Genomic DNA, 57,671 nt, shown 5'->3' on the forward strand with positions numbered 1-57,671 from the left:
GCTGATAGTCTGGGGCGTGAGGTTGAGCTGCTCACAGGCGCGCACGATGCTGCCGGTCTTGGCCACCACCCAAAAGTAGTGCAGTTGTCGGTAATTGAGCATGGCACCCATCACTTCGTAAAAACCGAAGTATACGCGAGAAAAATACGAATTTTCCTGAACTGTTCGCCTGCATAGAATGCCTCGCTATCGCGGGGCCACTATTTGGACCCAATGGTTCTAACGAGGAAGACATCATGAAACTCAATTCCCTGGGCGCGGCGTCGTTACTTGCGCTTTCATTGGTAGTGATCAGCGGTTGCGATCAGGTCGAGAAAAGCGCGCAGCAGGTGCTGGGCAAAGCCACCGAGTCGGCCAAGCAAGCGATCGATGACACCCACAAAGCCGCCGAGCAGGCATTGAGCGAAGCCACAAATGGCCTGATCACTCCGCAGAAGAAGGATGATCAGCAAGAGAAAGAAGCAGAATCGAACAGCAAAGAAGCGTAATTACCCGCACCTAATTTCCCGTACAACGTCAGGACTGACCTATGGACTACCTTTTACAACTGGCCGCCAGCCCCACCGCCTGGATTGCCCTGGCTACCCTGATCGTCATGGAGATCGTGCTGGGCATCGATAACCTGATCTTCATTTCGATCCTTACCAACAAATTGCCGGAGAAGCACCGGGCCAAGGCGCGGCGCATCGGTATCAGCATGGCGTTGGTACTGCGCCTGGGCCTGCTCAGCACCATCGCGTTCATCGTCCAGCTGACGACGCCGGTGTTCGAAGTGTTTGGCCAGGCGTTTTCGTGGAAGGACATGATCCTGATCGCCGGTGGCCTGTTCCTGGTGTGGAAGGCAACCACCGAGATCCATCACAGCATGGACCCGGAGCCCGAGGAGAAGGCCAGCGTCGGCAATACGGTAGCCATCGGCTTTGCTGCGGCTATCGGGCAGATCCTGTTGCTTGACCTGGTGTTTTCCATCGACAGCATCATCACCGCCGTGGGCATGACCGAGCACTTGCCGATCATGATCATCGCCGTAGTGACCTCGGTGATCGTGATGCTGGTGGCGGCCGAGCCGTTGGCCAAGTTCATCAACGACAACCCGACCGTGGTGATGCTGGCCCTGGGCTTCCTGATCATGATCGGCATGACGTTGATCGCCGAAGGCTTCGGCGCCCATGTGCCTAAAGGCTACGTGTACGCGGCCATGGCGTTCTCGGCGGCTATCGAATGCTTGAACATTGCCCGTCGCAACCGCCACAAGCGTTTGCTCGCTGCCCGGCAATAACGGCTGAAACCAAAAGGCCGGCTGCGCACACAAGTGCTCAGCCGGCCTTTTGCTGTCTGTTAGAATTCGTGCACTTGATAGCGTGAGGTCCTACATGAACGAGCCGATTCGTCTTACCCAATACAGCCATGGCGCGGGATGTGGCTGCAAAATATCGCCCCAGGTATTGGAAGTGATCCTCGCCGGCAGTGGCGCACAGAACCTCGACCCCAACCTGTGGGTGGGCAATGCTTCACGCGATGACGCAGCGGTGTATGCCATTGACGACGAACGCGGTGTGGTCTCCACCACGGACTTTTTCATGCCGATTGTCGATGACCCCTTCGATTTCGGCCGGATTGCCGCCACCAACGCGATCAGCGATATCTATGCCATGGGCGGTGACCCGCTGATGGCGATCGCCATTCTCGGCTGGCCGGTAAACGTACTGGCGCCGGAGATTGCCCGAGAGGTGATCCGTGGTGGCCGTTCGGTGTGCGACGAAGCCGGTATTCCCCTGGCGGGCGGCCACTCCATCGACGCCCCGGAGCCGATCTTCGGGCTGGCCGTGACCGGCATCGTGCAAAAGCGCCACATGAAACGCAACGATACCGCCACGGTTGGTTGCCGGTTGTACCTCACTAAGCCCATAGGCATCGGCATCCTCACCACCGCTGAGAAGAAGGGCAAGTTGCGTGAGGTGGACATCGGCCTGGCTCGTGACTGGATGTGTACCCTGAACAAGCCTGGCAGCCGTTTCGGCAAATTGGCGGGTGTCACGGCCATGACCGACGTCACCGGCTTCGGCCTCTTGGGCCATCTGGTGGAAATGGCTGCTGGCAGCGGTGTGTCGGCACGTATCGAATACGCGAGCGTTCCACGCCTGCCGGGGATCGAGGACTACTTGGACCAAGGCTGCATGCCAGGTGGCACCCTGCGTAACTTCGACAGTTACTCAAGCAAGCTCGGGCGCCTGCAGGAGTTGCACAAGCGTGTGCTGTGCGATCCGCAGACCAGCGGCGGCCTGTTGATCGCGGTGACCCCCGAAGGCGATGCCGAGTTCCAGGCCGTGGCGGCCGAACTGGGCCTGAGCCTTGAGCCTATTGGTGAGCTGGTCGAGCGACAGACCCACGCGGTAGAGGTGTTTTGATGACGCCGGACATCACCGATTACCGCGACATTTTCCTCAATGACCGGCCGATGATGGATACCCGCGCGCCGGTCGAGTTCGCGAAAGGCGCCTTTCCGGGTGTGATCAACCTGCCACTGATGACCGATGACGAGCGTCAGAGGGTCGGCACCTGCTACAAGCAGCAAGGCCAGCAGGCGGCAATCGTGCTGGGGCACGAGCTGGTGTCGGGGCGGATCAAGGCCGAGCGCATCGAACAGTGGGCGCGGTTCGCCCAGGCGAATCAGGAGGGTTACCTGTATTGCTTTCGCGGCGGTTTGCGTTCGCAGATCGTTCAGCAATGGCTGAAGACGGAGGCGGGCATCGATTACCCGCGAGTCGGTGGCGGATACAAAGCCATGCGCACCTTTTTGCTGGAGACTGTCGAGCAAGCTGCCACGCAGTGTGACTTCGTGTTGCTGGGCGGTATGACCGGCACCGGCAAGACCGAAGTGCTCGGCCATTTAAACAATGCCCTGGACCTGGAGGGTCATGCCAACCATCGCGGTTCCAGCTTTGGCAAGCGCGCCACGGCGCAGCCGTCCAACATCGACTTCGAAAACCGCCTGGCGATAGACCTGCTGAAAAAGCGCGCGAAAGGCATCGAACAGTTCGTGGTCGAGGACGAAAGCCGCATGATTGGCAGTTGTGCATTACCGTTGCCGTTGCACAAAGGCATGCAGGCCTTCCCCATGGTGTGGCTGGAGGACAGCGTTGAAGGGCGGGTCGAGCGTATCCTGCGTGACTACGTGGTGGACCTGTGTGCCGAGTTCATCGAGGCATTTGGCGAGCAGGGCCATGCAGTGTTTGCCGAGCGCCTGACCCAGAGCCTGTCCAACATCCACAAACGCTTGGGCGGTGAACGTTTCCAGAGACTTCAGGCGGTTATGCAGGATGCGCTGGCGGAACAGGCGCGCACCGGCGCAGTGGATTTGCACCGGGTGTGGATCGAAGGGCTGTTGCGCGAGTATTACGACCCGATGTACGCCTTCCAGCGTGAAAGCAAAGGCGCACGGATCGAGTTTGCAGGAGAGCAAGGGGCGGTGGTGGCGTATCTGCGCGAGCGTTTGCTGGCTAGAGGATAGCCGATCCGATCAGCCCGCAAAGCACCCCCACCAGCATGGTCAACCCAGCCACCGTCACCAGCACGCGCGTATCGAAATCCTTGCGCAGCATCAGCAGTGACGGCAGGCTTACGCTGGGCAGGGTCATCAGCAGGGCCACCGCGGGTCCAGTGCCCATGCCCAGTGCCATCATGGTCTGGACGATAGGGATCTCCGCGGCCGTTGGAATCACGAACAGCGTGCCGACAATCGCCAGTGGCACCAGCCATATCAGGCTGCTGGCCATGGCGCCATCCACATGCGGGAACAGCCAGACCCGTGCCGCGCCCAATATCAGCACCGCCAGGATGTAGATCGGGATGGTGTTCCAGAACAGCTGCCACAGGGTACGCAACCAGCGGCTGAGGAACGGTTGCGACTCGCCCGCGCTGACCTCTGCCACGGCGCCCAGTGCGGCTTGCGGCAGCTGGTCTGGCCGCGCAATGCGCTGTGCCACCAGGGACACGCCCACCACCAGCACCACGCCTGCTACCAGGCGCAACGCGGTAAAGCCCCAGCCGAGCACAAAGCCCATGAACACCAGGGTGGCAGGGTTGAGCACCGGGTTGGCGATCCAAAATGCCAGCGCCGCGCCCACTGACACCTGTTGGCGCCGCATGCCCGCAGCGACGGGGGCCGCACAACAACTGCACATCATCCCAGGCAGGGCGAACAGCCCGCCGCGCAAGGTCGATCCCAACCCTGCACGGCCAAACAGGCGCAGCAGCCAGTCGCGGGGGATCAGTACTTGCAGGAGTGAGCCAAGGACCACCGCCAGCACGGCCGCCTTCCAGATCGCCAGGAAATACACCTGGGCATAGGCCAGCGCGGCGGCCAGTGGCGCGCTTTGCTGATCGTTGAGAATCGAGGCGCCAATGCTGTGGCTGTCGGCGGCAACGAAGGCCTTGAGGTAGTAGGGCGACCATTTCACATAGTAGAGGCCCACGCAGGCGACCAGCAGGAATAGCGCAGGTTTCCACCAGAAAGACCAGCCCCTGTCAGGCTTGGAGGAGGTGAGATTGGGCATGGTGATGATCCGCAGGTGAGTCAGTAGCGGCGCATCATACGCTGTCAGCTGTCGGCACTCACCTGTGTCGGTTCCGGGCAGCTTTGGTCGCCATCGTTCAAGCCTTGCTTGTAGTTGCGGCTCAGCAGGGAAGCCTTGCCGTTGTGCCAGGTCAGCGTCAGTACATACAGGGTGTCGTAGTCACTGCCGGACCAGTCGTCGGTGATGGTGTGCTTTTCGCCCGAGGCTTCACTGGCCACCTTGTTGATCAACTCCGGCAGGTAGCCGTGGGACCAGGCGGTGTAGATGATGGCGTTGTGATACTTGTCTTCCACCAGTTCATCGGCGAGGGCGCTGGTGTCATTCGCGGAAAACTTGATGTTCACCGGCAGGCCCAGCTTGATCGCGCTGGGGCTGATGGTCATCAGCGGTCGAATGTAGCTGTAGGAATTGTCCAGCTCACCTTCCTCCACATTGCGTGTCGGGTTGGCGGCGAAGACGAAATTGGCCTTGCCGAATTTTTCCGGCAATACCGTCGCCAGGTTCATCGCACGGTTGAGGCCCTGGCAATTGAGTTGTCCCAGGCCGCCGGCGGGTTTTTCACCATGGCGCAGGAACACGAGGGTTTGCACGCCGTCCACCTGGTCGGCGCTGCTGACGCGCGACTCCAGGGTCAGGCCGAGAGCGCCGCCGACTAATAACAGCGGCAACATGATGTATGAATATCGCTTCAGGCGCAGCGCAAGGCACAGAGGCTTGATTGTCATGGGTGTCGAGTCTTCAGTGCATCGGATTAAGGCGGACAAGCCCGGCCCCAGTGACGCATCCGGCGTCCTGCGGTTTTCCCTGTCGATAGAGCGAGGCGCCTCCATTCACCGTACGAGCGCACTTGAGAGTGCATGTGGGCCTATTGGTTCGCCCATGCGGGATAATAGCCAGCCGATGTTGCGCATTGATGACCCATGCAGGACACCGTGGGGATGACTATCATGGGGGCTTTCTGAGCTTAACGGCGCATGCTGCCTTGAGGACTTCCCAATGAACCCACTCGCCGCTTTCCCGATCAACAGCAAATGGCCGGCTCACCATCCCGAGCGTTTGCAGTTGTACTCGCTGCCCACGCCCAACGGGGTAAAAGTGTCGATCATGCTCGAAGAATTGGGCCTGCCCTATGAGGCGCACAAAGTCAGCTTCGAGACCCAGGACCAGTTGTCTCCCGAGTTCCTGTCCCTGAACCCCAACAACAAGATCCCCGCGATCATCGACCCCAATGGCCCCAGCGGCGTGCCACTGGCGTTGTTCGAGTCGGGCGCGATCCTGATTTACCTGGCCGAGAAAACCAGCCAGCTGCTCTCCGAAGACCCTGCCACCCGCTACGAAACCATCCAGTGGCTGATGTTCCAGATGGGGGGGATCGGCCCGATGTTTGGCCAACTGGGGTTCTTCAACAAATTCGCCGGCAAGGCCTATGAAGACAAGCGCCCTCGCGACCGCTACGCCGCCGAGTCCCGGCGCTTGCTGGGCGTGCTGGAGAAACGCCTGCTGGGCCGTACCTGGATCATGGGCGACGAGTACAGCATCGCTGACATCGCGACCTTCCCATGGATCCGCAACCTGATCGGCTTCTACGAGTCCGGTGACCTTGTAGGGATTGCCGACTTCCCCAATGTACTGCGCGCGCTGGACGGTTTCGTCGCACGGCCAGCAGTGATACGTGGCCTTAATATTCCGGGTTGAACCATGCCGACTTTCGATTTCAAACAGCTGGACGTATTCAGCCGCGTGTCGCTCAAAGGCAACCCGCTGGCGGTGGTGTTCGGTGCCGACAGCCTGAGCGACCAGCAGATGGCGGACTTTGCCAACTGGACCAACCTCAGCGAAACCACGTTCTTGCTGACGCCCCGCGATCCCAGGGCTGACTACCGGGTGCGCATTTTCACCACCTTGAAGGAGCTGCCGTTCGCCGGGCATCCGACGCTGGGCAGTTGCTACGCGTGGCTGCAGGCCGGTGGCATTCCTACAGGCGACGAAATCATCCAGGAGTGCGAAATCGGCCTGGTGCGTATCCGCCGCCAGGGCGATGAACTGGCGTTTATCGCGCCGCCGCTGTTGCGCGCAGGACCGGTGGAGGCCAGCGTGATAGAACGCGTGCGCGTGGCGTTGGGGTTGGCGCCTGGAGCGATTCTTCGTAGCCAGTGGGTCGACAACGGCGCGGGCTGGCTGGCAGTGATGCTGGCCGAGCGCAACCAGGTGCTGGCGTTGCAACCGGATTACTCGCAATTGCTGGGTTTGGCCGTCGGTGTGATCGCCCCTTGTGACCCGGCTCGTGACGATGTGGAGACGCACTTTGAAGTGCGTGCCTTTATCGCCGGCGACGGGGCCCAGGAAGACCCGGCCACTGGCAGCTTGAACGCCGGGCTCGCTCAATGGTTGCTCGGTGAGGGGCTGGCCCCCGAGCGCTATGTGGTCAGCCAGGGCACGGCCATAGGACGTGCGGGGCGAATCCTCGTTGAGCGCCAGGGCGATGAAATCTGGGTTGGTGGCGCCGTCGCGGTGTGCATCGACGGACGAGTACAGCTCTAGATCAATAAATTGTTACGGCCCACGCAATACACTGTTGGCCCCTTGGCGTTTGTGCTGCGGGGCCCTGGGGGCATAAGCTTTCGCCCCAAAGTTTTCTGCCATTTTTTTCAGGACCGCCATGACCAGCCAGTTCCCCCAAGCCCGTCCACGCCGCCTGCGCCGCTCCCCGGAGCTGCGTGGCTTGTTCCAGGAAAGCGAATTTACCCTCAACGACCTGGTGCTGCCGATCTTCGTCGAAGAAGAAATTGACGACTTCGTGCCCATCACCAGCATGCCGGGCGTCGTGCGTATCCCCGAGAAAAAACTGGCCGGCGAGATCGAGCGCTATGCCCGTGCCGGTATCAAGTCGGTGATGACCTTTGGCGTGTCCCACCACCTGGACGCCAGCGGCAGCGATACCTGGAAAGAGCGCGGCCTGGTCTCGCGCATGTCCTCGATCATCAAGGACGCGGTGCCTGAGATGATCGTGATGTCCGACACCTGCTTCTGCGAGTACACCGACCACGGCCACTGTGGCGTCATGCACGGCGCCCAGGTCGACAACGATGCGACGCTGGTCAACCTCGGCAAGCAAGCCGTGGCGGCGGCACGTGCCGGAGCCGACGTCATCGCCCCCTCGGCGGCGATGGACGGCCAGGTCCAGGCGATTCGACGCGCCCTGGATGACGCCGGCTTCACCCATATCCCGATCATGGCGTATTCGACCAAATTCGCCTCGGCGCTCTACGGTCCGTTCCGCGAAGCCGGCGGCAGCGCACTCAAGGGTGACCGCAAAAGCTACCAGATGAACCCGATGAACCGCCGCGAAGCCGTGCGCGAATCGCTGCTGGACGAACAGGAAGGCGCGGATGCGCTGATGGTCAAGCCCGCCGGCGCCTACCTCGACATCATCCGCGACATCCGCGAAGCCTCGCGCCTGCCGGTGGCGGCGTATCAGGTGAGCGGCGAATACGCGATGATCAAGTTCGGCGCCCAAGCCGGCGCGATCGATGAGGACCGAGTGGTGCGTGAGACCCTGGGATCGATCAAGCGCGCGGGTGCGGACCTGATCTTCACCTACTTCGCGATGGACCTGGCGTTGGCAGGGATCTAACCCCCCACAGCCACTGCAGGGGCTGGCAAGCCAGCGCCTGCATTTTTTTGTCTGGTGTCAGCGCTGCGCAAACGCCAGGTTCAACCCCAGCCCCGCAAAGACCGCCGCAACGCTGCGGCGCAACCAATGTTGAACCCGTGGTGACTCAATCACTGCACGGCGAAAGACATTGGCCAGCAGGCCATACACCACGAACACCGCAAGCGTCATCGCCATAAATACAGCGCTCAGTACTAGCATTTACCACGTCGGTGCCGGGAATCAATACGACAATCAGGCAGGTCATCAGGAAGTTCAGGCTGGGCATGGCATTCGAACACCATGTACGCATGGTCCATGACCGATCCTGTCACGTTCTGTTGGCCCCTGGCGAGCGCATCAGGTTGGCGAACCCTGGTCAGACTTATCGGTCGATATCTGCAATGCCCGGCCCGTCGTCACCCAAGGAAGCCCCATGTATTCAAGCCGCCTGATCCTCTGCCTTGCCACCTTGCTGGTGCTGGCCGGTTGCTCCACTACGCGCAACCCGCAACAGCCGGAGCGCAGCGAGACCGAGGTGAAGGCGCAGATTGTGCGCCTGCTGCCGGCCACAGTGCCGGACCGCAATGGTTGGGCGCAGGACATCTACACCGCCTTTGACACCCAGAAAATCTACCCCAGCACAGAAAACATCTGCGCCGTGCTGGCGGTCACCGAGCAGGAGTCCACCTATCAGGTCGACCCGCCCGTGCCGAACATGGGCAAGATCGCCCAGGACGAGATCCAACGTCGCGCCGCCAAGGTCCATGTGCCCGCCTTCGTGGTACGCAGCGCCCTTCAACTGCGTTCGCCCACCGGCAAGACGTATGCCGACCGCCTGAGCGCCGCACGCACTGAGAGGGACCTGAGCGGCATCTTCGATGACTTCATCAGCATGGTGCCCCTGGGCAACACGCTGTTTGGTGGTTTCAACCCGGTGCACACCGCAGGCCCGATGCAGGTGAGTATCGACTTTGCGCAAAAGCAGGCCCGGGGTTATCCCTACACGGTGGACGGCAGCATTCGCCGCGAGGTCTTCACCCGCCGTGGCGGCATGTACTTCGGCATCGCGCATTTGCTCGGCTACCCGGTGAATTATGACCAACCGCTGTATCGCTTCGCCGACTTCAATGCCGGTTGGTACGCCAGTCGCAACGCCGCGTTCCAGGCCGCCGTCAGCCGCGCCTCGGGCACCGAGTTGGCGCTGGATGGGGACTTGATTCGCTACGGTTCTTTGCTCCCCGGTACCACTGAGCTGGCGGTGCGATCATTGGGCGCGAAGCTGGATATGCGCAACCCCAGCATCCGCAGCCAGCTGGAGCAGGGCGAGCAACTGGACTTCGAGGACACCCCACTCTACAAGCGCGTGTTTGCCCTGGCCGACAAGGCCGCGGGCAAGCCAATGCCACGGGCAATCCTGCCGGGCATCGTGCTCAAGAGCCCCAAGATCACCCGCAACCTGACCACGGCGTGGTTCGCCAAGCGGGTCGACGAGCGCTATCAGCGTTGCATGAAGCGCTGATCAGCTGCGGCGTTTGACAAAGCGCCGCCACAGCCACACCCATAACCACACGACCGGGAACGCCAGGATGACGAACGGCAGCACATAGCTTGATCGCTCCAGGGCGTCGGCAGTGCCTTCCACCAGGTTTTCGCCCAAATTGCTGAACATACGGCTGAACCGCGACGACTGGTTGGCACCATCAGAGGAACGGAAGTTCAGCGTCACGCGGTTGGTGTCGATACGCCGTTGCTGGCCGGCGGCGACCTGGGCCAGTTGCTGTAGCTCGTTTTCGATGGACGCCTGTTCCTTGCTCAAGGCAATCAGGTCACTGACGGTAATGTCCTTGCGTTTGGCCAACTCATCCAGCCGCTGTTGCTGGGCTTGCAGCCGATCCTGGCGACGGCGCACGTCGGCGACGGCATCGGCCAAGTCCTCGGCGGTGGTGATGCGTTGGCCCAGTCTGCCGCCTTCAGCAGCCATCGCGACCATCGGTTCCACCCCGGTGGGCGCGATGCGCAGGATGATCTGGCCGCCGCTGCCGTCTTCGGTGATGCCGAGGATGTTGCACGCGCCAAAGCGTGCTGTTTCACACGCTTCGCGGGTGGCTTGCATACGAGGGGCGAGCAGGGCGCCGGGCAGGGCCAGGCTCAGTTCGTGCTCGTAGGCCAATTGAGCGCCGGCCTGGCTTTGTTCGCCGTTGATCACCCGTGCGCGGGAGTGGTCCTTGGGCGAGCAGCCGGCCATGGCCAACGCTGCCAGCAAGAGCACGAGGTAGGAATGGGGTTTGCCGTCCAGATGGCGCATTGCTGTTCCTTGGGATCAGGGGGAATTGACGGCGATTAAAGCGGGTCTGGTGGATTAACGCAAAGCATCGTGGGGGATTTGCGTGGCTGATGGTGATGGTTGCCACGTGTGGCCTGGCGTACACCTCAAGCCCGACTCCAAGGAAGAATCCGCCATGATTGCCCACACCGTGCCTGAAGGTTTTGTCTCGCTACCCCGCAGCAGTCCCCTGCTTGATCTGTTAGGCCCGGCGTATTGCCGGGGGGAAGGCCTGCAATTGGAGATCGGCTTGCGGGCCGACAATCGCCACGCCAATGGGCGGGGCACAGTGCATGGGGGAGTGTTGGCGACCCTGGCGGATATTGGCATGGGGTACGCGATGGCGTTTTCCAGTGACCCGCCGCTGCCGTTGATTACCGCGAGCATGAACCTGGATTACCTGGGCGCGGTGCAGGTGGGGGAGTGGATTGTGGTGCGGTTGGAGCACCACAAGCGCGGGCGGCAGATGGCGTTTGCCACAGTGAGCCTGCAGGTAGGAGAGAAAGTGGTGGCGCGGGCGAATGCGGTGTTTGCGGTGCCCCGGACGGGCTGACAATCCAGAACCAATGTGGGCGGGGGCCTTTGAACTGCTTTTTTCAGTAGGGTCGCATAAAGAAAAGGCCTGGTTTTCGTGGAACCAGGCCTTTTCCGTGTTGCTCGTTGAATCAGTTGCGTTCGAGGGCGAGGGCGACGCCCTGGCCGCCACCGATGCACAGGGTCGCCAGGCCCTTCTTGGCATCGCGCTTGATCATTTCATGCAGCAGGGTCACCAGCACGCGGCAGCCTGAGGCGCCGATCGGGTGGCCAATGGCAATGGCGCCGCCGTTGACGTTGACCTTGTCGGCGTCCCATTCCAGCTCTTTGCCGACGGCCAGGGATTGCGCAGCGAAGGCTTCATTGGCTTCGATGAGGTCCAGGTCACCCAGGCTCCAACCGGCTTTGTCCAGGCAACGGCGGGTGGCCGAGACCGGGCCGATGCCCATGATGGCTGGGTCGACGCCGGCGTTGGCGTAGCTGGCGATGCGCGCCAATACCGGCAGGCCGAGGGCCTTGGCTTTGTCGGCGCTCATTAGCAGCACCGCTGCGGCGCCGTCGTTGAGGCTGGAAGCGTTGCCAGCGGTGACGCTGCCGTCTTTCTTGAACGCAGGTTTCAGCTTGGCCAGGGACTCGGCGGTGGTGCCGGCGCGTGGCTGTTCATCCACGGCGAAGGCCACCGGGTCGCCTTTGCGCTGGGGAATCAGGATCGGCGTGATCTCATCGACAAAACGCCCGGCCTCGATGGCGGCGGCGGCTTTTTGCTGGGACGCCGCGGCGAACGCGTCCTGGGCTTCACGGCTGATGCCGTACTTGTCCACCAGGTTCTCAGCGGTGATGCCCATGTGGTAATCGTTGAACGCATCCCACAGGCCGTCGGTGATCATGCTGTCGACCATCTTGGCGTGGCCCATGCGTAAACCGGTGCGCGCGGCGGGCAGCACATACGGCGCCAGGCTCATGTTTTCCATGCCGCCGGCGATGATCACGTCGGCGTCACCGCAACGAATGGCCTGGGCGCCCAGGTGCAGGGCCTTGAGGCCCGAGCCGCAGACCTTGTTCAAGGTGAGGCTGGGCACCGCATGTGGTAGGCCGGCGAGAATCGAGGCCTGGCGCGCCGGGTTCTGGCCGCTGCCAGCGGTGAGCACTTGGCCGAGGATGACTTCATCCACTTCGGCCGGGTCCAGGCCGGTCTGCTCCAAGAGGCGACGGATCACAGCGGCACCCAGTTCCGGTGCCGGAATGTTCGCCAGTGAACCCTGGAAGCTGCCCACGGCGGTGCGGGTGGCAGCAACAATCACGACGTCTTGCATGGAATCTGTCCTCACTGGAAGTGCATTTCTGGAACGTGGTCCGGGACGATCAGTTTACCGGCGGTCTTGCTCACAATCTCTTCAACACTGACGCCAGGTGCGCGTTCCTTGAGGACAAAAGCGCCATTTTCGATTTCCAGGTAGGCCAGGTCGGTCAGCACGCGCTTGATGCAGTTCGCGCCGGTCAGCGGCAGGCTGCATTGGCTGAGCAGCTTGGACTCACCATCCTTGGAGGCGTGGGTCATGATCACGATGATGTTTTCTGCGCCGGCCACCAGGTCCATGGCGCCGCCCATGCCTTTGACTAGCTTGCCGGGGATCATCCAGGAAGCGATGTTGCCGTGTACGTCGACTTCAAACGCACCGAGCACGGTGAGGTCAACGTGGCCGCCACGGATCATTGCAAAGGATTCGGCGGAGGAGAAGATCGAGGCGCCGATGCGCGCGGTCACGGTTTGTTTGCCGGCGTTGATCATGTCGGCATCAATGGTTTCTTCGGTAGGAAACGGTCCCATGCCTAGCAGGCCGTTTTCCGATTGCAGCATCACTTCCATGCCTTCGGGAATGTAGTTGGCCACCAGGGTCGGAATGCCGATGCCGAGGTTGACGTAGAAACCGTCCTGCATTTCGCGGGCAACGCGTTGAGCCATTTGTTCGCGGGTAAGCGCCATTTTATGAGTCCTTATTGTTCGGGCTGGGGGCGGATTATTTGCGCACGGTGCGCTGTTCGATGCGCTTCTCAAACGTGCCGCAGATGATCCGGTCGACATAGATGCCAGGGGTGTGGATCTGCGCCGGGTCCAGCTCGCCCGGCTCGACGATTTCCTCGACTTCGACCACGGTGATCTTGCCGGCGGTGGCGGCCAGCGGGTTGAAGTTCTGAGCGGTGTGGCGATAGATAACGTTGCCGAAGTGGTCGGCTTTCCAGCCTTTGACGATGGCGAAGTCGCCGGTAATGGACTCTTCCATCAGGTACGGGCGACCGTTGAACTCGCGGGTTTCCTTGCCTTCGGCTACCGGGGTGCCGACGCCGGTGGCGGTAAAGAAGGCCGGGATACCGGCGCCACCGGCGCGCATTTTCTCGGCCAGGGTACCTTGGGGCGTCAGCACCACTTCAATTTCCCCGCTGAGCAATTGCTTCTCGAACAGTGCGTTTTCACCGACGTAGGAGGCAATCACCTTGCTGATCTGCTTCTCTTCGAGCAGCACGCCCAGGCCAAAGCCATCGACGCCGCAGTTATTGGAAACCACCGTCAGGTCGCGGGTGCCTTTGCGCTTGATCTCGGCGATGAGGTTTTCTGGAATCCCGCACAGGCCAAAGCCACCGGAGAGTACGGTCATGCCGTCTTCCAGGCCTGCCAGTGCTTCTTCATAGGACGCCACGCGTTTATCGAAACCTGCCATATGCACCTCTTTTATTGTATGTGGGCCAGCCAATGAACCGAGTGTTGCTCCGGCGGATTGATTTGTTAAGTTGTTTTTTAAGGTTGATTGATCTAGAAAACAGCATAATAAGCGTCAAGCCGCATGCTTCACGCACCGTTAGCGGCCGCTTTCACTTGCAGCTTTCAACTTGTCATTTGGAGCTTACCCATGACCGTTAAACAGATGCGCGCGTTTCTCGCTGTGGCCCAGAGCCTGAGTTTTGCCGCCGCCTGTGAGCGCCTGCACCTTTCCCAGTCGGCGCTGAGCCTGACCATCAAGGGGCTGGAAGAAGGACTGGGCGGACGGTTGTTCAGCCGTAATACCCGCAACGTTGCGCTGACACCTGAAGGTGAGTCATTGCTGCCCCTGGCACGCCGGTTGATTGCCGATTGGGACAACGCCGAAGACGAGCTGCGCCAGCGCTTCACCCTCCAGCGTGGACGGGTCACGGTGGCAGCGATGCCCTCCTTTGCGGGCAACCTGTTGCCACCGATCCTGAAGATATTCCGCGCACGGTACCCGCAGGTGAATGTCACGGTGCACGATTTGATCAACGAGCAGGTGCTCGAGATGGTGCGCGACCGCCAGGTGGAACTGGGCGTGGCGTTCGAGCCGCCAGAAGGTTCGTCGCTGGCGTTCACCCCGTTGTACCTGGACCGCTTCATTGCCGTGGTGCCCGGTGATTCACCGTTGGCCGCGTGTGCCGAGATCGATTGGAACACCTTGCTGGAGCAACCTTTCATCACCTTGCAACGGCCGTCCACGGTACGGGTGATGCTGGAGGAACATCTGGGCGCGCTGCAGAGGAAGCTGCCGGTAGCACTGGAGAGCCATCAATTGGCGACGGTGGGCAAGATGGTTGCCAGCGGCCTGGGTGTCAGCGCGGTCCCAGCGTTGTGTGCACAACAAATGGAAGAGGCGGGTGCTCATTGCATCACCTTGACCGACCCGGTGATCGAGCGACCGATTGGTGTGCTGACCAAGCCGGGGCACGAACTGTCGGCGGCAGCGCAGGTGCTGTTCGATATTTTTCGCGATGAAGCTGCGAAAGGCCGGTTTCCCACTTTTTGATACTGCCGCAAACAACGGTGGGAGCTGGCTTGCCCGCGATCGCTATTTAACATTCAACAACAGGGTTGATCGTTAAACCGCTATCGCGGGCAAGCCAGCTCCCACCGTGAGCGCGTTGTTATTTAGTAGTAGCGGTCGATCACTTTGACTTGGGCGTTATCTTTGAAAGATTCCCATGCGTTGTTAAGTGTGTCGAAAACCTGCTCGATAAAGTTGCGATCGGCGGCCGCCTTCTTGCCGACATAACCCTGGCCACGGCGGTACATCTTCAGGCGCGCTGCCAGTTCACGGTTATTGCGGTCGAACTCGGCTTCTTCGGTGTGGGGCGCCAGGCAGTCAATTTGGACTTCGCCCGATTTGCCAATCCACAGGATATGGTCGTCGAGTGTGTCTTTCTGCGCTGCGAACATCTCAGCCAATTCATCGATAGTTGGTTGGTTGTTCAGATTCATGTGTAAGCCCCTTGACCAGTTGGCGATCTATCAAATAGTTCGTTAGTACATGTTTAAGGTGTCTCCGGTTCTGAAAACCGGGCGTCAGCGACTGTCTGCCGAATACGGGCAGGGTCTTGAACCTGATGCATGTAGTGTTGCTGATGAACTGCTACGCAATGCTTTCATAACGAAGACAAGTCGCATTTGAGCGCCTTGTACCGGACCCTCCGGGTCGGTCAGCTTCATCAATCCGCCTTGTGGGCAGTGCACATCCGGAAAAAACAGCTCGGCGGTCAGACGAGCTTGTTCAAAACGCTTGTTGCCAACGCTCCCGATCCGGGAGACGTCTCGATAATGCAAGGACAAAAACGTTACGTCAACGATTATGTAGTGATTATTTTTGATCACTACATAAATGCTTGTGGGGGCGGGAGAATGCGGGAAAACGTGACTTAGGCGTCATTTTCTGGAGGTAGGGGTCGTATGCCCGAGAGGATGAATTCGACGCAAAACGCTGGAGGCGCTGGCTTGCAGGCTGCTCCAGTTTTGAGCCGTGGTGCAGGGGTTATCTCAAACGGTCGGTCAGCAGAGGCAACAACCGCTCGCAGGACGCCTCGATTTTCACCTGCAGCAGGTCATCTGCACGCGTCTTGCCCAGGTTGATGGCAATGACAGGCTTGCCCTGTTCGACCATGGCCTTGCACAAGCGGAAGGCCGAATAGGCCATCAGCGACGACCCCACCACCAACAGTCCCTCGGCATGATCTACCGCGGCCATCGCCCTGGCGGCCGTTGCCGGTGCTACGTTCTCGCCAAAAAACACGACATCCGGCTTAAGGCGCTCGCCATTGCAATGGGGGCAGCGGGGGACCTGAAAGTGTTCTTCAAAGGTGGGGTCGAGCAAGGTGTCGCCATCGGGTGCCTGCACGGCGTGGACCTGCGCCAGGTAGGGGTTGTCGATTTCCATCTGCCGCTGGATCACACCGCGCTCGCTGCGTTGCTGGCAGTCCAGGCACAAGACCCGGTGCAGGCTGCCATGCAGTTCGATCACACCCTGGCTACCGGCCTGGTCATGCAGGGTGTCGACGTTTTGCGTGATCAACCCGGTGATCCGCTGGCGTTGTTGCAAGGTCGCCAGCGCACGGTGTGCAGTGTTCGGCTGGGCGATGCGTACGCGAGGCCACCCCAGCATCGCCCGCGCCCAATAGCGGCGCCGTGCCTGCGGGGTGGCGAGGAACTCCTGGTACATCATCGGAGCCTTGCCTCGGCGCACGCCTTCGCTGTCACGGTAATCGGGAATGCCCGATGAGGTGCTGATTCCCGCACCGGTCAGCACCAGGAAGCGCCGGTCGGCCATGGCCCGTTGCAACGTGTCGAGGTGATCCTCTTGATGTTCCAGCGTGTCGAGCATGAGTTCCCCTATTCGCCGCGGATGTACTGCTCCAGCTGTTTGATCAGGTCCGCCTGATCGGCGATGGCCTCTTTTACCAGGTCGCCGATGGACAGCAGGCCCAGCAGTTTGCCGTCTTCGACCACGGGCAGGTGGCGCAGGTGACTGTCGGTCATGATGTTCATGCACTCATCGACCTTTTTATGCGAGTCGACGGTGATCACTGGAGAACTCATGACTTCATCGACCCGGGTGGTGACCGACGATAGACCTTTGAGAATGAGTTTACGTGCGTAATCACGTTCGCTGATGATGCCTACAACGACGCCTTCCTTGACGACCGGCAAGGCCCCGACGTTTTTCTCCGACATCCGCACCAGCGCTTCAAAAACGGTGTGGTCCCATTGGATGGTATGGACGTCCTGGTTTTTCTGGTCCTTGGCTTTGAGCACTTGTGCAACGGTTTTCATGGCGGCCACTCCGGTGTTGTTGTTAGGTAGTCAGGTCCCCTTACAGAATCCTAGACGGCCCACGCCGCGGCAAGGTCCAAAGCGGCGTTAAACCCGTCGAAAAACGTCATTCACCGGATTTTTTCGGTATTTATCCGGTATTTGTCGGCTTTTTCGCGCGCTTGGGGCTGGCTGCCGTCTGGCGTGGTGCGCTCTTGCGTTTCTTTTTCCACGGCGTGGCGCCTCGGCCCGCCGGGCTGGCCGGACCGGTGATGGTCATGCGCATACCGTTGCAGCGGGCTACCTGCTTGCTCATCCAGGCCGCCTGCTTGGCGACGAATGCCTCCAGGCTCATTTCGCCGCTTTGCACCATATCCAATGCCTGCTCCCAGATTGCGGTGGTGCCCGGGTCGGCAATGGCGCGGGGCACCGCGTCGATCAGGCTGAACGCCGCTGGCGTGGCGGACAACGCCTTGCCGTTCTTCACCAGGTAACCCCGGTCCAGCAGCCCCTGGATGATTCCGGCGCGGGTGGCTTCGGTGCCAATGCCGGTGGTGTCCTTGAGCTTTTGCTTGAGCAGCGGGTCCTCCACCAGCTTGGCGACGTTTTTCATCGCCTTGATCAGGTCGCCTTCGGTGAAGGGCTTGGGCGGTTGAGTCCACAGGTCCTTGAGGTTGACCTTGGCGACCGCGTAATCCTGGCCCTGCACCAATGTCGGCAGCGCTTGTGGCGCCGGTGCTTCACGCCCCTTGGCCGGTGCGAGGGCCTCGGGCAGGGCGCGTTTCCAGCCCGGTTCGATCACCACCTTGCCCACCGCGCGCAACGCTTGGCCTGCACAGTCGAAATCCGCCTGGGTGCGATCGTATTCGTGGTTGGGCAGGAACTGCGCCAGGTAGCGCGCGCGAATCAGGGTGTAGACCGCACGATGTTTGCCCGTGAGTTGCCCGACATCCTTGCCGGCGCCGGTAGGAATGATGCCGTGGTGAGCGCTGACCTTGGCATCGTTCCAGGCCCGTGAGCGGCGCTGGGGATCAATATGCCGCATCAGCGCGTTCACGGCTGGATCCGCCCGGCCCAATGCCGCGAGAATCTTCGGCGCTTCGCCGTGCTGACTGAGTGGCAGGTAGCCGCAATCGCTGCGTGGGTAGGTGATGACTTTGTGGGTTTCATACAGCGACTGGGCAATATCCAGAGTTTCCTGGGCGCCAAGGCCGAGTTTCTTGGAGCAGATCTCCTGCAGGGTGCCCAGGTCAAAGGGCAAGGGTGCGACTTCGCGCATGCGCTCGGTGCGCAGTTTCGTCAGGCGCGCGTTGGCGGCATTGCTCATCGCGTCGGCTGCCTCCCGCGCCAGTTGCGGGTTGAGGCAACGGCCCTGGTCATCACAGGCATCCTCGGCCGCGCGCCATTGGGCGGTGAACGTCATGTGCTCGTGGCGCAGGTCGACGTCGATGGCCCAGTAAGCCACCGGCACGAAATCGGCGATGCTGCGGTCGCGGTCCACCACCAGGCGCAATGTGGGTGTTTGCACCCGACCCACGGGCAATACGCCCTGGTAACCGGACTGGCGCCCGAGCAAGGTAAACAGGCGACTCATGTTCATGCCGATCAGCCAGTCGGCACGGGAGCGACCCAGGGCCGAGTGATACAGGCTGAAGGTCTCGGCGCCGGGCTTGAGTGCCGCCAGGGCCTTGCGAATGGAAGCATCGTCCAGCGCCGACAGCCACAGTCGCTGGATCGGCCCGCGGTAGCGGCAATGCTCCACCAACTCACGCGCGATCATCTCGCCTTCACGGTCGGCGTCGGTGGCGATCACCAGTTCCTGGGCTTCTCCCAGCAGCCGCTTGACCGCCTTGAACTGGCTGGCGGTCTTCGGTTTGACGCGCATCTTCCATTTTTCCGGGACGATGGGCAGGTCGGCCAATACCCAGCGCTTGTACTTGGCGTCGTAGGCGTCTGGCGGGGCAGTTTCCAGCAAGTGGCCAATGCACCAAGTGACCGTGACTCCGCTGCCCAGCCAGCAACCGTCGCCACGGCGGTTGGCGCCGAGCACGGCGGCAATATCCTTGGCTTGGGAGGGTTTTTCACAGAGGTACAGCCGCATGGTCATCACGTCAGATCGGGTTGATGCCTTGCAGGATGCTCAGTCGGAAGGCTTTGATCAACCATTATCTGTATGGATGTACAGCAATTTGTGTGGTCATCACAAAACAATGTGGGAGCGGGCTTGCTCGCGAAGGCGGTGGATCAGTCAACTCATCTGCGACTGATCCATGGTCTTCGCGAGCAAGCCCGCTCCCACCGGGGTGTCCCTGTGTTCAGGAGACCGGGTTAGTTCTTATCGATATCCACATGCCGCGTTTCCTTGAGGCAGATCATTCCCACAATCAGGCTCACGCCGGTCACCACCACCGGGTACCACAGGCCATAGAAAATATCGCCGGTGTACACCACCAGGGCAAACGACACGGTCGGCAGGAACCCGCCAAACCAGCCATTGCCGATGTGGTAGGGCAGGGACATCGAGGTATAGCGGATGCGCGTCGGGAACAGTTCCACCATCAACGCCGCCAGCGGGCCGTAGCACATGGCGGCAATCAGGATGAGTGCCACGATCAGCACCACCACCATGGTCTTGTTGACCTGGGCCACATCCGCCGAAGACGGGTAGCCGGCCAGTGTCACGGCGCCACGCAGGGCTTTTTCGTCGAACCCGTCGATACGCACGTCGCCCACGCTCACCTGCACCGGGCTGCCGGCAGGTGCCGCAGCGCTGCTGTAGGGCAGGCCTTGCTTGACCAGGAAGGTCTTGACCTTGTCGCATGGGCTGTCAAATTTCGCCTTGCCCACCGGGTCGAACTGGAAGGTACAGGTCGCCGGGTCGGCCAGCACGGTGATCGGGGCCTGGTGACTGGCCTGGTCCATCGCCGGGTTGGTGTAGTGCGCCAGGCTCTTGAAGATCGGGAAGTACAACGCGGTCGCCAGCAGCAGGCCGAGCATCAACACTGGCTTGCGGCCGACCTTGTCTGACAGCCAGCCAAAGAAGATAAAGAACGGCGCGCCAATCACCACGCTGATGATCAGCAGCATGTTGGCCAGGGCCGGGTCCATTTTCAGGAACTGCGTGAGGAAGAACAGCACGTAGAACTGCGCCGCATAGAAGGTCACCGCCTGGCCGCCGTTGATACTGAACAGGGCGATCAGCACGATCTTGAGGTTGTCCCATTTGCCGAAAGAATCGCGGATCGGCGACTTGCTGGCCTTGCCTTCCTCTTTCATTTTCAGGAACGCTGGCGACTCGTGCAGGCTCATGCGGATCCAGGTGGAAATACCCAGCAGCACGATGGAAAACAGGAACGGAATGCGCCAGCCCCACACTTCGAACTGGTCACCGGTGAAATAACGGCACGCCAGCACCACCAGCAACGACAACAACAGGCCGAGGGTCGCGGTGGACTGAATCCAGCTGGTGTGGAACCCACGCTTGCCCGCTGGCGCATGCTCCGCCACGTAGGTCGCTGCACCGCCGTATTCGCCGCCCAACGCCAGGCCCTGCAGCATCCGCAGTACGATCAGGATGATCGGCGCCGCAATGCCGATGTTGGCGTAGGTGGGCAACAGGCCGACGCAGAACGTCGCCACGCCCATCAAAATGATCGTGACCAAAAAGGTGTATTTGCGCCCGATCATGTCGCCCAGCCGCCCAAACACCAGTGCCCCGAACGGCCGCACCACGAAGCCGGCCGCGAAGGCCATCAAGGCAAAGATGAACGCCGTGGTGTCGTTGACCCCGGCGAAGAACTGTTTGCTGATCACCGCCGCCAGGGCGCCGTAGAGGAAAAAGTCATACCACTCGAACACCGTCCCCAGGGACGAAGCGAAGATGACCTTCTTAGAGTCGTTGCTGGTGCTCGCGTCTATCGACGAGCCCAGGGGTTGAGCATGTTCTGACATCGGGTAGCCCTCACAGTGATTATTTATTGTTGTTCCACTGTCGGCGCCAAACTCAGCGCCGGTGTCCTGCAGGTTATGCGGGTGCGCTCATTGCTCTTTCGGGGGCAAGGTTCCTTGTATTCGGCGAAAGGATCAGCTGCGCGGCCTTCTCCGCGATCATCAGCGTAGGTGAACAGGTGTTGCCGGACGTGATGCGCGGCATGATCGAGGCATCGGCGATGCGCAATCCGGGCACGCCATGCACCCGCAGTTCGGCGTCGACCACTGCGTCTTTGTCGCTGCCCATGCGGCAGGTGCCGACCGGGTGGAAGATCGTTGTACCGATACGCGCAGCGGCTTCGTGCAGTTGCTCTTGGGTCTGCAGCGAGTCGCCCGGCAGATATTCCACCGGCTTGAACTGGCTCAGGGCGGGTGCCGCAACAATGCGGCGCGTCAGGCGGATCGCATCGGCGGCCACGCGCAAGTCTTCCGGGTGGCTGAGGTAGTTGGGACGGATCAGCGGTGCGTCCGCCGGGTTGGCCGAGCGAATGTCGATACGCCCGCGACTTTGCGGGCGCAAGTCGCAGACCGACGCAGTAAACGCCGGGAACGCGTGCAGCGGTTCGCCAAAGCGCTCCAGTGACAACGGTTGCACGTGGTATTCAAGGTTGGCCGAGGCCTGTTCCGGGCCGGAGCGGGCAAACGCGCCCAACTGGCTTGGCGCCATCGACAGCGGGCCGCTGCGGTCATACAGGTAGCGCAGGCCCATGCCCATCTTGCCCCACAACGTGCCGGCGATCTGGTTCAGGGTGCGGGCGTTTTCCAGCTTGTAGATCAGCCGCAGTTGCAGGTGATCCTGCAGGTTACCGCCGACGCCTGGCAATTCGTGCAACACATCGATGCCCAATGGCTTGAGCACATTGGATGGACCAATTCCCGAGCGTTGCAGGATGCCCGGCGAACCCACGGAGCCGGCGCACAAAACGATTTCCTTGCGCGCCTTCCAGCTCAGCGGCTGGCCATGTTGGCGCCCGACCACCTGGGACGCGCGGCCGTTTTCCAGCAGTACGCGGTCAACGTCCACGTCGGTCAGTACGGTGAGATTGGGGCGTTGGCGAACCGGTTTGAGAAACGCCTTGGCCGCGTTCCAGCGCACTCCGGCCTTCTGGTTCACCTGGAAGTAGCCGCAGCCTTCATTGTCGCCCTGGTTGAAGTCGCTGATCGTGGCAATGCCGCTTTGCGCCGCCGCGTCACGGAACGCATCGAGGATTGGCCAGTGCAGGCGCTGTTGCTCGACCCGCCATTCACCGCCGTCGCTATGGAATTGCGAACCGCCGGCAAAGTGATTTTCGCTGTGTTTGAACAGCGGCAGCACGTCTTTCCACGCCCAACCGGCGTTGCCTTCGGCCGCCCAGCCGTCGTAGTCACGGGCCTGGCCGCGCATGTAGATCATGCCGTTGATCGACGAGCATCCGCCCAGTACCTTGCCGCGCGGGTAACTCAGCGCGCGGCCTTGCAGGCCTTCCTGGGCTTCGGTCTTGAAGCACCAGTCGGTGCGCGGGTTGCCAATGCAGAACAGGTAGCCGACGGGAATATGAATCCAGGGGTAATTGTCACGGCCACCGGCTTCAAGCAGCAGCACGCGATGGGCAGGGTTGGCGGACAGTCGATTGGCCAGCAGACAACCCGCGGGGCCGGCGCCTACGACGATGTAATCGTATTCAGCAGTTGGAATGGGCATCTGAGGCCTCGCTTGTTTTTCTTATTGGTTCCATCCTAGTTGTTAGTTTTCGTCTTAAAAATGTTAGTTTTTACCCAGCTGCTGTGCGTTTTTAAACAGCGTAGCCCAGGCTCATGCAATGGAGGCGTCATGTTCGACTGGAACGACCTGCGGTACTTTCTCGAGCTACAGCGCAGCGGCCGTTTGCTCACTGCCGCGCAACGCCTGAAAACCACCCACGCCACGGTGGCCCGGCATATCGAAGCGATTGAGAAAAGCCTCGGCACCGCACTGTTCGTGCAGCATGCCCAGGGCTACGAATTGACCCCCGCCGGCGAAGCCCTGCTCAAGCACGCCGAAGCCATGGAAAACGTCGCGCTGCTGGCCGAAGACGAACTGACCCACTCCGCCGCGCCCCTGGGCAAGATCCGCCTCGGGGTGGCCGAAGGGTTGGGCGTGATGTTCCTGGCGAGCCGCATGGGCGGGCTGTTCGAGCGCTACCCCGGATTGGAAGTGGAACTGGTGGCGGTGCCGCGCTTCGTCAGCATCCTCAACCGCGAAGCGGAAATCAGCATCCACCTCGAACGCCCGAGCGTCGATCAACTGGTCACCCGCAAACTCACCGACTACCGCCTGGCCCTCTACGCCAGCCGCGCCTACCTGGATCGCAACCCGCCGATTGAAAAACGTGAAGACCTTGCAGCGCATGCGTGGATCGATTACGTGGATGACTTGCTGTTCAGCCAGGAACTCAAATTCCTCAGCAGCTTCTGCCGCAACCCCAAGGTGGTGTTCCACAGCACCAGCGTGATCGCCCAGCACCAGGCGGCACGTTCCGGGCTAGGGATTGCGGTGTTGCCGTGCTTCATGGCAGCCGGCGACCCGGAACTGGTGCCGTTGCTGCCGGGGGAGGGGATCCAGCGCAGCTACTGGATCAGCTCGCGCCGTGAGCTGCACAAGTCGGTGCGGCTGCGGGTGTTGTGGGATTACGTGGTGGAGTTGTGTGCACGGGAGCAGCGCTTGCTCCTCGGCGAGCCTACCTGAAGAAGCCAGCTCGAGCTGTAAGCGCTGGCGAGCCAGCGCTTACAGTTTGGGGGGCGTGTCAGGTATTCCCTAGAGCTTCACCACCTGATGCACCTGCTCCGTACAGGCACGCGCGTCGTCAATCATCTGGCCAAACGCCTCGCTGACAATCTCATCATGGGTCAGCCAGCGCATTTTCTGGCTCAGCCGATAGTGATAGCGCAACGCGCCATTTTCCCGTTTGCCCTGTAGATCCAGGTCGTACCACGGCGAGCGAACCTGGCAACCGGGTATGGTTTTTTCCATTTGCCCACCGCTCAGGGTGATGGTGTAGTCATTGGTTTCCGGGTTGCCCATATCAAGGTCGGCTTGCTGCCCTTGGCGGCGGTAGTTGATAAAGCCATCCCAGCGGCCCTTGAGCGACTCATCGGTATAGACGTAGTCGTTCGCCAGTTTTTCCAGTGCGCGCTGATCGTTCATGTGCGCCGTGACGGTATAGCCATCCTGCACCACAAAGGCGGTCGGCGGGCGGGTGATGCGGCAGTCGCTGATCTCGTTGCCAAAGTTGGCGCAGATGTTCTGGTCGGTGGCGGTGCTGCCTTGCTGGCGGTCGGCGACGCTCAGTCGCATCAGCGGCAGGCGGCTGAACGTGATGCTGGCCTGGGTCGCGCCGTTGCCGTGTTTATCGTAATGCACCTGTTTGTCCAGGCGCAGGGTGGTTTCGGGGTGCTCCAGGGGGATATGTTCCTCGCGCACCTGACCTTGGGCGTCATTGACCAGGACCCAGCGGTCCTGGATGTCGGGCATGACTTGGCCCGGCGCGAACACCGGGTTGGTCGGGTCTAGCCACCAGACCTGGTCCTCCACCTCGGCACGTACGATCGCGTGATTCGGGGCATGGGTGCCGGGGATCAGCAACGATTCCGCCACGTCGCCACGGCTGACCCAGGCGGTTTCGGCCTGGATGCCACTGGCCTTGAGCAGGGCCGTCAGGAGGATCGCCAGGTCTTTGCAATCGCCATAACCGTGCTGCTCGATTTCCGCCAGTTCGAACGGCACATAGCCGCGTTCCGTGGCGCGCCAGTCACCCAGGTAGCGGTAGTGGTCGTTGATATGCTGCATCAGGGCGGCGACCTGCTCCGCTGGCGCCAGGTTGCGTGCGGCAGCCACGGCAGCGGTGCTCTGCGGCGGCAGGCTGGCGCCCAGGATCTGGTTGTAGCGTTGGGCGAAACCACCGAAGTACGCCTGGCGTTCCAGGGTGCTGCCTACCTCGATACGCGGGATGCGCAGCAGCGCGGCGTTGGACGATTCATTGATGTAATTGAGATAGGTCGGGGCCTTTTGCACCACGTCCAGAGACTTGCCATTTGGCGCAGCAGTCACGCTGAAACCGTCGAACAGTTCGCTGCGCCAGTGGATCGGCTGCTCGGCAGTGAAGCGCGCCTTGAAGTGGTCGCGGCGCGCGGCGCTAGGGCCGAATTTGAGCACGTAGTGAAACTGCGTCATCAGCGGTTTGGCAGGGTGATGCTCGCGCACGGTGTAGCGGATCTGGGTGCCGACCCGCAGGTTGGGAAAGGCCAGTGAGGTCTGTTTATCACGGCTGAAACCCTGGTCCGGGTTGGGCGCGGTGCGGGTGTCGATCTGTGTGGCGTCCAAGGCCACCGGCTTGGCGCCGGGCTGGGTGGACTGCGCGCTGATCACTTCAAAGGTATCGCCTTCGGAGTAGTCGAAGTCGATGCGCGAGAGCATTTCGCGGCCGTTGGGCTTGAGGATCGTATAGCGGTAGGTGGTGGTGCAGTCGGTACTGGCGTCTCGGTTGAAGTGGCACTGCAGGTCCGTGTCGCTGGCCAGCGGGGCTTCGGCCAAGGGTTGCTTTGCTGCGAAAACACAAGGGCTGACAAGCCCCAGACTGAGGGCAATCAGGGGGCGGTGGAACGAAAAACGGTACATGGGCGCCTCGGGTGACACATTGAAACAGCTACCCGACGGGTAGCGAGAAGGCGCCGGATGATAATGGATCTCAATGGGCAATGCCAGGATTGTTCGACAATTTATCAGGCTTAGAGGCCCGTCCTAGAGCCTTTTCTTTGATTTGTGTCAGCCATTTCTCAATTCAAAATCTACGCTGGCAAGTTTCTCGCCATTGATCAACACATGCACCGTGTGTTTCCCGGGGTAGTGCTTGCGCGTGGTCAGTTCGCGGATGTGTTGCCCGCGGCTGATGCGGTGATGTTCGCCCGCGGCCAATGTGAATGCCTTGAGTTTGAACACCTTGGCTGCACTGTGCCCCGCGCTTTTCACATAGTCGATGGCGTAATCCACCACCAGCTTCTGCGGGGCGGCGGCCGTGGATTCCAGGGTGAAGGAGAGGTTGATGCGTTCACCCAGGTTGATCACCGCCGGCGTCACCTGCAGGTGGTGGATCTGTACCTCGGCCTTGGCCCCGGCACCCATGACCGTCAGTGCGCGCGTATTGCCTTGCTTGATCAGGCTGCGCAGGGCGTGGCGGGCGATCCAGGCAGTGTGAGGGTTATCCAGGTTCCAGCCTTCGATCAGGCCGAGCACCCAGTCGGGATGATCCTTGGTGATGTCATTGAGGTGGTTGGCCACGGACTTGCGCACGTACAGGCTGCTGTCGGCCTTGAGGTTGTCGAGGAGCGACGCGCACAGCTCAGGGTTGGCCTGGACTTCGGCCAGGCGAAATGACCAGGGCAAGCGCGGCCGCGAACCCTCGCTGGCGAGGCGACGCACGTGTTCGTTGTCATCGCGCGACCATTCCTGCATCACCGCCAACGTGCGCTGAAAGTCGTGCAGCAAAAAATAGCGAATGGCGAATTCGGCGGAGCCAAAGGTGGTGAAGTATTTGAGGGCGGCCATGGAGCGTTTGAAATCATCCCGCCCGTAACTCGCCACGAAGTGTGGCAGGAACAGGCTGACAAACGCACTGTTCAGGCGCGGGGCCAGCGCATAAAGCACCTTGAGGGTTTGCGGGTAGTCCAGGGGGATCACCGCATGCAGGCTTTCGCTGACCCGCGCCATGCGTTGCATCACCGATAAATCGGCCAGCCCCGCCTTGGCGTGCTTGAGGAAGCCCTTGGCGTCGAACGCCGGGTACACCGCCGTCATCTCGCTGGCGATGTGTTGCAGGCGTTCGAGGTTGAATAGTTCTTTCAGCGCCGGGGCAGCTTGATCGGTCATCGGTGATTCCAGGGGAGGTTAAAGAAACCAGCGGTACTCCCGCGCGTTGATTTCTTGTTGAAAGGCCAGGTGATCCTGGCGTTTGTTCTCGCAGTACACGTCGACAAACTCGGCGCCCAGCTTATCGCGCAATACCGCCTGGTGCTGCATGGCGCGCACCGCTTCGAGCATTTCGAGGGGGAAGTCGGTGCCGCTGCTGCGGTCCTGGTTGAGCGGTGCGATGGGTTCGCGTTGGGCTTCAAGGCCGTGCTCCAGGCCGACCAGGATCGCCGCCAGCACCAGGTAAGGGTTGGCATCGGCGCTGGCGAGGCGATGCTCGATACGCAGGTTGCGCGGGTCGGATTCGGGAATGCGCAGGCAGGCGTCACGGTCTTCAAAGCCCCAGCTGGCGCGGGTTGCGGCATTGACCGCCGCCCCCAGGCGGCGGAAGGCGTTGTGGTTGGGCGAGAAGATCGGCATGCAGTGCGGCAGCAATTCCAGGCATCCGGCCACGGCATGGCGCAGGGGTTGCTGTTGATGGGCCGCCAGCAGATTGTTGCCCGCAGCGTCATACAGGCTGACATGCACATGCATGCCGCTGCCGGGGAATTGCAGGTAAGGCTTGGCCATGAAGCTGGCGCGGTAACCGTGCTTGAGCGCCACACCGCGGGTGCTGCGGCAGAACAGGGCGGCCCAATCGGCGGCGCGCATCCCATCGTCGAGGTGGCCGAAGTTGATCTCGAACTGGCCGGGGCCGATTTCGGCGGTGATCACCGTGATATCGATGCCTTGGTCCTTGGCCGTTTGCGCCATATCGTCGAGTACTGCGCTGAACCGCGACAGCCGTTCGATATGCAGGTTGGGTTGGTCGTCGGCATCGTCGCTCAGCGGGTCGCGGGCAAATTGCGGCAGGCCCTGGTCCAGCTTTTTATCGAACAGGTAGAACTCCAGTTCAAACGCCACCACCGGGTGGATGCCCTTGTGCTGCAAGCGCTCCAGCACCTTGGCCAGGACTTCGCGGGGTTCGAATGGGATGGGGGCTTCGGTGCCGTCCGAGGTGATCAGCATCTGGCCCAACGGCTGTGATTCCCAGCTGACCGGCTTGAGCGTGCCCGGCACCAGGCGGCGGTTGGCGTCTGGGTCACCGTCGTTGAAGCAATAATCGCCAATCTTGAACAACCCGCCCTGAACCCCCAGCAATACGGCGTTCTGCGGCAGCTTCAACGGGCTGCCGGCGGCGACTTTTTCCAGCATCTCGATGGGGTAGCGCTTGCCGTAGAAGTGCCCGGGAATGTCCAGGGCGATCAGGTCGACATAACGCACGTCGGGATGGTTCTGGCGAAAGGTCCGTACTTCGGCCAGTAACGTGGAGGCGGGGCTTTTCACGGGGGTTGCTCCTAGTTGTAAACCCACAGCACGCGGGCGGGCAGGTCGGTCAGGTTGGCGTAGCGGCAATAGGCGAAACTGGCCAAGTGGAAGCTGTCGCCTTGGCCGAGGGTGACCGAACCGGCCTCGCCCTCTACCCACAGGGTCAACTCACCCTCCAGCACAAAGCCGGCCTGCTCGGCCCGATCACTCATGGTTTGTTCGCCGCTGTTGGCGCCGGGAGCCAGCAGGCTGTCGAGTATCGAGAACGCGCCGTTCATGCTCGGTGAGACCAGGATGTCGGTGATGCCATTGGCGTAATACACCGTGCGCCGCTCGTTGGGCCGGGTGATCCAGTCCACGGCCTTGGGCTTGGGCTGGCTGTAGAAATAGGTGGTGGGCACATCGAGGGCGTGGCTGATGGCAGTCAGATCAGCCACGGTCGGGCGCGACAGGCCGCGCTCGACCTGAGACAGGAAACCCACGGAACGCTCGATTTTCTGCGCCAACTGAGCGAGGGTGAGTTTCTTGTGCTTGCGCAGGTCGTGGATCAGCGTGGCGAGGGTGGAGAGTTCTTCTTGTTGGTTCATGAAATTTATTTCGATTAATTTCATGAAAAATTACAGGATTTATTTCACGGAGGCAATGGGAATGGATTTACACGCGCACTTGCTGGGGCTTGAACAGGCGCTACAGCAAAGCACTACCCGCTCGGATGCGACTCGGTTGGCACAATTGCTGGCTGAAGATTTTGTCGAGTACGGTGCCAGCGGCAATGTGTGGGGCAGTCGCGCACAGGTCATCGACGGGCTGCAGGATGAGGTGTTCGCGGCGCGTCGCATCACCGAATTCGCCGTAAAGCTGTTGAGCAAGGGCGTGGCGCTCGTGACTTATCGCTGCCACCGGAGTGGCGTCGGGACTTCACTGCGCAGCTCGATATGGCGGGAGGAGAAAGGGCAGTGGCAGATGGTGTTCCATCAAGGCACACCGGCGGCCCCTGAATAGCCCCTCGCGTGGCGAGGCTTGATTGAATGATCACGCGTGGCAGCGGTCCGAACCTGGGTACGCATCATTCATTGAAGGAGCACCCATGAAATCGAAATCCCTGATCGCCAGCCTGCTGGTCGCCACGAGCCTGTCCACCGCCAGCTTTATTGTGCAGGCCGGTGATACTCCACAGGAAACCGTGCAACCTTCGAACATCAATACCCGTGACCTGAAAGAAGGTGACCGTGCGCCGGACATGCTGATGCGCAAGGAGTCGGCCGTCAGTGACTGGAAAAAACGCGGTCTCAAGCAGCCTGAGGAAGACAGCCAATGGGCGCGGGTAGGCGATAAATTCGTGCTGCTCAAGACCACCAACGGCACCATCCTGGAGATCACCCCGGTCAAGAAATGATCGTGTCTGTCGCGACTGCTCTGGGTTAAGGTAACCGGCCATCGACGCCGCGTTACCTTCAAAGATCGAGAGCAGGATGCTTGCCACAATAAGAAATTACCCCCGCACCGTAAACCTGTTGCTGTCGGCCACGCTCATGCTCACGTTGGCCAAGGCGATCACGTTTCCGTACCTGGTGATTTACCTCACCCACCGCTTTGCACTCGACATTACCCACGTTGGCCTGGTCATCGGCAGTTCGCTGATCGTCGGCTCTCTGCTCAGCGTGTATGGCGGCTTCCTGGTTGACCGAACTAACAGCTATCGGTTGTTACTCGGCTTGAGCGCGCTGTTTGTGCTGGGCTTTATCGGCACGGTGCTGGTGCAGAATATCTGGGCGTTCTATGCCTGCCTGATCTTGATCAACCTGGCTTATGCCGTGATCGACATCGCTGTCAAAGCCGGCTTTGCGAGCCTTTTGCCCGATGATGCGCGCAGCGAAGTGTTTTCCATCAAGTACACCCTTACCAATATCGGCTATGCCGTTGGACCTGCGTTCGGGGCGATGGTGGCGAGGTTGGATATCAGCTTGCCATTTGTGCTGTCGGGACTGCTGGGGTTGGGGTTTTTCGTGCTGTATTGGCGTTGGGGAGACCGCACGCTGACCACCGTCGATGCCGCACAAAAACCGGTGCCTTTCCTCGCCGTCGGCCGTGTATTGCTGCGCGATCACCGCTTGGTCTGCTTCACCCTGGGTGGCGTGCTCAGTGCCGTGGTGTTCGGTCAATTCACCGCGTGGCTGTCGCAGTACCTGGTGACCACCACCAGCGCGGAGTACACCTACACCGTGGTCAGCGCCGTGCTGACCACCAACGCGGTGCTGGTGATCGCCTTGCAGTACGTGATCGGACGGCGCATCTCCCATCGCTACCTGGGCCAGTGGCTGATCGCGGGCCTGGGCATGTTCATGCTGGGGGTGATCGGGTTTGCATTGTCGACCAGCGTGTTGTGGTGGGTGCTGGCGATGGCGGTATTCACGGTAGGCGAGATCATCGTGTTCCCGGCCGAATACATGTTCATTGACCGTATCGCCCCAGACCACCTGCGCGGCATGTACTACGGCGCGCAGAACCTGTCCAACCTGGGCGCCGCCCTGGGGCCTGTACTGTGTGGGCTGGTGCTTGCCAGTTGGCCGGCGCTCGCCATGTTCTACATGCTAGGGGCGTTCATTGTCGGGGGCGGGGTGTTTTATTACATCGGCGCCTCGCTGAAGCCGCGGCCATTGCCATAAAAAGGCGCTGCTACTGCGCCGAGGGCGACAGCGGCAAGTCATCCAGCGTCAGATGCCCCATGGTGTTGCTCTGCAGCTCATAGCGCAGCTCTTCCACCATTTTTTCCACGGCCTGAGCGGACTGCAACTTATTGACGCTGATACCCGTCACCACCAAGTCGACCCGGCCGGTGTCGGCATCGAAGACCTTCAAGGTCAACGATGCATCCCGGCACAGGGTGAATTCACAGGTCAGCGGCAACAGCGCTTCTTCGATGCAGTTGCGTAATTGAGAGAGGCTGAACATGCTCAGCCTCCTCAACGACGACGCAACAACAGGCCCACCAGCAGGCCAAGACCCGCAACCACGGCGACCGTCGCCAGGGGTTTTTGCTTGGCAAAATCACTCACGGTGTCCAGTGCGTCGCCATAGGTCTGCTGCAATTGCCCGGCGGTTTCGCGGGCAAGCCCTTGCGCTTGCAGTTGCTCGTCACCGGTCAGGTCGCCAAGAAAACCTTGGGCCTTGCCTGCAACTTTCTCCATCGCGCCTTTGACTTGTTCGCTTTTCATGGTGCATCTCCTCAAGAGATCAAATCATTACGGCACGGGCTCCAAGGCCTGTGCCCACTCTTCAAGGTTATGCAACGCATCACGCGGGAATAAGGCGAATTTGCACTGGTCGCACTAGTGCATTTGCACTCTATTTCTTGCTTTTTACCCGCAACTCACCGGCGAACAGTCCGCGCTCGCGGGCCCATACGATTGCCGCGCTGCGGCTGTGCACGCCGAGCTTGGAGTAGACCGTGGCCACATGGTTGCGCACGGTATTGGGTGCCAGTTTCAGGCGCGAGGCGATTTCCTTGTCGGCCAGGCCTTCGCAGATCAAGCCCAGTACGTCGCGTTCACGGGCGGTCAGGTCGGTGAACGCCACGTTCGGCGCGTTGGGGCTGTTGACGCTTTTGGCATTGGCCAGCTTTTCGATGAGTGTCTGGCTGAACCAGGAGGCGTCCTGCATCACTTCTTCAATGGCCGCCACCAGTTCCAGTTCCGAGCGTTTGCGTTCGGTGATATTCATCATCACCAGCAGGTAGCACGGCGCGTCCTGGATGATCACGGTGTCGGCAGACACTACGCAGTCGATCACTTCACTGCCTTTCTTGCGGACCTTGAGGTCCAGGCCGTCGAGGTTGCCCGCTTTCTCCAGGGTAGCGAACAGTTGCGCGCAGGCCTGGGGGCTGTCGATGAAATTGATGTCTTCGATGGATTTTCCGATCAGCTCTTCACTGGTAAAGCCGGTGATGTTCATGAACGCTTCGTTGATATCCAGCACTTGCCGGTTGGCGGCGCTGCATACCAGGGTCGGCACCGGTGTCAGTCGGAACGACTTGGCGAAGCGCTCCTCGCTTTGGCGCAAGGCAATTTCCGCTTTGCGCCGCGGTTCCAGGTCGGTGAAGGAAAACAGCATGCAGTCTTCTTCATTCATGTCCAACGGTTGGCCGGCGACGATCACCAGTTTGCTGCCACCCTCGGGCAGGCGTAGCTCGGCCTGCATCTGCGGGATGGTCGCGCCGTCACCCAGGCGCTGGATGGCGAGGTCTTTACGCTCGGCCTGCTCCAGCACATCCAGTTCATACACCGAGCGGCCGATCACTTGGTCACGGTTGTAGCCGGTCATCTCAAGGAAGCCCTGGTTGACCTTGATGTAGCGCAGGTCGCTCAAGCGGCAGATCACCGCGGGCGCCGGGTTGGCATTGAAGGTTTTCTCGAAGCGTTGCTCGGCGCTGGCCCACTCGGTGGCGTCGCTGAGGATCAGCACCAGCAGTTCCGGTTCTCCGTGAGCGTCGCTCAGCACCAGGCTTCGCAAGCGATGCACCCAACTGCGATCTGCGTCGGCCGTGGGGGTGACCTCCACGATCACATCACTGAACTCTTCACCCGCCGCCACACGGCTGAGTGGGTAGCTGTCCAGCTGCAACGGATGGTTATTGCGATAGCGCAGCGAGAAACGCTTGGCGTACTCCTGCGTGTTGGCACCGAGCTGCTCGACCTCACTGACGCCATGCATGCTCAGCGCCGCTTCGTTGGCCCAGAGCAGGGTCTGGTCGGTCTCGGCCAGAATCACGCCGTCGGACAGCCCGGAGATGATCTGCTGCAATTGGCGGCGGTTGGTTTCTTTGGCAAGGACATCCTGGCTCATGGTTTCTCCCGGTAGACAGCACATGGGGGTACGACACCTGGGGTTGAGGATAGTGCAGAGAAAGTCGCATCGGGGGAGTGCGAATGCACCAGTTGACCTGGTGCATTTGGCCCACGACTGAACGTATGTCCTTTCGCCACACTCCCAACCATCAAGGCACTTTGCCTTGCTCTCATAACTTGTGAAGGACCTTTGTATGACCACTGTCTATGAAACCAATCGTTCGCTGTTTCGCGTGTCCTGGAGTTCGGTATTGGCCGGTAGTGCAATTGCACTGGTCACCTACCTGGTGCTGAGTGTGCTGGGCACGGCCATCGGCGCGAGTGCTGTCGACCCGATGCAGGCCGGTAACCCACTGAGCGGTTTCGGCACGGGCGCCGGGATCTGGTTGTTCGTGTCGACATTGATCGCGATTGGCGTGGGCGCCTTCGTGGCGGGGCGCACCGCGCCGGATCGCGGCGGCCTGCACGGTGTGCTGACCTGGACGGTCACCACCTTGTTGACCACGTGGTTGCTGGCGGGTTTGGCTGCCAGCGTGGTCGGTACGGCGGGTAACGTTGTGGGCAAGGGCCTGTCGGCTGCCGGCAGCGGCATTGCGGCTGCAGCGCCAGGCATCGGTAACAGCGTCAAACAACAGTTGAACGAGCAAGGCATCCAGCTGGATTGGAACAGCCTGCAAGGTGAGCTGGATACGCTGCTCAAGCAAAGTGGCAAGCCTGAATTGGACCCGGCCAACGTCGAGCAGAAGGCCGACCAGGCTGCCGCTGATGGCAAGCAATCGGCTACCGCCGCAGCGACTGATCCTGCCCAGGCGAGTGATGCCTTGAAGCAGTGGTTCGAACGCGTCAAGGCTTCCGGTGAGCCAGCACTGAATGCGGCCGACAAGGACGCACTGGTTAACATCGTTGCTGCCCGTACCGGCAAGAGCAAGGAAGAGGCCACCCAGATCGTCGACAACTATGCCCAGGCCTATCAGCAAGCCATGCAAAAGGTCGATGAGCTGAAACAACAGGCTGAACAGAAGGCTCGTGAAGCAGGTGAAGTGGCAGCCAAGCAACTGTCCCGTGCAGCCTGGAGCACCTTGGCCATGCTGCTGCTGGGTGCAGCGCTGAGCTTCTTTGTTGGTCGCCTCGCGCTCACCAACCGTCGCGTGCCGTTGGCTTGATGTTGGCTTGATAACGAAGGAGGGCGGCCAGGAGGCCGCCTTCCTTTTTTCCACCTGCCTCAATGAACGCGTAAAATGCCGACCTTTTACGTGTCTCTCGTAAAGGTGCCCCTTGAGCGCAGGCAAAGCCGTCGGACTGTTACTCCTCACTTCTCTGCTGTCGGCGTGCGGTACTTCGCCGCCACGCACGCCCAATGACATCTGCGGCATCTTCCGCGAAAAGGACGACTGGTACGACGCCGCCAAAGTCACGCAAAAGCGCTGGGGCGTGCCGATCCAGGTGCCGTTCGCCATCATGTATCAAGAGTCCGGCTTCCGACAGGACGCCTTGGCTCCACGCAAATACCTGCTGTGGATTATCCCCTGGGGCCGTGTCTCCACCGCCGCCGGCTACGCCCAGGCCAAGGACGAGGTGTGGAACGACTACCGCAAGAGCACTGGTCGCAGCGGCGCCAGCCGCCAGGACTTCGACGACGCCATCGACTTTGTCGGTTGGTACATGGACAAGACCTACACGCTCAACGGGGTCTACAAATACGACGCGTATGGCCAATACCTGAACTACCACGAAGGCTGGGGCGGCTATCGCCAACGCACCTATGCCGCGAAGGCGTGGTTGCCGCCAGTGGCCAGTAAGGTGCAGGCGCGCTCGCAGATGTACGCGGCGCAATATGCGCGGTGCAAGGATGATTTGGGGCGAGGGTTCTGGAGTCGGTTCTGGCATTGGCTGTGAGGGCTTTACACGGGGCGTGTGGCAAGTACCCGCGCCGCCAAACCGTGGGCATCCTCAGCGCGGCCAGGCACGGTGGCGGGTGTATCCAAGCGTCTGATCGTAAAGATCAACACGCCGATCCCGTTGCAGATCGTTAAGGCTGTTCCAGATCGGTGCACTCCGCGCGCTGCTCAGGTCGATATCGGCATACAGGATTTCCTGGCGATTGGCCGAAGCCACTCTGCCGATAGGCCAACCATTGGTTCCGGCAATCAACGAACAGCCCAAGTAGCGGACATCACGCTCTTCGCCGATTCGGCTGGCAGCGGCAATAAACACATTGTTGACGTGCGCCGCCGTCATCGTCAGGTAAGACGCCATGCACTTGCCGGCGTCGTCGAATAATGGGGGAGGCGTCCACACCCAGTTGTTCAGGCTGCAAATAATATCAGCGCCTTGCTGGCCGAGTATGCGCGGTACCTCGGGAAACCAGATGTCCCAGCAGATCAACAGGCCGATCCGTCCGATAGGGGTATCGAAGACTGGAAAGCCTGTGTCACCTGGCGTAAACCAAAGCTTCTCCAAGTTCCACAGGTGGGCCTTGCGGTACTTGCCGATTAAACCGTCAGGGCCTAGCAACACGGCAGTGTTGAACAATTGCCTACCCTCGATTTCGCTCAGGCCCGCCACTAGATACACCTGGTGTCTGCAGGCAAATTCGCTCCAGGCTCGCACGCTGCAACCGTCCGAGATTGCTTCGGCATGATCAAAGGCATCCTGACGGCTGGAAAAAAGATAACCGCAGCTTGAAAGCTCCGGCAGTACGATCAGATTGGCGCCGCCGTTTGCCGCTTCTGTTGCCAGCTCCAGGCTGCGTAGCAGGTTTGCGGTTCTGTGGTGAGTGCCCACCTGTGGGGAGAATTGAATAACTGAAACACGAACAGGGCTTGTGGCTTGGCTCATGGCGGGTGACCTCTCAAGGGATGCAGCCGGAGTGGCTGTCCCTTTAATAAGAAGTGGCAGGCGGAAAGGAAAAAATCAGGCGCTTCCGCTTGGGTTGTCAGCTCGCTCCTGAAATCGGCTGCACTGGCTCAAGGCGAAAAGCCAGGTCTCTTCCCGCTATCTATCTAACACCGTCCGTCCCTGGCGCTCTCCATGCTGATGCTTCTTTCATCGACATGGACCCACTCCCCATGAGCACCGTCATACCCCCGGCACCTGCCCCTTCGTTCAGCGAAATCAAGGGCTACCTGAACCTGATTGGTCATCACCTGTTTGAGCAACCTGCACCGCTGCTGCCCCAGCAATCGGCGAGCGCGGAGCAGTTGTATTTGCAGGGTTTGAATGACAAGTTGCGCGCCCACAACCAGGTGCTTGCTGCACGCCTTCGCGAGTTGTACCAGGCCCTGGAACAGGCTGACCTGCAACACGCCGACGGCAAGGCATTGCTGGCACGACTGCGCAGCGGGTTGAACGCGCAGGTGCAGGCGCTGCTTGAGCGCAGCGTCATCGACGGCAAAGGGCTACGCAGTTTTAGCAGCCACGACGCCGGTATCCGCGCATTTGAAAACGAGGCCCGGCGTGACCTCGCCGACCGTTTGCTGCACCCCGAGATGACTCGGCTGGTCACGAATGTTTCCCTGGGGCCGGCGTTTCGTCCCGGGGTGTATGCGTTGACATTTGCCTACCAGTACCAGCCCGTAGCGTTCGCCGGCGCGTTCGTGCTGACGGTGCGCAACAGCCCCGTGGTGACCTCGCTGACCGGTGACGACGCGGTGGGCAATGCGTTGCTGTTCCACCCATTACGGGGCATCGAGGTGTTCGATTCGCTGGCCGGACTCGACCGTTACCTGCGGGGTTCCATGGACAGCGCTGCGGCTCGAGCCGAATACCTGGCGTTGTTGCCCAGGCGCTATCAATCCCTTGGTCCGGCCGGTATCTGGCCGCTGACGTTGACGCCAATCACCGGGGAGCCGCTGTTCGAGCATGTCTTCGACGCGCTCAAGGCCAAGCGCGAACAGGACATCGAGTGGGCCCTCGACCTGGTCGACAACCCCGGGCGCAGCGCGCGTGAAGTGGTGGCCGACCTTGACCTCGCCATCCAGTCGACATTACCCGACCTTGGGCCACGCCTGGCCTTGCATGCCCAGCGCTTGCTCGACCGCTGCCTGCGCTACAGTGCGCCCGATTGGTATCGCAGCGCCGACGCCCAGCGGCGTGGCACCCTGGCCGAGTTGCTGAGGCGCTATGACCAGGCGCGGGCCCACGTGATCAACCTGATGGGGCCGGCCGCCACGCCGCCTGCCCTGGCCCGTTATCAGCTGATCGAGCAACTGGCTGAAGACCTGGATATCCATGACCTGGACCCGGACCGATTGCAGGTCAGTACACGGCGTACCGTCGCGGGCGTGGGTGATTATGAGCAGTCGCCAAGCCTGAGCCTGCTGGCGCTGCGTGGCTTGCACACAGGCGACGAAACGCCAGGCTCGGCCTTTTTGACCAAGACCACGCTGACCTATGACCGAGCGCCGTTGAGCAGCGACTATCAGGACCTGACCCCGACCTACCTCGCAACGCTGCTGGGCCGCCTGCAACCGCGCCTGGACTTTGCCGCGGTGCAGCGCGACAGCCACACCAGCCCTGTGGTCAAGCAGGCCATTGAGTCGATGCTGGAGCACCGCCTTTGTGCCCTGGCGTATACCGCCCTGCTGCAAAACCACCTGGGCGAGGGCGACTACGCGTTGATCCAGGCGTTGCGCCAGGGCACCGGTCAGTACTTGAGTGCCGCGACCGTGTCGTTCCATGAAGCGCAGCTCAACGGCTTCTGGCTGTTGCGCCAGACGGACGCTGACGGTGGGACCCAGCGTCTGCTGCTGTGCACACCCCAAGCGCCTGTCGCGCAGCAGTTCCTGGCATTCGACAACGAGGCCAGCTGCAAGGCGCACCTGCTGGGCTGGTGCATGAACCCCGCGATGAAGGATTACGTCATCAGTACGCTCGCGCTGCGTTTTCGCCCGTCCATGCACAAGATCCTCGCCGGCCTGAGCTTCATGCCTCATGCCCAGGAGCACCACAAGGTCAGCTTCACGTTCGCGCCTGACTACGCCGCCAGCCTCAAGGCCATGGCCCAGCACCTGCTGGCCACACGCGACGATGATCGCAACTTCGCCACCCCCCTGTGGTACCGCTCGGCCAGCCTGGCACAGCGCCAGGCGCTCACCACCCTGGCGCAGGACACCGAGGGCGCCTTGCGCGCGTACAACGCCCACCCGCAGTCCCCGTCGCAGTTCCCCAGCTTTGCGACGTTTGTGCACGGGCAAGCCAAGGCGCGCTTGAACGCGCTGCTGGGGCAGCAGGACGTCGACCCCGACACCGTATGGGCCCATTACCCCCAGGCGTTCCCGGGCCTCACAACGCCGCCGTCCATGACGTATACGCAGCTGTACCGCGACGGTTACCAAGACAACGTGGGTTTCCTGGACCCCAAGTTTGAGACCTCGGCCACTTTCACCGGGCCTGTGGGTGTCGACCTCAGCCGTCTCACGCCCGAGGCCGTTGCCCGCTCGGTGCGCGGTGTGTGGGTCGGCCAGCGTTATGCCGACGAAGTGCGTGGGAAATTGCAGAGCCCGGGCAGCCCTGGCTATGGATTCAGGCGTAATGCAACACTGGCGATCAGCCAATTGCAGATGCGCAATGCAGCACTGGAATCACGCCTGCAGGGTCACATCGCCCAGGCGGATTTCGAATGGCTCGATACCTGCCTGCAGAACCTGGGCAATGCCTCGGCCCAAGTGCGTGAAAGCTATCAGGTGCATCGGCTGTTCGTGGACGGTGACTGGGTGATCGACACCTTCTTGTTCAAGCGTGGGCATGACCCGGTGCTGCTGTACACGCCGAACGCGCCCGATGGTGTTGCGTTTCGCGAAGCGCGGCTGTTCAACTATATGTTGAAGCATGTGGATGGCATGGTCGGCTATTTCGCCGAGCGCGTGGGCATGCAGTCAAAAGTGCGCGTGCGGGCGTTTCTGGAGAACGCCAGACAGCAACTGCCGCAGACACTTGATCGCACCCATCCCAGCCCAGGCCGGCATGATCCGATCCGTCGCGAGACGGTGCTGCTCAACCTGCGCCAGACGCTGTACGACGCCAAGCTGCAGCGCAAGATCGACGATGTGGAAGCCACCACCGTCAACCGCACGCAGATGATCATGGACGTGGTGTGGGCTGTTATCGAACCGCTCGTTGCCATCGCCACCGCGCCTTATCCGGTGCTGAGCCTGAGCCTGGGCATGCTGTTGGCTTTCAAGGATGGCATGCTCGCGCTGCATGCGTATAACCAGGGGCAGATGGGCGAAGCGTTCGGGCATTACCTTGGCTACCTGCTCAATAGCGCTGGCGCGGTATTTACCGATTTGCGCCCGGCGCTCAGCATGCCCTGGGGCAAGCCGATGCGTCCGCTGTTGCACACGGCATCGCAGGAACAGGCGCTGTCGTTGGTCAGGCAATTGCACACCCCGGCAACTGCCATCGATGATCTGCAGGCCGTGTTGTTCCAGGGCCAGGCGTTGTGGACCACCAAACAGCCTGACGCCCTCGGGCGTTTCCTGCTATTGAGGCATGACCCGCTGACCGGGCGTTGGCAGTCCACCGGACGGCTGGCGATTCGGGATACCCAAGGCCGTTGGGTGCGCAGCGGCGTCACGGGCGGTGCGCCCAAATATGAAAAGCTCCCCGTCGTCGCCGCGCCATTGCAGCGCTACGAAGCCCCACCGGCACTGTTGAAAGACCTTGAATACGTGGTGAGCCCCAACGCAGTGGCGACGTCCGTTGCGGGCATCGCCGATAATTTTGGGGCGGACAGTGGCAGGAGCGTCATCGCCAAAAATCTCTCCCACTTGCGAGAGCCCTACGCCGAGGCGGTGGCCAACCTGGCCCTGGATGCGAAAGCCCACTTCGATGCCCTGGCGCCGCTCGTCCCGCGTGCCGATGTGTTGAGCTTTGACAGTAATACCCTGGCGCCGGTCGTGCTGCAGCGGCTGCTTAGCGAAAGCAAAGGGTTGATCGTCGGGGCGAGCGTTGACTCCATCGCCAGCAAGCAGCTGTTGATCCAGCAGATGCGAACCCTGTATGAGCAAGGCGTGCGGCGCCTGTATATCGAGTTCCTGCCTGCCGACGTATTCCGCGCCAAGCTGGATAAACTGAAAACCGCCAAGGTATCCAAGACCATCGACCAGCACCTCAAGGCAGTCGACAAGGCCATGGCGACCCCCGCAGACAGCCCCTATTCCTACCGAGCACTGGTGCTGGCGGCGCGCGAGCACGGCATCGAGGTCAAGGCGCTGGACGCGTCCACGTCCTACTTCCTGGATGACGCGTTGTCCGCAGGGGCCACGGCGGTGCTGACGCCACGTGAAAACCGCTTGCGTAATTTCTACTCCCACAAGGTGATCGCCAACGACGTGGCGGCCAGCCCCGACGACAGTTGGGTGGCCTTGGTGGATCATCGCCGGATGAATACTCACGACCAGGTGCCTGGCTTGGCAGAGTTGCACAATACTGTCAGCTTGCGAGTCGAGGACGTGGGTGCCGGCTCGCCGACAGGCGTCTGGAAGGACACGCCTGGCGCTATTGCGGGCGACTCCATGGCCAAGGCTGACTTCAAGATTAGCCTACAGACCGCTTACTCCAAGTCCACGTCGCAGGTGCTGGCACCCGCGGCTCAGCACAGCTATAGCGCGTTTGAAATTCCCGCCGAAATGCGTGATGCGGTGATCAGGCTCAAAGATACGGCGAAAGGTCTGGATTCGCGTTACTTTCCAGGTGACCCAGAACTTCGACCGGCCTATAGCGTCTTCCAGCAAACCCGCGAAAAGCTTGATGCTGCTGCTACCGCCCACTTCAAAGACTACGTGCCACCGGCCAAGCCGGTACAGCCGCTTTTGTCTCCTGGCCTGACCGCGCGTGAGTTCTTCGAGCGCGCATACGCACAGTCAAACGGGGTGTTGATTGGCGAAGCGCACAGCGGGCGGTCCAGCAAAGCGTTGTTGATCAAGGAACTGAAGGCCATGAAGGTCAAGACGCTCTACGTTGAACACCTGTTTACGGACCTGCATCAAGCGGACCTGGATGCCCTGTATCGCGGAGCGCCGATGTCCAGGGCACTCAAGGACTACCTGCGGATACAGGACCGCGGGCATATGCTGGGTTACGACGGCCCGCACACGTATACGGCGCTGATAGAAACCGCCGCCAAATATAAGATCCGCCTCCACGCGCTGGATTGCCTGGCCAGTTACCGCGTCGAAGGCATGCAGAACAAAGCGCAGTCCCGCGCGGCAATGTTCAGCTACTTCGCCAACGAAGTCATTACCCAGGACCAGCTTGCACATGGCCCTCATCGCTGGGCGGCGTTGGTGGGCAACAGCCATACCGACACCTACCTGGGTATTCCGGGAGTGGCCAATATGCAGGGTGCTATCAGCCTGCATGTCAACGATGTGGCTCTCAGCCAGCCTGTTGGCCTGCGGGCTGGTCGGTGGGAAACGGCCCATAAAGCCATGCGTCCAGATGAGTGGGTAGCACTGCGCAGCGACTTTGCGCTCGACGTTGCGGTGGCCGGACACAAACCACCGGACGCGTTCACGCCTGCGGATCGGTCACGCCTCACTCAAACCGGCTACTTCCTGATTGACCGACCGACGCCTGCCCAGACCTTGCTCATTCATCGTTCGCGCACCGGTGAGATCGTTACCACACCTATTCAAGTGGACGAAACCGGACGCTTTTTCGTCGATCGTTGGGAGCCGCTCAGGAGTGAGCGGTATGTCTATCAGTATCAGTTGATCCATGCCTTGCAGGAGTTTATGGGGCTACGCCCCGCGCCTTGATAGCCACCAAGCCCCGACCGTCCTGCGGTCGGGGCTTTTTACTTGCCAAACCCGATTGATTCTGGGAAAACGCCAACCTTCAAGTATTCAGTGAGCACCCCATGAGCAACGAAGAGCTGCAGATCACCGACGTCCGCCTGGGTACCGGCAAAACTGTGGTCAAGGGCGCGCTGATCACCACCCAGTACACCGGCACCCTGGAAGACGGCACGGTGTTCGACTCGTCCTGGGAGCGGGGCAAGCCGTTCCAGTGTGTGATTGGCACCGGACGGGTTATCAAGGGCTGGGACCAGGGGTTGATGGGCATGCAGGTAGGCGGCGTGCGCACCCTGTTCGTACCGGCGCATTTGGCGTATGGCGAGCGGTCGATGGGCGCGCATATCAAGCCCAATAGCAATCTGCGTTTTGAGATTGAGCTGTTGGAAGTGCTGACCCGAGACGACTGAGAGGGGTTTAACATGGACGTTGATTCAGGCGGATTGCCCAGATGTTCCGTTGCGGGTATTCAGGTCAAGGAGCTGGGTGGTCGCGATGAGGCCCAGTTGCAGCGTTTTTTTGAGCGGGCGCCAGATTACTTCATCGCGGTGAACGGTGAGCCAGCCACGCCGACTGAAGCGCGGGAGGAATTGCTGGGGCAACTGCCCCCGGGGTGGGCCTGCCGGCGGATGTATTGGCTGGGTTACCGCGACCTGGACAATCAATTGGTTGCGGTGGTGAACATCGCGGCGGATGTGCTGGCGGTTGGTGTCTGGCATATCGGCCTGTTGCTGGTGGATGCGCGTTTGCATGGCACTGGGTTGGCGCAGCAGCTGCATGCGGACCTTGAGGCGTGGGCTGTACGCAACGGGGCCCAATGGCTGCGCTTGACGGTGGTCATCGGCAATGCCAAGGCCGAACGCTTCTGGCCCAGGCTTGGCTATGTGCAAGTGCGTACCCGTGAGGGCATTACGATGGGCCGGCAGGTGAACAGGGTGTCGATTCAGGTCAAGGCGCTGGTCGGTGGGCAACTTGATGAGTACCTGCAGCGCGTCGAGCGCGATCGACCCGCGATGCCATAGCGCGGCTGTACAGCAGCTGCAGGCCCCCAGACGTGTCTTCCTGAACCCATCCTGAAGATTCTTCTTATTCCCCATACGGAAACTTTCCTACGGTTTACTCTCCTGTCATCGGGGCGTAAGCTTCGCGCGTTTTCATCAATAGCGGAGACCCTCAGTGGGTACTTGTTCGAGCGACAGTAGTCGGCCGGTTTCGGTAACCGGCACAGGCTTGGCAAGGTAACGCGCATTTTCTCGATGCCGTTGTCTCGCCACTAAACGCGAGAAGCGGCATCCCGGCAGCAGCCAATCCTGGCGCCTGCCCGAATCCCTCTCATCGACGCTGACCAGCACCTGACTCACCTCGGGATGCTACGGACGCGCCTGCCTTTTACGGCAGGCGGGCCAAGCCGGCTGTGCCTTTAAAACGGGCGCGGTGCGCACGGCGGTACCTGCACGAGCGTTTCCTCGCGCAGGAGTAACACCATGAACCTCACTCTGTTGAAAGAGTTCTTCGCCGGCTTCCTGCGGACCCGGCACATCGCCCGGCATTTCCGTCGCCTGGCGATGCTCGACACCGTGGCCGACGCCAGCGTCAGCCGCGAAGTACCACCGACCCTGGCGCAAACCCTGGTGGTCTCGGCCAACAGCAGTAGCGTGCAATTGCTCGGCACCCTGGGCAGCCACTCCGAAGGCTTGAGCACCCAGGAAGCCGATGCGCTTCGCGTTCAATACGGCCTCAACGAAGTCGAGCATGAGCAGCCGCTGCCAGGGTGGGTTCACCTGTGGCATTGCTACAAGAACCCGTTCAACCTGCTGCTGACCTTGCTGGCGGTGATCTCCTGGCTGACCGAAGACATGAAGGCCGCCACCGTGATTTTCTCCATGGTGGTGCTGTCGACGCTGCTGCGATTCTGGCAAGAGGCCAAATCGAACAAGGCCGCCGATGCGCTCAAGGCCATGGTGAGCAACACCGCCACGGTGCTGCGTCGTGACGCAGCCAAGCGCATCGAACTGCCGATCAAGCAATTGGTGCCGGGCGACCTGATCGTCCTGTCGGCAGGCGACATGATCCCCGCCGACTGCCGCGTGCTCAGCGCCAAGGATCTGTTCGTCAGCCAGGCGGCGATGACCGGCGAATCGATGCCGGTGGAGAAGTTCGCCCAGCAGCAGGATGCCAACACCCGCAACCCACTGGACCTGGAAAACATCCTGTTCATGGGCACCAACGTGGTGTCCGGCGCGGCGACGGCGGTGATCCTGACGACCGGCAACAGCACCTATTTCGGCGCCCTGGCCCTGCGCGTGACCGCCACCGACCGTGCGACGACCTCGTTCCAGCATGGCGTCAACAAGGTCAGCTGGTTGCTCATCCGCTTCATGTTCGTGATGGCGCCGCTGGTGCTGTTCATCAACGGGTTCACCAAGGGGGACTGGACCGAAGCGCTGCTGTTTGCCCTGTCGATCGCCGTGGGCCTGACCCCGGAAATGCTGCCGATGATCGTCACCTCGACGCTGGCCAAGGGCGCGGTGTTTCTCTCGCGCAAAAAAGTCATCGTCAAGCGCCTGGACGCGATCCAGAACTTCGGCGCCATGGACGTGCTGTGCACCGACAAGACCGGCACCCTGACCCAGGACAGGATTTTCCTGGCGCGGCATGTGGACGTGTGGGGTGAAGAGTCCGACGACGTATTGGAAATGGCCTACCTCAACAGCTACTACCAGACAGGCCTGAAAAACCTGCTGGACGTGGCGGTGCTGGAGCATGTGGAGGTGCATCGCGAGCTGAAGGTCGGCACCGCCTTCCAGAAGGTCGATGAGATCCCGTTCGACTTCAATCGCCGCCGCATGTCCGTCGTGGTCGCCGAGCAAGGCCAGCCGCACCTGTTGATCTGCAAGGGGGCGGTGGAAGAAATTCTGTCGGTGTGCAACAACGTGCGCCATGGCGACGTCAACGAAGCGTTGACCGAAGACCTGCTGGCTCGTATTCGCCAGGTCACCGCTGCGTTCAATGAAGAAGGCCTGCGTGTGGTCGCCGTGGCCGCGCAACCGATGACACCGGGGCGTGACACCTACAGCCTGGCGGATGAGAACAACCTCACACTGATCGGCTACGTAGCCTTCCTTGACCCGCCAAAGGAAAGCACTGCGCCTGCTCTCAAGGCGCTCAAGGCCCACGGCGTCGCGGTTAAAGTGCTGACCGGTGACAACGAACTGGTGACTGCCAAGATCTGCCGCGAAGTGGGCCTGGAGCAACAAGGCCTGCTGATGGGCAACGACATCGAGGACATGACCGATGCCGAACTGGCCAAGGCCGTGGAAACCACCAATGTGTTCGCCAAGCTGACGCCGTCCCATAAGGAGCGCATCGTGCGCCTGCTCAAGGCCAATGGGCATGTGGTGGGGTTCATGGGCGATGGCATCAATGACGCGCCGGCGCTGCGTACCGCCGATATCGGCATTTCGGTGGACAGCGCGGTGGACATCGCCAAGGAGGCCGCCGACATCATCCTGCTGGAAAAGAGCCTGATGATCCTGGAGGAGGGCGTGCTGGAAGGCCGGCGCACCTTCGCCAACATGCTCAAGTACATCAAGATGACTGCCAGCTCCAACTTCGGCAACGTGTTCTCGGTGCTGGTGGCCAGTGCGTTTATCCCGTTCTTGCCGATGCTGCCGATGCATCTGTTGGTGCAAAACCTGCTGTACGACATTTCGCAGATTGCGATTCCGTTCGATAACGTCGATGCCGAGATGCTCGCCAAACCGCAACGTTGGCAGCCCGGCGACGTGGGGCGATTCATGCTGTTTTTCGGGCCGATCAGTTCGATCTTTGACATCACCACGTTCGCACTCATGTGGTATGTCTTCGATGCCAACACCCCCGACCACCAGACCCTGTTCCAGTCCGGCTGGTTCGTGGTGGGGCTGCTGACGCAGACACTGATCGTGCACATGATCCGCACCCCGAAAATCCCGTTCCTGCAGAGCCGTGCGGCGATGCCGTTGATGGTGATGACCGGTGTGATCATGGCCGTGGGGATTTTCTTGCCGATGGGGCCGCTGGCGCATTACTTCAAATTGCAGGCGCTGCCGTCGCTGTACTTTGTGTTCCTGCCGGTGATCCTGCTGGCGTACATGGCCCTGACCCAGGCGGTGAAGGGCTACTACATCCGTAAGTTTGGCTGGCAGTAACAAGGCCCCTTGCAGGCGCCGGCTTGCTGGCAAGCCAGCGCCCAGAAGAGGCAGTGGCCAAGGAGATTTTTTATGCAAGCAATCGACAACATCAACCTCAATTCCCTGATCGATACGCTGGTCAGCCTCAGCGCGGCCTTTATCCTCGGTGGCCTGATCGGTTTCGAGCGCCAGTACCGCCAGCGCACGGCGGGCCTGCGGACGAACGTGCTGGTGGCGGTGGGCGCGGCGATTTTCGTCGACATGGCCAATCGTCTCGGTGGCGCGGAAGGCGCGGTGCGGGTGGTCGCGTATGTGGTGTCGGGTATCGGTTTTCTCGGTGCCGGCGTGATCATGCGTGAAGAAGGCAATGTGCGCGGGCTCAATACGGCGGCCACGCTCTGGGCGTCGGCAGCGGTGGGGGCCTGCGCGGGCGCCGACCTGATCCTCGAAGCGCTGCTGGGCACGTTGTTCGTGCTCGCGGCCAACACCTTGCTGCGGCCAATCGTCAATAACATCAACCGCCAGCCGCTGGATGTGGTGTCGGCAGAGGTCACCAACATCCTGTATGTGATCGCCCGGCGTACCCAGCAAAAAGCCGTACTGGCCTTGCTGGAGGCTGAACTGGCACGGTGCAATTACCCGGCCAGCGATGTCGACGTGCGCCCCTTCGGCACGGAGGAGGTGGAAATCGAAGCCACCCTGGCCGTGACCTCGGTCGACGGTGACGAGTTGGACGCACTGGTGGCGCGTATCTCAATGTCGACCCTGGTGGTGCAGGCATTCTGGAGCCCGAGTACCACCGAGTAGTCCTCGGCTGTCAGGCGATGTTCCGAGCAAAGCTGACTATGCTATTGCAAGGAAAAGTCCTACAGGCATTCAAGACTATCCCTTCATTTGGTTAGACACGCTGTTGTTAAGGTTGCGCGCTTGCGCCTCAGAAACAAGGGCGCAGCGCTATGTGTTTACCGTGCTTTATCAAAAGGAGGGACCTTGGCTGCCTGGCGCGTCGCGCAGAATATTCAGTACCGTTTGTCGGGACTGTCACTTTTCACAGGTAGATAGGTCCCGTGTGATATGTAAGCGTACTGATCCCTTGGGGGAGTCTTATGAGCAAAGCTTTAATTGTGGATGATCACCCTTTTATACGCGCTACTGTGAAGTACCTATTGAAGCAGGAAGGTTTCGTTGAAATCTTTGAAGCAGGTAACGGCGCCGATGCCATGCAGATTGCGCGTGAAGAGCGCCCGGATCTGGTCATCCTCGACCTGGCAATGCCCAAGCTCGGCGGGCTGGAGGTGATCAGCCGGATCAAGGCGCTGGAACTGCATTGCAAGATCCTGGTGCTGACCTCCTACCTTGCCGTGTTCTTCTCCACCCGCTGCATGCGCGCCGGGGCCATGGGCTTTGTTGCCAAGACGGGTGAGCTTGACGAGTTGCAGAAGGCGATCAGGGCGATCAGGTCCGGTTACAGTTGCTTCCCCAGCGTGGCGACCAGTTCTGTGCGCCGCGACGATTTGCAGACCACCGAGCAAGAGCTGGTGGATTCATTGTCAGACCGCGAACTGACGGTGTTGCAAAAACTGGCCTTGGGCCTTGGCAACAAGGAAATTGCCGAGGACATGCTGTTGAGCCACAAGACCATCAGCACTTACAAGACGCGGCTCAAGGAGAAACTGCGGATGTCCTCGGTCGTGCACCTGTCCAAGTTCGCCCAGCGCAACCACCTGATTTGAAATGACCACCTCCCGGCTGAAGCGTCTCACGGCCATCTTGCTGATGGGGCTGTTGCCTTGCGTGGCGATGGCCCTGGATAAGCCACACAACCTGCGGCTGTTTGGTCACTCCACGCTCGAAAACCCACGCCTGGAGCTTGATGAAAGCGACTGGCGCTGGTTGCGTGAACGGCGCCTGTTGGTGATGGGGGTGTCGGCGCCTGACTACGCACCTTTCGACCTTAGCAACGATAATGATTTTGAAGGCATCACGGCTGACTACACGTGGCTGATCAGCCTTATCCTGAATGTACCTGTCGAGGTTCGACGCTACGACACCCGTGATGAGGTCATCGAGGCGCTCAAGCTCGGCGAGGTGGACTTCGTGGGGTCGGCCAATGGCTATGAAGCGGCCGACAAGCAACTGGTGCTGTCCCGTTCCTACGCCAACGATCAACCCGTGCTGGTGACGCGCGCGGGTGACAGTCATTCATTGAGCGCCGACCTCGCCGGCAAGCGCGTCGCGATGCTCTATCACTACATGCAACCCGACGCTGTCCAGACCTTTTACCCAAAGGCGCATTTGCTGTTGTATGGCTCGACCCACCAAGCCATTGGTTCCGTGGCGTTCGGCCAGGCGGATGTCTACCTGGGCGACGCCATCAGCGCCCGCTATCTGATCAACAAGAACCATCTCAATAACGTGCGCATGGCCGATTTTTCCGCATTGGAGGTCAACCCGTTCGGGTTCGCCTTCACCAAGGAAAACCTTCGCCTGCTGAACATCATCAATGCGGCGCTGGCCGTTATACCGACCAGCCAGCAGATGCAAATCCTGCGACGCTGGAGCGCCGGCGACAGTGGCTTCCTGGAGGCAGACCGGTTGCGCTTGAGTGACAATGAGCAGCGCTGGCTGGAGAAGCACCCAAAGGTAAAAGTTGCGGCACTCGACAAGTTCATGCCGCTGTCCTTTTTCAATGAGCAAGGGCAGTTCGTCGGGTTGAGTGACGAGGTGCTGTCGCGGATCAGCTTGCGCACGGGCTTGAAGTTCGAGGTGATGCAGAGCAGTTCGTTGCTTCGCCAGATTGACGAGGTAGGTACTGGCCAAGTCGACATGATGGCGGTGATCACGCCCAGCGTCGAACGCTCCGAGAAAGTCCGGTTCACCCGACCCTACCTCTCCAACCCCTATGTGCTGGTCGCGCGCGCCGGCGACGAGCGGCTGGTGACCCTGGAGGATATGCCCGGGAAGCGCCTGGCGTTTATCGGCGGCAACAGCCTTGCCGTGCAGGTCGCGCGGGATTATCCGGGTATCGTCTTCGTGGATGTCGAGAACCCTGAGGAAGCGCTGGAGTTGGTCGCCAAAGGCAGTGTCGATGCCACCGTTGTTTCGCTGATCAGCGCGCGCTACATGATTGCGCGCCATTACCGTGATCGCTTGCGTATCACCAGTACCGTCGGCACTGAGCCCGCGCGGATTGCCTTCGGCGTCAACCGTAGCGAGCTGGAGCTGTATTCGATCCTTGAGAAGGCGCTGTTGAGCATAACGCCTGAAGAAATGGACGAACTGACCAACCACTGGCGCAGTGAAATCATCATCGAGGACAGCTATTGGATCCGTCATCGCAGTGTGATCCTCCAAGGCTTTGGCGTGGCAGCACTGCTGCTGTTGGTCACCCTGGGCTGGGTACTCTACCTGCGCAACCTGATTCACAAGCGCGCCCAGGCCGAACGCGCCTTGAGCGACCAGATGCGGTTTATGAGCGTGCTGATCGACGGCACCCCCCACCCCATCTACGTGCGTGATCGCCAGGGCCGCTTGATGGCGTGCAATAACGCTTACCTCGATGTGTTCGGCTTCAAGCTGGAGGACGTGATCGGCAGGACGGTGGTGGAAACTGACACCGGCAACCCGCCCCAGGCCCAGTCCTTTCATGCTGACTACCTGGGCCTGATGGAGCGCGGTGAGCCACGGATCCAGGACCGAGTACTCAAAGTACCCGGTGGCGGCGTGCTGACTATTTACCAATGGATGCTGCCGTACCGTGACAGCAACGGCAATGTGGTGGGCATGATTGCCGGTTGGGTGGACGTCAGCGAACGCCAGCGCCTGCTGGGTCAGTTGCAGGAGGCCAAGGAAGAAGCAGACGCCGCCAACCGCGCCAAGACCACGTTCCTGGCGACCATGAGCCACGAGATTCGGACCCCCATGAACGCGGTGATCGGCATGATCGAGTTGGCCCAGAAAAACGCCGAGCAAGGTCGCGTCGATCAGGACGCGCTGGAGGTGGCGTCGATGGCGTCCCGGAGCATGCTGGAGCTGATTGGCGATATCCTGGACATTGCGCGGATCGAAACCGGTCACCTGTCACTGACCCTGGCACCCGCCAATCTCCACGAATTGTTGGCCTCTGTGGCCCGGGTTTTCGAGGGGCTGGCGCGGGACAAGGGCCTGTTGCTGCACGTCGATCTCGACCCGCTCACCGACCGATCGGTACTGATCGACCCCATGCGCTTCAAACAGGTGGTGTCCAATCTGCTTGGCAATGCCATCAAGTTTACCGCCACCGGCCAGGTACGCTTGGGCGCCCAGTGTGCAGCGGCGTTGGCCGGCGACCACTTGACTCTGCGTTTGTCTGTGGAGGACACGGGCATTGGCATCAGTGCCGAAGATCAGCAGCGTTTGTTCAACCCGTTCATCCAGGGCAGTAATAACGAACAATCGGCGCGCAGTGGGTCCGGCCTCGGGTTGGTGATCAGCCGCAACCTGTGCGAGATGATGGGCGGTCAATTGCACTTGAGTAGCGTGCTGGACAAGGGAACGCGGGTAGACGTGACCTTGACGCTGGCGTTGACCACGGCGGCGCCGGTTTCTTCACCTGTCCCACGTGTTCCACCGACGCAGGCGTTGAACCTGCTGGTGGTCGATGACTACCCGGCCAACCGCTTGCTCCTGGCTCGGCAGCTAAGCTTCCTGGGGCATCACATCGTCACGGCCGAAGATGGCGCGGAGGGCTTTGCACTCTGGCAGGCCGGGCATTTTGATGGGGTGATCACCGATAGCAACATGCCCACCATGGATGGCTACACATTGGCACGTGATATCCGTGCCCAAGAGCGCCTGCGTGGTCTGGTGCCGTGCCTGTTGTTGGGTTTCACCGCCAATGCCCAGCCGGAGGAGACGGAGCGCTGCAGGCAGGCGGGCATGGATGGTTGCCTGTTCAAACCGACCGGTCTCGATGATTTGCGGGCCGCGTTGGCATCGCGCACGGTCAGTTCTGCAGCACACCCAGTCGAGCCGCTGTTTGATTTGAGCGTGTTGATCACATTGACCGGGGGCGAGAAGACCGCACTCAACGAGTTGCTGGCACCCTTGCTCAGTAGCCTTGTAGAGGACCGCCTATTGCTGCCGGCACTGCGTGAGCAGATGGATTTCGCCAAGCTGCATGACCTGGCCCATCGTGTCAAAGGCGGGGCCCACATGGTCAAGGCACAGGTGCTGGTCGTTTGTTGCGAAACCTTGGAGGGGGTGTGTGAAGGGCGCGACCACGCTGCGCTCGCCGCTGCTGTCGAGGCGTTAGATGCGGCCATCGAAGGTTTGCATCATGGTCTGAGCCAGCACTGCAAGCAGGCTTGACTGGGGTAGGTAGCCATTCGGTTGATTTGGGAGAACTCCTACATGGAACGGGAACAAGCCTGATTTTGTCCTCGGGATATGTCAGGAAAATGGGCGACGCTCACTGACGAGCACAGCCTGCCCAGGGGTTCGCCATGCCAAACAAAGCACTGACCATCCTGATTGCCGATGAGCAACATCTGCAACGCCTGCACATCGAGAAAATGCTCAACCGGTTGGGTTATTACCGGATCGTCCCGGTGCAAACCCTAGAAGAGGTCCAGCTGCTCACCGCCATCCCGGCCCAGCCCTTTGATGTGTTGATCATCAACGCAGGGCTGGCGGTCCATACAGGCGGGCCTCAGCCCGAGGCGCACCATGTGCTGGTCTATGATCACCTTGACCTGGACCCGCACGCACCCGCCGACGCAACGGCGGCGGTGCGGGTGCGGTTGCCCGGCGTGCCGGACAACGTCAATCTGGAACACTTCATGGACATCATCGACCCACCCGCAGCCTCCACCGGCCTGCGGGTCTTGCCGTGGCTGCGGGAGTTATCCCGCACGCCTGTGGCACGGGTTTAATCCCACGTGGGGGCGATACCCTTGGGGCTTGTCAGGCGATGGCCGCGTTCCAGCTCGGCAATCTGCGCCATGTCGGCAGCGCTCAAGCTCAGTTGCAGTGCCTTGAGGTTACTCTCTAGGTTGGCGCGTTTGGTTGACGATGGGATGACCGCGTAGCCCAACTGCATGGCCCAGGCCAGCGTCACTTGCGCCGGGGTGGCCTGATGGCGTTCGGCGATTTGCTGGATCACCGGGTCCTTCAGCACTTCGCCGTAGGCCAGGGTCATGTAGGACGTGATCTGGATACCGTTGGCAGTGGCAAAGTCCACGACCTTGCGGTTTTGCAGGTAGGGGTGCAGTTCGATCTGGTTGGTGGCGATGTGCTCGGCCCCAACGGCTGCAATCGCCTGTTTCATCAGGTCGACGGTGAAGTTGGAAATGCCGATCTGGCGGGTTAGGCCCAGGCGCTTGGCTTCCATCAATTGGCCCATGAATTCGGCCACAGGCACCTGGTCTTCCGGTGACGGCCAGTGGATCAGGGTCAAGTCCAGATAGTCGGTTTTAAGTTTGCGCAGGCTTTCGCGCAGGCTCGGGATCAACTGGCCTTCGGCGAAGTTGGCGATCCAGATCTTGCTGGTGATGAACAACTCATCGCGCGGGATGCCACTGTCGGCAATGGCCTGGCCGACGTCTGCTTCGTTCTCGTAGATCTGCGCGGTGTCGATCACGCGGTAGCCCAGCTCCAGGCCGGTGCTGACGGAATCGATCACCACTTGGCCTTGCAGGCGGAAGGTGCCGAGGCCAAAGGCCGGAACGTTTTGCGTAGCGATAGACATCAGTAGCTCCTGAAGAGATGTGAACAATGGAGTCGAGTATCCGCCCGTCGTTCCTTCGGAAAAACCGCCGAATCCGAAAAGGACTCTTTACCGCAGGTCACGAATGGCCGGCGGCCTGAACACTCCCATCCTTGTCGGAAAGCCTATGCGTACGATTCCAAGGTCCAAGAACGACGGGCAGAGGGTGCGCGCCGGGTTGAACTGGAAGGTTGACTGACGTTGGAGCCTGCGGCCTTGGCCCGCGTGCCAGGTGGTAAAGTCGAAGCGCGTGGCGCAGGCGATATTCTCCCGCAGCAGGACACCCTACCGGGTGCCGTTTTTCTGCTTGGCAATATCGAGCTGCACCCACAATCCTGAGTCGGCGTTCCAAACAGCTGGCTACGCTGAAACTGTCGCCCGGCACCAGCAGAAAGTGTCGCTCACCCACCCACAACGTGGTTGCGTGGACGCCACGCAACGGGCCTGGGCGGCGATGTTGCGAACGCTGGATCGGGTGTCGCCGGTGTATCGTGACTGATGTAGAGTCGTGCTGCCGATTCAACCCAAGGAAACCGCCGCATGACCCAGGAATCCCGTTTTTCCAGGATGGAGCCGCAAGAGCGCAAGGCCACGCTGGTCCAGGCTACGCTGACGTGCCTCAAGCGTGATGGGTTCCAGGGCGCGTCGATCCGCAAGATCAGCGCCGAGGCCGGGGTGTCCGTGGGGCTGATCAGCCACCACTATTCGGGCAAGGACGAGTTGGTGGCCGAGGCCTATCGCACCATCACCGACCAGGTCATGAGCCTGCTGCGCGAGACCATGGCCAAGGCGCCGCCAAACCCTCGGGAGCGCCTGTCGGCGTTGTTCCGTGGCTCGTTTTCCGCCGAATTGCTCGACCCGCACCTGTTGGACGCCTGGCTGGTGTTCTGGGGCGCCGTGAAGACGGCACCGGCGATCAACCTGGCGCACGAGCACTCCTACGGCGAGTACCGCACCATCATGCGTTCAGCCCTGACCGACATGGCCGTGCAGGAGGGCTGGAAGCACTTCGACGCCGACCTCGCCGCCATCGGCTTGAGCGCATTGCTCGATGGGTTGTGGCTGGAGTCGGGGCTCAACCCCGGCACGTTCACGCCCGAGCAGGGCATCCAGATCTGCGAGGCCTGGGTGGACGGCCTGCAGGCGGGCGGTCGCCAGCGTTTCCAAGTCAAACCCTGATTTGTCCCGGTCCGCCTGGGTGTAACGTCCAGGCCGGCATTTTCCCTTCTGAAAATATTTGCAGGGTGCTCATTGCCTTCTTACTGAACACTTGTTTAGTATCGCCTCATGTCGCACCCCTCAAGCCAAATAAAATAATTCGAGGAAGCCATGACGACCGATTCGCCCGTGCTCAGTCAGGTACAAGCAGGCGTTGCCTGGATCACTCTCAACCGTGGCCCGCAGCGCAATGCCTTGGACATTCCCACCCTCAAGCACCTGCACACCTTGCTCGATGCCTTCAGTACTGACGAGGCAGTGCGCGTGGTGGTATTGACCGGCAACGGTCGCAGCTTCTGCGCCGGTGCAGACCTGGCGGAGTGGGCCGACGCCGAAGCCCGTGGAGCCCTCGAAACCTACGGCTGGACCGACACTGCCCACGCCCTGATGACCCGCCTGCACACCCTCGATAAGCCCACGATTGCCGCGATCAATGGCACTGCCGTCGGCGCGGGCATGGACCTGGCGTTGTGCTGCGACCTGCGCATCGCGGCCCAATCGGCGCGCTTCAAGGCCGGCTACACCAGCATGGCCTACTCGCCAGACGCCGGTGCCAGCTGGCATCTGCCGCGCCTGATAGGCAGTGAGCAGGCCAAGCGCCTGCTGTTCCTCGACGAACTGTGGAGCGCCGACCGTGCCCTGGCTGCCGGCCTGGTCGGTGAAGTCGTCGCCGATGAGCAACTGCACGCCCAGGCTACCGACCTCGCCACCCGCCTGGCCAACGGCCCGACCTTCGCCTTTGCCCAGGCCAAGACCCTGATTCGTGAAGGTGCCGACCGCAGCCTGCCCGAGCAACTGCAGGCCGAACTGGCTGCTGGCCTGTTGTGCGGGCGCAGTGCCGATGGCGCCGAAGCCCTGCGTGCATCCATGGAAAAACGCCTCCCGAATTTCTGCGGCAAATAACAACTACACCTTCGAACAGGTAGCGCCATGAATTTCCAACTCAGCCAAGAGCAAGACATGTTGGTGGACGCGGTACGCAGTTTTGTTGCCAAGGAATTGTTGCCCCATGAGGAGGCGGTGGACCGTGCCGATGAGGTCTCGCCCGAGTTGGCTGCGCAGATTCGCGACAAGGCGATTGCCGCGGGTTTCTATGCGTTCAACATGCCGGAAGAGGTGGGTGGCGGTGGCCTGGATTACCTGTCCCAGGCCCTGATCGAGCGGGAATTGTCCAAGGTCTCATGGGCGCTGCATGTGTTTGTCGCGCGGCCGTCCAAGATCCTCATGGCGTGTACGGGATCACAGGTTGGCGATTACCTGTTGCCGTGTGTGCAGGGCAGGAAAGTCGACTGTTTTGCCCTCACCGAACCCGGCGCCGGTTCCGATGCCAATGCCATCAAGACCCGCGCAGTGCGCAGTGGCGATGACTTCGTGATCAATGGCAGCAAGCACTTTATCAGCCATGCCGGGCACGCCGATTTCGCCATCGTGTTCGCGGTCACCGATACCTACGAACACAACGGTCGGCAGCGCAATGCGGTGACCTCGTTTCTCGTCGATCGCGGCACGCCTGGCATGACCATTCGCCGTGGCCCCAAGTGCGTCAGCAACCGTGGCTACCACACCTATGAAATGTTCTTCGACGACTGCCGCGTGCCGGCCTCCAAGGTGCTGGGCGAGGTGGGCAAGGGCTGGGACGTGGCCAACGCCTGGCTCACCGCCGGCCGTGTGATGGTTGCCGCTAACTGCGTCGGCCAGGCCCAGCGTGCGTTGGATGTGTCGCTGCAATGGGCGGCGGACCGCAAGCAATTCGGCCAGCCCATCGGCACTTATCAAGGCGTGAGCTTCAAGTTGGCGGACATGGCCACGCAGATCCGCGCGGCTGAACTGCTGACCCTGCACACCGCCTGGAAGATGGACCAGGGCAGCATGACCGACGGCGAGGCCGGCATGGCCAAGTTGTTCGCCAGTGAAACCCTGGGCAAGGTCGCCGACGAGGCTGTGCAGATCTTCGGTGGCATGGGCTTGATGGATGAAGGGCCGGTGGAACGCATCTGGCGCAACGCGCGGATCGAGCGGATCTGGGAAGGCACGTCGGAAATCCAGCGTCATATCATCGCCCGTGAATTGTTGCGGCCGCTGTTGCGCTGATCGGCGCGGAGAATGCTTATGTCCCAGGCTATTGGCGACAACCTCAAGCGCCTGCTGGCGCCCCGGCACTTGGCCTTCGTTGGCGGGCGCAGCATGGCGCGTGCGCTCAAGCGCTGCGCTGATGGCGGGTTCGCCGGGCAGCTGTGGCTGGTCAATCCGCAGCATGACAGCCTCGACGGTATTCCCTGCGTGCGCAGCGTGGCCGATTTGCCCTGCGGGCCAGATGCGGTGTTTATCGCCACCAACCGTGAACTCACCTTGACCTGCGTCGCCGAACTCGCTGCCATCGGCACGGGCGGCGCCATTTGCTACGCCTCGGGTTTCGCCGAAACCGGTGCCAGCGGAGCCGTCATGCAGCAGCAGCTGTTAGACGCAGCGGGCGACATGGCCTTGCTCGGCCCCAACTGCTACGGCCTGCTTGACTACCTGCACAGCTCGGCGCTGTGGCCGGTAGCCCATGGTGGCAAGGCGGTGGAGAAGGGCGTGGCGGTGCTGACCCAGAGCGGCAACTTCGCCTATAACCTGTCGATGAGCGACCGTTCGCTGCCGGTGGCCTACATGGCATCGGTGGGTAACCAGGCACAGCTGGGCGTTGCCGAATTGATGGATGTGCTGCTCGATGAGCCGCGCGTCACTGCCATCGGCCTGCACCTGGAAGGCTTGAAGAATGTGCCGGGGTTTGCCCGTGCGGCGCACAAGGCGCTGGAGAAGGGCATTCCGATTATTGCGCTGAAAACCGGCGTGTCGCAGATCGGTGCCGAGTTGGCGTTGAGTCACACCAGTTCGCTGTCCGGCTCCGATGCGCTGTACGACAGCCTGTTCGCGCGGCTGGGCGTGATCCGCGTGAGCGGGCCGGTGAGTTTTGTCGAAACCCTGAAAGCCGCGGCGTGTGGCAATCTCCCTGCGGGCAATAGCCTGATTGCGTTGGCCTGTTCCGGCGGGGATGCGGGGCTGATTGCCGACTATGCCGAGCGCAATCATCTGGCCCTGCCCACGCTGGATGAAGACCAGCGCAGTGAACTGGCCCAGGTGTTGCCCAGCTACGCCAACCTGGTCAACCCGCTGGATTTCACCACCGCCATCTGGGGCGAACGTGAAGCCCTCGATGCCATGCTCGACACCGTACTTCGCACCGAGGCCGATGCGGCGATGCTGGTGCTGGATTACCCGGCCGAGTTCACCGGAGAGCGCCAGGAGTGCGACCTGCTGCTGGAGCTGTTCTGCGACGCGCTCAACCGCCATGGCAAGAGCGGGTTTGTCACCTCGGTTTTTCCCGAACTGTTGCCGGCCACCGCCCGTGAACGCCTGCATGCCCAGGGCATCGCGGCGTTGCAAGGCGTTGAGGATGCGCTGGCCGCATGGGGACGGATTGCCAGCTACCAGAACAACCGTCGGGTCTTGCTGGAGCGGGGCG

The 57,671-nt window shown here is 61.1% G+C and carries 50 protein-coding genes and 1 pseudogene (2 of these 51 cut by a window edge); 28 read left to right on the plus strand and 23 right to left on the minus strand.

Translation table 11 applies throughout. The features are described from left to right. A protein-coding gene (gene nhaR / locus ATH90_RS10495; protein ID WP_069022939.1) for a transcriptional activator NhaR crosses the window boundary here: on the minus strand, nt 1-102 show its 5' portion. Its footprint begins 801 nt before the window's first position; the window shows 102 of its 903 coding nt (coding positions 1-102); its start codon is at nt 100-102; its stop codon lies off the left edge, out of view. Nucleotides 103-236: 134 nt separating this feature from the next. On the opposite strand from nhaR, the gene ATH90_RS10500 reads away from it, so the two are divergent. The 4 genes from ATH90_RS10500 to mnmH all read left to right on the plus strand — a co-directional run bounded on the left by ATH90_RS10500 (nt 237) and on the right by mnmH (nt 3,511). Then, the gene (locus ATH90_RS10500; protein ID WP_034103659.1) at nt 237-488 is read left to right on the plus strand and encodes a hypothetical protein; all 252 of its coding nucleotides are present in this window, start codon (nt 237-239) and stop codon (nt 486-488) included. A 41-nt stretch (nt 489-529) separates the two neighbouring features. Then, nucleotides 530-1,279: a TerC family protein gene (locus ATH90_RS10505; protein WP_034103661.1), complete on the plus strand. Its 750-nt coding sequence runs from the start codon at nt 530-532 to the stop codon at nt 1,277-1,279. 94 nt (nt 1,280-1,373) lie between these two features. Next, complete coding sequence (selD, locus tag ATH90_RS10510) at nt 1,374-2,408, plus strand: selenide, water dikinase SelD (protein WP_069022941.1); 1,035 nt, start codon at nt 1,374-1,376, stop codon at nt 2,406-2,408. After that, complete coding sequence (gene mnmH / locus ATH90_RS10515; RefSeq protein WP_069022943.1) at nt 2,408-3,511, plus strand: tRNA 2-selenouridine(34) synthase MnmH; 1,104 nt, start codon at nt 2,408-2,410, stop codon at nt 3,509-3,511. Before selD ends, mnmH begins: the two co-directional genes overlap by 1 nt. On the opposite strand, the gene ATH90_RS10520 is transcribed toward mnmH, so the two are convergent. Further along, nucleotides 3,501-4,556: a permease gene (locus ATH90_RS10520; RefSeq protein ID WP_034103667.1), complete on the minus strand. Its 1,056-nt coding sequence runs from the start codon at nt 4,554-4,556 to the stop codon at nt 3,501-3,503. The two genes, mnmH and ATH90_RS10520, sit on opposite strands and share 11 nt — an antisense overlap. A 44-nt stretch (nt 4,557-4,600) precedes the next feature. Further along, nucleotides 4,601-5,302: a hypothetical protein gene (locus tag ATH90_RS10525; protein ID WP_034103669.1), complete on the minus strand. Its 702-nt coding sequence runs from the start codon at nt 5,300-5,302 to the stop codon at nt 4,601-4,603. 271 nt (nt 5,303-5,573) lie between these two features. On the opposite strand from ATH90_RS10525, the gene ATH90_RS10530 reads away from it, so the two are divergent. The 3 genes from ATH90_RS10530 (at nt 5,574) to hemB (ending at nt 8,211) form a co-directional block, all read left to right on the plus strand. Then, complete coding sequence (locus tag ATH90_RS10530) at nt 5,574-6,272, plus strand: glutathione S-transferase N-terminal domain-containing protein (protein WP_034103671.1); 699 nt, start codon at nt 5,574-5,576, stop codon at nt 6,270-6,272. A gap of 3 nt (nt 6,273-6,275) precedes the next feature. Further along, a complete protein-coding gene (locus ATH90_RS10535; protein WP_098466208.1) occupies nt 6,276-7,118 on the plus strand; it encodes a PhzF family phenazine biosynthesis protein in 843 nt (280 codons plus the stop codon). A 118-nt stretch (nt 7,119-7,236) separates the two neighbouring features. After that, nucleotides 7,237-8,211, plus strand: a complete 975-nt coding sequence (gene hemB / locus ATH90_RS10540; protein ID WP_034103675.1) for a porphobilinogen synthase — start codon at nt 7,237-7,239, stop codon at nt 8,209-8,211. Nucleotides 8,212-8,268: 57 nt separating this feature from the next. On the opposite strand, the pseudogene ATH90_RS10545 reads toward hemB, so the two are convergent. Continuing rightward, nucleotides 8,269-8,451 (minus strand): annotated as a pseudogene (locus tag ATH90_RS10545) (LysE family translocator); the annotation flags it as partial. Nucleotides 8,452-8,665: 214 nt separating this feature from the next. Between ATH90_RS10545 and ATH90_RS10550 the strand changes: the two are divergent. Next, on the plus strand, nt 8,666-9,751 hold the full coding sequence (locus ATH90_RS10550; protein ID WP_034103677.1) for a DUF1615 domain-containing protein: 1,086 nt from the start codon (nt 8,666-8,668) through the stop codon (nt 9,749-9,751). On the opposite strand, the gene ATH90_RS10555 is transcribed toward ATH90_RS10550, so the two are convergent. After that, entirely contained in the window at nt 9,752-10,537 is a 786-nt protein-coding gene (locus tag ATH90_RS10555) for a DUF4349 domain-containing protein (protein ID WP_034103679.1), read from the minus strand. 154 nt (nt 10,538-10,691) lie between these two features. Here ATH90_RS10555 and ATH90_RS10560 point away from each other — a divergent pair, with 154 nt between their 5' ends. Next, entirely contained in the window at nt 10,692-11,108 is a 417-nt protein-coding gene (locus ATH90_RS10560) for a PaaI family thioesterase (protein ID WP_034103680.1), read from the plus strand. 112 nt (nt 11,109-11,220) lie between these two features. On the opposite strand, the gene ATH90_RS10565 is transcribed toward ATH90_RS10560, so the two are convergent. From ATH90_RS10565 to ATH90_RS10575, 3 genes are read right to left on the minus strand one after another with little or no spacing between them, the layout of a single operon-like run. Beyond that, a complete protein-coding gene (locus tag ATH90_RS10565) occupies nt 11,221-12,402 on the minus strand; it encodes an acetyl-CoA C-acetyltransferase (RefSeq protein ID WP_034103683.1) in 1,182 nt (393 codons plus the stop codon). 11 nt (nt 12,403-12,413) lie between these two features. Next, a complete protein-coding gene (locus ATH90_RS10570) occupies nt 12,414-13,073 on the minus strand; it encodes a CoA transferase subunit B (protein ID WP_032886654.1) in 660 nt (219 codons plus the stop codon). A 34-nt stretch (nt 13,074-13,107) separates the two neighbouring features. Further along, nucleotides 13,108-13,806 (minus strand): CoA transferase subunit A, encoded by a 699-nt coding sequence (locus ATH90_RS10575; RefSeq protein WP_010211319.1) that lies wholly within the window; start codon nt 13,804-13,806, stop codon nt 13,108-13,110. 189 nt (nt 13,807-13,995) lie between these two features. Here ATH90_RS10575 and ATH90_RS10580 point away from each other — a divergent pair, with 189 nt between their 5' ends. After that, complete coding sequence (locus ATH90_RS10580) at nt 13,996-14,898, plus strand: LysR family transcriptional regulator (protein ID WP_034103686.1); 903 nt, start codon at nt 13,996-13,998, stop codon at nt 14,896-14,898. 122 nt (nt 14,899-15,020) lie between these two features. Here the strand turns inward: ATH90_RS10580 and ATH90_RS10585 are convergent, their stop codons facing one another. From ATH90_RS10585 to ATH90_RS10610, 6 genes are all read right to left on the minus strand, one after another. Continuing rightward, entirely contained in the window at nt 15,021-15,350 is a 330-nt protein-coding gene (locus tag ATH90_RS10585) for a hypothetical protein (protein WP_034103689.1), read from the minus strand. Between the two features lie 547 nt (nt 15,351-15,897). After that, nucleotides 15,898-16,743 carry an NAD-dependent protein deacetylase gene (locus ATH90_RS10590; protein WP_069022953.1) on the minus strand — a complete coding sequence of 282 codons (846 nt, stop codon included), beginning with the start codon at nt 16,741-16,743 and terminating at the stop codon, nt 15,898-15,900. 8 nt (nt 16,744-16,751) lie between these two features. Beyond that, nucleotides 16,752-17,192, minus strand: a complete 441-nt coding sequence (locus ATH90_RS10595; RefSeq protein ID WP_034103692.1) for a CBS domain-containing protein — start codon at nt 17,190-17,192, stop codon at nt 16,752-16,754. 130 nt (nt 17,193-17,322) lie between these two features. After that, nucleotides 17,323-19,272 carry a DNA topoisomerase III gene (locus ATH90_RS10600; protein ID WP_098467664.1) on the minus strand — a complete coding sequence of 650 codons (1,950 nt, stop codon included), beginning with the start codon at nt 19,270-19,272 and terminating at the stop codon, nt 17,323-17,325. A gap of 227 nt (nt 19,273-19,499) precedes the next feature. Further along, on the minus strand, nt 19,500-21,122 hold the full coding sequence (locus ATH90_RS10605; RefSeq protein WP_098466209.1) for an MFS transporter: 1,623 nt from the start codon (nt 21,120-21,122) through the stop codon (nt 19,500-19,502). A gap of 73 nt (nt 21,123-21,195) precedes the next feature. Continuing rightward, the gene (locus ATH90_RS10610; RefSeq protein ID WP_098466210.1) at nt 21,196-22,842 is read right to left on the minus strand and encodes a GMC family oxidoreductase; all 1,647 of its coding nucleotides are present in this window, start codon (nt 22,840-22,842) and stop codon (nt 21,196-21,198) included. 129 nt (nt 22,843-22,971) lie between these two features. On the opposite strand from ATH90_RS10610, the gene ATH90_RS10615 reads away from it, so the two are divergent. Continuing rightward, nucleotides 22,972-23,865, plus strand: a complete 894-nt coding sequence (locus ATH90_RS10615; RefSeq protein WP_034103699.1) for a LysR family transcriptional regulator — start codon at nt 22,972-22,974, stop codon at nt 23,863-23,865. Nucleotides 23,866-23,934: 69 nt separating this feature from the next. Here the strand turns inward: ATH90_RS10615 and ATH90_RS10620 are convergent, their stop codons facing one another. The 4 genes from ATH90_RS10620 to ATH90_RS10635 all read right to left on the minus strand — a co-directional run bounded on the left by ATH90_RS10620 (nt 23,935) and on the right by ATH90_RS10635 (nt 28,976). Next, nucleotides 23,935-25,794, minus strand: a complete 1,860-nt coding sequence (locus ATH90_RS10620) for a DUF3857 domain-containing transglutaminase family protein (RefSeq protein ID WP_098466211.1) — start codon at nt 25,792-25,794, stop codon at nt 23,935-23,937. 147 nt (nt 25,795-25,941) lie between these two features. Continuing rightward, nucleotides 25,942-27,042 (minus strand): DNA alkylation repair protein, encoded by a 1,101-nt coding sequence (locus tag ATH90_RS10625; protein ID WP_098466212.1) that lies wholly within the window; start codon nt 27,040-27,042, stop codon nt 25,942-25,944. An 18-nt stretch (nt 27,043-27,060) separates the two neighbouring features. Further along, complete coding sequence (locus ATH90_RS10630) at nt 27,061-28,407, minus strand: glutamine synthetase family protein (RefSeq protein WP_034103705.1); 1,347 nt, start codon at nt 28,405-28,407, stop codon at nt 27,061-27,063. An 11-nt stretch (nt 28,408-28,418) separates the two neighbouring features. After that, on the minus strand, nt 28,419-28,976 hold the full coding sequence (locus tag ATH90_RS10635; RefSeq protein WP_098466213.1) for a helix-turn-helix domain-containing protein: 558 nt from the start codon (nt 28,974-28,976) through the stop codon (nt 28,419-28,421). On the opposite strand from ATH90_RS10635, the gene ATH90_RS10640 reads away from it, so the two are divergent. The 3 genes from ATH90_RS10640 to ATH90_RS10650 all read left to right on the plus strand — a co-directional run bounded on the left by ATH90_RS10640 (nt 28,975) and on the right by ATH90_RS10650 (nt 31,055). Continuing rightward, entirely contained in the window at nt 28,975-29,391 is a 417-nt protein-coding gene (locus ATH90_RS10640; RefSeq protein WP_234010415.1) for a nuclear transport factor 2 family protein, read from the plus strand. The genes ATH90_RS10635 and ATH90_RS10640 overlap by 2 nt on opposite strands. An 85-nt stretch (nt 29,392-29,476) precedes the next feature. Further along, the gene (locus ATH90_RS10645) at nt 29,477-29,785 is read left to right on the plus strand and encodes an RcnB family protein (protein ID WP_034103710.1); all 309 of its coding nucleotides are present in this window, start codon (nt 29,477-29,479) and stop codon (nt 29,783-29,785) included. 76 nt (nt 29,786-29,861) lie between these two features. After that, nucleotides 29,862-31,055, plus strand: coding sequence for an MFS transporter (locus ATH90_RS10650; RefSeq protein WP_098466214.1), 1,194 nt, complete (start codon nt 29,862-29,864; stop codon nt 31,053-31,055). A gap of 10 nt (nt 31,056-31,065) precedes the next feature. On the opposite strand, the gene ATH90_RS10655 is transcribed toward ATH90_RS10650, so the two are convergent. The 3 genes from ATH90_RS10655 to ATH90_RS10665 all read right to left on the minus strand — a co-directional run bounded on the left by ATH90_RS10655 (nt 31,066) and on the right by ATH90_RS10665 (nt 33,231). Next, nucleotides 31,066-31,341, minus strand: coding sequence for a DUF1652 domain-containing protein (locus ATH90_RS10655; protein ID WP_034103714.1), 276 nt, complete (start codon nt 31,339-31,341; stop codon nt 31,066-31,068). A gap of 11 nt (nt 31,342-31,352) precedes the next feature. After that, a complete protein-coding gene (locus ATH90_RS10660) occupies nt 31,353-31,604 on the minus strand; it encodes a CsbD family protein (RefSeq protein ID WP_034103716.1) in 252 nt (83 codons plus the stop codon). Between the two features lie 130 nt (nt 31,605-31,734). Continuing rightward, a complete protein-coding gene (locus ATH90_RS10665; protein WP_098466215.1) occupies nt 31,735-33,231 on the minus strand; it encodes a PAS domain S-box protein in 1,497 nt (498 codons plus the stop codon). Nucleotides 33,232-33,427: 196 nt separating this feature from the next. On the opposite strand from ATH90_RS10665, the gene ATH90_RS10670 reads away from it, so the two are divergent. Together ATH90_RS10670 and ATH90_RS10675 are read left to right on the plus strand one after the other, a co-directional pair. Further along, nucleotides 33,428-34,396 carry a hypothetical protein gene (locus tag ATH90_RS10670; protein WP_034103720.1) on the plus strand — a complete coding sequence of 323 codons (969 nt, stop codon included), beginning with the start codon at nt 33,428-33,430 and terminating at the stop codon, nt 34,394-34,396. Nucleotides 34,397-34,508: 112 nt separating this feature from the next. Beyond that, nucleotides 34,509-35,129 carry a transglycosylase SLT domain-containing protein gene (locus ATH90_RS10675; protein WP_069022966.1) on the plus strand — a complete coding sequence of 207 codons (621 nt, stop codon included), beginning with the start codon at nt 34,509-34,511 and terminating at the stop codon, nt 35,127-35,129. Between the two features lie 54 nt (nt 35,130-35,183). On the opposite strand, the gene ATH90_RS10680 is transcribed toward ATH90_RS10675, so the two are convergent. After that, a complete protein-coding gene (locus ATH90_RS10680; RefSeq protein WP_098466216.1) occupies nt 35,184-36,071 on the minus strand; it encodes a nitrilase family protein in 888 nt (295 codons plus the stop codon). Between the two features lie 230 nt (nt 36,072-36,301). Between ATH90_RS10680 and ATH90_RS10685 the strand changes: the two genes are divergently transcribed. The 8 genes from ATH90_RS10685 (at nt 36,302) to ATH90_RS10725 (ending at nt 52,115) form a co-directional block, all read left to right on the plus strand. Beyond that, complete coding sequence (locus ATH90_RS10685; protein WP_098466217.1) at nt 36,302-41,995, plus strand: membrane-targeted effector domain-containing toxin; 5,694 nt, start codon at nt 36,302-36,304, stop codon at nt 41,993-41,995. Between the two features lie 101 nt (nt 41,996-42,096). Further along, nucleotides 42,097-42,441: an FKBP-type peptidyl-prolyl cis-trans isomerase gene (locus tag ATH90_RS10690; protein ID WP_034103729.1), complete on the plus strand. Its 345-nt coding sequence runs from the start codon at nt 42,097-42,099 to the stop codon at nt 42,439-42,441. Nucleotides 42,442-42,453: 12 nt separating this feature from the next. Next, complete coding sequence (locus ATH90_RS10695) at nt 42,454-43,053, plus strand: GNAT family N-acetyltransferase (protein ID WP_098466218.1); 600 nt, start codon at nt 42,454-42,456, stop codon at nt 43,051-43,053. Nucleotides 43,054-43,515: 462 nt separating this feature from the next. Next, on the plus strand, nt 43,516-46,221 hold the full coding sequence (mgtA, locus tag ATH90_RS10705; RefSeq protein WP_098466220.1) for a magnesium-translocating P-type ATPase: 2,706 nt from the start codon (nt 43,516-43,518) through the stop codon (nt 46,219-46,221). Nucleotides 46,222-46,293: 72 nt separating this feature from the next. Further along, nucleotides 46,294-47,010 carry an MgtC/SapB family protein gene (locus ATH90_RS10710; protein ID WP_034103732.1) on the plus strand — a complete coding sequence of 239 codons (717 nt, stop codon included), beginning with the start codon at nt 46,294-46,296 and terminating at the stop codon, nt 47,008-47,010. Nucleotides 47,011-47,309: 299 nt separating this feature from the next. Further along, on the plus strand, nt 47,310-47,936 hold the full coding sequence (locus tag ATH90_RS10715) for a response regulator transcription factor (RefSeq protein WP_034103734.1): 627 nt from the start codon (nt 47,310-47,312) through the stop codon (nt 47,934-47,936). Nucleotide 47,937: 1 nt separating this feature from the next. Further along, nucleotides 47,938-51,552, plus strand: a complete 3,615-nt coding sequence (locus tag ATH90_RS10720) for a transporter substrate-binding domain-containing protein (protein ID WP_034103736.1) — start codon at nt 47,938-47,940, stop codon at nt 51,550-51,552. 134 nt (nt 51,553-51,686) lie between these two features. Next, entirely contained in the window at nt 51,687-52,115 is a 429-nt protein-coding gene (locus ATH90_RS10725) for an ANTAR domain-containing protein (protein ID WP_034103738.1), read from the plus strand. Here the strand turns inward: ATH90_RS10725 and dkgB are convergent. Then, nucleotides 52,112-52,930, minus strand: a complete 819-nt coding sequence (gene dkgB / locus ATH90_RS10730; RefSeq protein ID WP_098466221.1) for a 2,5-didehydrogluconate reductase DkgB — start codon at nt 52,928-52,930, stop codon at nt 52,112-52,114. The genes ATH90_RS10725 and dkgB overlap by 4 nt on opposite strands. Nucleotides 52,931-53,488: 558 nt before the next feature. On the opposite strand from dkgB, the gene ATH90_RS10735 reads away from it, so the two are divergent. The 4 genes from ATH90_RS10735 to ATH90_RS10750 form a co-directional block, all read left to right on the plus strand. After that, on the plus strand, nt 53,489-54,127 hold the full coding sequence (locus tag ATH90_RS10735; protein ID WP_069022982.1) for a TetR family transcriptional regulator C-terminal domain-containing protein: 639 nt from the start codon (nt 53,489-53,491) through the stop codon (nt 54,125-54,127). Nucleotides 54,128-54,277: 150 nt separating this feature from the next. Next, complete coding sequence (locus ATH90_RS10740) at nt 54,278-55,069, plus strand: enoyl-CoA hydratase/isomerase family protein (RefSeq protein WP_034103744.1); 792 nt, start codon at nt 54,278-54,280, stop codon at nt 55,067-55,069. 27 nt (nt 55,070-55,096) lie between these two features. Further along, nucleotides 55,097-56,257, plus strand: coding sequence for an acyl-CoA dehydrogenase family protein (locus ATH90_RS10745; protein ID WP_069022984.1), 1,161 nt, complete (start codon nt 55,097-55,099; stop codon nt 56,255-56,257). Between the two features lie 18 nt (nt 56,258-56,275). Then, nucleotides 56,276-57,671: the 5' portion of an acetate--CoA ligase family protein gene (locus ATH90_RS10750; RefSeq protein WP_098466222.1), read on the plus strand. Its footprint extends 713 nt past the window's final position; the window shows 1,396 of its 2,109 coding nt (coding positions 1-1,396); the start codon lies at nt 56,276-56,278; its stop codon lies beyond the right edge, outside the window.

It is taken from the genome of Pseudomonas lurida (assembly GCF_002563895.1).
Taxonomy (GTDB): Bacteria; Pseudomonadota; Gammaproteobacteria; order Pseudomonadales; family Pseudomonadaceae; genus Aquipseudomonas; species Aquipseudomonas lurida.

Coding starts and splice junctions, on each gene's coding strand:
- ATH90_RS10500 (WP_034103659.1), top strand. CDS start 237: ATGAAACTCAATTCCCTGGGCGCGGCGTCGTTACTTGCGCTTTCATTG.
- ATH90_RS10505 (WP_034103661.1), top strand. CDS start 530: ATGGACTACCTTTTACAACTGGCCGCCAGCCCCACCGCCTGGATTGCC.
- selD (WP_069022941.1), top strand. CDS start 1,374: ATGAACGAGCCGATTCGTCTTACCCAATACAGCCATGGCGCGGGATGT.
- mnmH (WP_069022943.1), top strand. CDS start 2,408: ATGACGCCGGACATCACCGATTACCGCGACATTTTCCTCAATGACCGG.
- ATH90_RS10520 (WP_034103667.1), bottom strand. CDS start 4,556: ATGCCCAATCTCACCTCCTCCAAGCCTGACAGGGGCTGGTCTTTCTGG.
- ATH90_RS10525 (WP_034103669.1), bottom strand. CDS start 5,302: ATGACAATCAAGCCTCTGTGCCTTGCGCTGCGCCTGAAGCGATATTCA.
- ATH90_RS10530 (WP_034103671.1), top strand. CDS start 5,574: ATGAACCCACTCGCCGCTTTCCCGATCAACAGCAAATGGCCGGCTCAC.
- ATH90_RS10535 (WP_098466208.1), top strand. CDS start 6,276: ATGCCGACTTTCGATTTCAAACAGCTGGACGTATTCAGCCGCGTGTCG.
- hemB (WP_034103675.1), top strand. CDS start 7,237: ATGACCAGCCAGTTCCCCCAAGCCCGTCCACGCCGCCTGCGCCGCTCC.
- ATH90_RS10550 (WP_034103677.1), top strand. CDS start 8,666: ATGTATTCAAGCCGCCTGATCCTCTGCCTTGCCACCTTGCTGGTGCTG.
- ATH90_RS10555 (WP_034103679.1), bottom strand. CDS start 10,537: ATGCGCCATCTGGACGGCAAACCCCATTCCTACCTCGTGCTCTTGCTG.
- ATH90_RS10560 (WP_034103680.1), top strand. CDS start 10,692: ATGATTGCCCACACCGTGCCTGAAGGTTTTGTCTCGCTACCCCGCAGC.
- ATH90_RS10565 (WP_034103683.1), bottom strand. CDS start 12,402: ATGCAAGACGTCGTGATTGTTGCTGCCACCCGCACCGCCGTGGGCAGC.
- ATH90_RS10570 (WP_032886654.1), bottom strand. CDS start 13,073: ATGGCGCTTACCCGCGAACAAATGGCTCAACGCGTTGCCCGCGAAATG.
- ATH90_RS10575 (WP_010211319.1), bottom strand. CDS start 13,806: ATGGCAGGTTTCGATAAACGCGTGGCGTCCTATGAAGAAGCACTGGCA.
- ATH90_RS10580 (WP_034103686.1), top strand. CDS start 13,996: ATGACCGTTAAACAGATGCGCGCGTTTCTCGCTGTGGCCCAGAGCCTG.
- ATH90_RS10585 (WP_034103689.1), bottom strand. CDS start 15,350: ATGAATCTGAACAACCAACCAACTATCGATGAATTGGCTGAGATGTTC.
- ATH90_RS10590 (WP_069022953.1), bottom strand. CDS start 16,743: ATGCTCGACACGCTGGAACATCAAGAGGATCACCTCGACACGTTGCAA.
- ATH90_RS10595 (WP_034103692.1), bottom strand. CDS start 17,192: ATGAAAACCGTTGCACAAGTGCTCAAAGCCAAGGACCAGAAAAACCAG.
- ATH90_RS10600 (WP_098467664.1), bottom strand. CDS start 19,272: ATGCGGCTGTACCTCTGTGAAAAACCCTCCCAAGCCAAGGATATTGCC.
- ATH90_RS10605 (WP_098466209.1), bottom strand. CDS start 21,122: ATGTCAGAACATGCTCAACCCCTGGGCTCGTCGATAGACGCGAGCACC.
- ATH90_RS10610 (WP_098466210.1), bottom strand. CDS start 22,842: ATGCCCATTCCAACTGCTGAATACGATTACATCGTCGTAGGCGCCGGC.
- ATH90_RS10615 (WP_034103699.1), top strand. CDS start 22,972: ATGTTCGACTGGAACGACCTGCGGTACTTTCTCGAGCTACAGCGCAGC.
- ATH90_RS10620 (WP_098466211.1), bottom strand. CDS start 25,794: ATGTACCGTTTTTCGTTCCACCGCCCCCTGATTGCCCTCAGTCTGGGG.
- ATH90_RS10625 (WP_098466212.1), bottom strand. CDS start 27,042: ATGACCGATCAAGCTGCCCCGGCGCTGAAAGAACTATTCAACCTCGAA.
- ATH90_RS10640 (WP_234010415.1), top strand. CDS start 28,975: ATGAAATTTATTTCGATTAATTTCATGAAAAATTACAGGATTTATTTC.
- ATH90_RS10635 (WP_098466213.1), bottom strand. CDS start 28,976: ATGAACCAACAAGAAGAACTCTCCACCCTCGCCACGCTGATCCACGAC.
- ATH90_RS10645 (WP_034103710.1), top strand. CDS start 29,477: ATGAAATCGAAATCCCTGATCGCCAGCCTGCTGGTCGCCACGAGCCTG.
- ATH90_RS10650 (WP_098466214.1), top strand. CDS start 29,862: ATGCTTGCCACAATAAGAAATTACCCCCGCACCGTAAACCTGTTGCTG.
- ATH90_RS10655 (WP_034103714.1), bottom strand. CDS start 31,341: ATGTTCAGCCTCTCTCAATTACGCAACTGCATCGAAGAAGCGCTGTTG.
- ATH90_RS10660 (WP_034103716.1), bottom strand. CDS start 31,604: ATGAAAAGCGAACAAGTCAAAGGCGCGATGGAGAAAGTTGCAGGCAAG.
- ATH90_RS10665 (WP_098466215.1), bottom strand. CDS start 33,231: ATGAGCCAGGATGTCCTTGCCAAAGAAACCAACCGCCGCCAATTGCAG.
- ATH90_RS10670 (WP_034103720.1), top strand. CDS start 33,428: ATGACCACTGTCTATGAAACCAATCGTTCGCTGTTTCGCGTGTCCTGG.
- ATH90_RS10680 (WP_098466216.1), bottom strand. CDS start 36,071: ATGAGCCAAGCCACAAGCCCTGTTCGTGTTTCAGTTATTCAATTCTCC.
- ATH90_RS10685 (WP_098466217.1), top strand. CDS start 36,302: ATGAGCACCGTCATACCCCCGGCACCTGCCCCTTCGTTCAGCGAAATC.
- ATH90_RS10690 (WP_034103729.1), top strand. CDS start 42,097: ATGAGCAACGAAGAGCTGCAGATCACCGACGTCCGCCTGGGTACCGGC.
- ATH90_RS10695 (WP_098466218.1), top strand. CDS start 42,454: ATGGACGTTGATTCAGGCGGATTGCCCAGATGTTCCGTTGCGGGTATT.
- mgtA (WP_098466220.1), top strand. CDS start 43,516: ATGAACCTCACTCTGTTGAAAGAGTTCTTCGCCGGCTTCCTGCGGACC.
- ATH90_RS10710 (WP_034103732.1), top strand. CDS start 46,294: ATGCAAGCAATCGACAACATCAACCTCAATTCCCTGATCGATACGCTG.
- ATH90_RS10715 (WP_034103734.1), top strand. CDS start 47,310: ATGAGCAAAGCTTTAATTGTGGATGATCACCCTTTTATACGCGCTACT.
- ATH90_RS10720 (WP_034103736.1), top strand. CDS start 47,938: ATGACCACCTCCCGGCTGAAGCGTCTCACGGCCATCTTGCTGATGGGG.
- ATH90_RS10725 (WP_034103738.1), top strand. CDS start 51,687: ATGCCAAACAAAGCACTGACCATCCTGATTGCCGATGAGCAACATCTG.
- dkgB (WP_098466221.1), bottom strand. CDS start 52,930: ATGTCTATCGCTACGCAAAACGTTCCGGCCTTTGGCCTCGGCACCTTC.
- ATH90_RS10735 (WP_069022982.1), top strand. CDS start 53,489: ATGACCCAGGAATCCCGTTTTTCCAGGATGGAGCCGCAAGAGCGCAAG.
- ATH90_RS10740 (WP_034103744.1), top strand. CDS start 54,278: ATGACGACCGATTCGCCCGTGCTCAGTCAGGTACAAGCAGGCGTTGCC.
- ATH90_RS10745 (WP_069022984.1), top strand. CDS start 55,097: ATGAATTTCCAACTCAGCCAAGAGCAAGACATGTTGGTGGACGCGGTA.